The following is a 57,259-nucleotide window of genomic DNA, read 5'->3' on the forward strand; positions in this document are numbered from 1 at the left end:
TGGCCGAGGCCGATGAGGATTCCGCTGTCCTGGCCTTCGCGCTCAATGCCAAGGGCATCGTGCTGACCGTCTGCCGCGAAATCGACATGGGCATGGACCTTATCGAGCGCGCCGTCTCGGTCGCCGCCGACCACGCCAATCTCGCCGCCGAAGCCTATTATCTGCTCAATCTCGGCTTCTGCCACGCCAAGATCGCCGAGGAAGCCGACAAGTTCGGTGAGGAGGAGCGCGCCATCGGCGAGCGCGAGGCGGCCATCGAGCTGACTGAACAGGCCATCGCCAAGGCCGAGAGCAGCGGTGACCACTGGAGCCTGCGCGTCGCCCTGGCCAACACCGCCGAAATGTTCGGCCTCGAGGGGCGCTACGATCTGGCCCTCGAATATCTCGATCGCAGCGCCCAATTGCCCGGCGATCCGGGCGTCAGCCTGCGCATCCACTATCTCTATACCCTGGGCGATGTCCTGCTGCGCGCCGGCCAGCTCCACAAGGCCCGCCTCGCCGTAACCGAGGCACTCGCCTTGGCCGACGAAAGCCACCAGATTGACCATCAGGTCAATACCGCCCACAAGCTGGCCGAAATCCTCGAAGCCCTCGGCGATACTGCCGATGCCCTGGCCTTGCACAAGCGCTTCCACACCCTCTATGTGCGCCAGTCCGGCGAAACCGCGCGCCGCCGCGCCCGCATCGAGGAAATCCGCGCCGAAACCGAGCAATTGCGCAGCCGCGCCGCCACCCTGGCCGATCAGGCCCTCAGCGACCCGCTGACCGGCATCGCCAATCGCCGCAGCTTCGACCAGATCCTCAATCGTCTCGCCGGCACGCCCGTGGCCATCGCCATTGTCGATCTCGACAACTTCAAGGCGGTCAACGACCATTTCTCCCACATCGTGGGCGATGCCGTGCTGCAGCGCGTGGCCCGCACCATGGTCGCCCAGATCGGCCCCCACGGCCATGCCGCCCGTCTCGGCGGCGAGGAATTCGCCCTGATCTTCCCCGACGCCCCCGAAGTCACCGCCGCCGCCTTCTGCGAGGGCGTGCGCGTCGCCATCTGCTCGACATCATGGTCCGACCTGGCGCCGGACCTGGAGGTGACCGTCAGCATCGGCCTCGCCACCGGCAATGGCAGCATGCCCTCCGCCGAACTGCTGCAAATGGCCGACAACCGTCTCTATGTGGCCAAGGCCAATGGCCGCGACCGGGTGGTGTGCGGCGATGGCCCGGTCATCGCGCCCATGCCCGCCACGTCAGGCGAACGCCGGCGGTGGCGCGCATGACCGCCCCGTTCCGCGCTTTCGAGGAAAGTCTGGCCCGCTACACCGATCCGGCCGAAACGGGCAGGGCGCTGCACGATCTCGCCGCCACCCTCATTCCCGCGCGTCTGTTCACGCTCACGGCCATCAACATGGCCGCCATGCAGGTCCGCCGCGTCTATTCCAGCCATCCCGACGCCTATCCGCTGCTCGGCACCAAGCCCATCGTCATGGATGACTGGTTCCGCGCCATGCAGACCGAGCGCCGCATAACCGCTATCAACACCGCCGCAGGCATGGAGGGCGAATTCCCCGACCTCACCCTGATCCGCGCCCTCGGCTGCAACAGCTCCCTCAGTATCCCCATCATGGCCGGCAACGACCTGCTCGGCACCATCAACGCCCTCGACGCCGAAGGCAGCTACCCGCCCGAAGCCATCGACCGCGCCGCCGACCTGATCATCCCGGCCACAGCGGTGTTCCTCATCCTGCGCAGCCATTTCGAGCTTTAGACATGGTCCACCCACCAGGCTCACCCATGAGGCCGGTTACCCCCTCTCCCCTCGTGGGAGAGGGTAGAAATCCGCGTCCAGCGGATTTCCGGGTGAGGGGGCTGCGCTCTCCCATGCTTCAATGCTGGTGGGGAACTCAGCGCCCCCTCATCCGCCCGGAGCCTGCCTTTGGGCGCTACGCGACCCGGAGGGGCACCTTCTCCCACGAGGGGAGAAGGGAAGGCTTATGGCAGCTGGAGATCAGTATCTTCGGTTCTTGCCCACCCTCCCCCTTGTGGGGAGGGAAGCGAGATAGGACTTAGCTTCAGCTAAGTCCGTTGAATCGAGCAGGGTGGGGGTATCTCTCCACGAGTCCAGTGCGTATGGCCGCCCCCACCCTCACTCCCTCCCCACAAGGGGGAGGGAAGCCCACGCAGTGGTTGGGGCGAGATCGTGCCAAATCCCCGATCTGTTCCTCCCCCTATCAGGGGGAGGTTAGGAGGGGGTACCCGCTAAAGACTCTTCTGGCCACCACTCTCGCTCAGCCCGCCCCCGCAAAAATCTCCCACCAATCCCCCTTGCAGTAAAAAAATTTTGGTGCTGGAATAGTAATTATGTCAGTCATTTGGCGCTGACCACCACTTCGCCGTTTTGTATCCTGCGGGAAGCGCTGATATGCCCCTCTACATTCTTCAGCGCCTCGGCATGATGCTCCTGACCCTCTGGGCCATCGTCACGCTGACCTTCTTCCTCATGCATGCGGTGCCCGGCGGCCCCTTCGTGTCCGAGCGCATGCTGGCCCCCGAAATCTCGGCGGCGCTCAATGCCAAATACGGCCTCGACCAGCCCATCTGGGCGCAATATCTCAGCTATCTGCGCGGCATCGTCACCTTCGATCTCGGCCCCTCCTTCAAATATCCGGGCGTTTCCATCAACACCATGATCGCAGATGGCCTGCCGGTCACCCTGCGCACCGGCCTGCTCGCCGTCATCGCCGTGGTCGCCCTCGGCGTCCCCCTCGGCATCGTCGCCGCGCTCAACCGTAACCGCTGGCCCGACACCACGGTCATGCTGATCGCCACCATCGGCGTCGCCATTCCCAGCTATGTCATTGCCACGGTCACGCTCTACATCTTCGCCCTGCGCCTCGGTTGGGTGCCCACTTTCGGGCTTGATGACTGGCGCGGCTACATCCTGCCGGTCTTCGCGCTGTCAGGTTTCTGGGTGAGCTTCGTCGCCCGCCTCACCCGTTCGTCCCTGCTGGAAACCTTCGAGCAGGACTATATGACCACCGCCCGCGCCAAGGGCCTGCGCCCCGGCCAGGTCCTGTTCAAGCACGGCCTGCGCAATTCGCTGGTGCCCGTCGTCACCGTGCTTGGCCCGGTGGTCGCCAATCTGATCACCGGCAGCTTTGTCATCGAGCAGATTTTCGCTTTGCCCGGCATCGGCCGCCAGTTCGTGCTGTCCATCACCAATCGCGACTACACCGCCATCATGGGCATCACCATTTTCTACGCTGCCGCCCTCATGGTGATGATCCTCATCGTCGACCTGCTCTATGCCGTGCTCGATCCCCGCATCAAGCTGACCGAGGCATCCGCATGAGCGACATCGCCCCCGAAATGTGGGAAAAGCTCCCGCCCGGCGATGGCGCTGCGGTCGTCACCGAGCCCAGCCTCACCTATTGGCAGGACGCACGCCGCCGCCTCTGGGCCAACAAGCCCGCCGTGGTCTCCATCGCCTTCATCCTGCTGCTGATAACAGCCGCCATCTTCGGCCCGTTGTTCAGCCCCTTCACCTATGCCGACCAGAATCTGCGGCTGGCCAATATCCCGCCCGCCTTCGAGACCTACAGTGTCGCGGACGGGCACGGGACCACCACCCGTTTCTTCCTCAACGCCTCCAATTTCAACCTCTACGAGGTCGATGCCGAGGGCCACGTCCTCGGCCTGCTGCGCGGCGAGCGCAAGGACATGCTCAAGAAGTCCCAGGCCTTCGAGTTCGGCGACACCACCATCACCCTCGACTACTCCAGGCTTCCGGCCAAACTCGTCGCCGAGGACGGCGCCACCATCTCCCCCTCCGGATGGTCGTGGAACCGCACCTATATTTTCGGCACCGACCAGCTCGGCCGCGACGTCCTCGTGCGCCAGCTCTATGGCGCCCGCATCTCCCTGACAGTCGCCTTCGTCGCCACGCTGGTGAACTTCTTCATCGGCATCTTCTATGGCGGCATAGCCGGCTATATCGGCGGCAAGACCGACGCCATCATGATGCGCATCGTCGAGATCATCGCCACCATCCCGCTGACGCTCTATGTCGTCCTGCTCATGGTGGTGTTCGATAGTGGCCTCTATTCCATCATCATCGCCATCGGCTCGGTGTTCTGGGTCGATATGGCTCGCATCGTCCGCGGCCAGATTCTCTCGCTCAAGAGCCAGGACTATGTCGCCGCTGCCCGCACCATGGGCGCCTCGACCACCCGCATCCTCACGCGCCACCTGCTGCCCAATTCCATCGGCCCCATCATCGTCACCCTGACCATGCTCATCCCCTCGGCCATTTTCATCGAGAGCTTCATGAGCTTCATCGGCCTGGGCGTTACCCCGCCGCTGGCCTCCTGGGGCACGCTGACCTCAGACGCGGTGGAAACCATGCGCGCCTATCCGCACCAGCTCTTCTTCCCCGCTGCCGCCATCAGCCTCACCATGTTCGCCTTCAATTTCCTCGGCGATGGCCTGCGCGACGCGCTCGATCCGAGGTTCCGGAAATGACCAGTCCGCAAATGACCCCGGTGCTTTCCGTCCGCGACCTCACCACCTCCTTCTTCACCCAGCGCGGCGAAGTCCAGGCCGTGCGCGGCGTCAGCTTCGACGTCTATCCCGGCGAAATCCTCGGCATTGTCGGCGAAAGCGGCTCCGGCAAATCCATCACCTGCATGTCCATCCTGCGCCTGCTCAAACCCGCTGGCCGCATCAAGTCCGGCTCCGCGACCTTCGACGGCCAGGACCTCATGACACTGTCCGAAGCCGACCTTAGTGATGTCAGAGGCAATCGCATCGGCATGATCTTCCAGGACCCCATGACCTCCCTCAATCCCACTCTTTCAGTGGGCGAACAGGTCATCGAAACCATCCTGCGCCACCGCAAGGCCACCCGCGCCCAGGCCCGCGCCCGGGCCATCGAGCTCTTCGAACTGGTCCGCATTCCCTCGGCCGCCGAGCGCCTCAAATCCTATCCGCACGAATTTTCCGGCGGCATGCGCCAGCGCGTCATGATCGCCATCGCCCTGGCCTGCGACCCGAAACTGCTCATTGCCGACGAACCCACCACCGCGCTCGACGTCACGATCCAGCGCCAGATTCTCGGCCTCCTCAAGGATTTGCAGGCCCGCCTCGGCATGGCCGTCATCCTCATCACCCACGATCTCGGCGTCATTGCCGAAGTCACCGACCGTATCGTGGTCATGTATGGCGGCCTCGTCATGGAGACCGGCCCGGTCCGCGACCTCTTCGCCCGCCCCATGCACCCCTACACACAAGGCCTTCTCGCCTCCGTCCCCGACCTGCGCGACGACACCCATCGCCGCCTCACCCCCATTCCCGGCTCGCCGCCCGACATGGCCCACCCGCCATCCGGCTGCCCCTTTGCGCCAAGATGCCCCCACGCCATGCGCCAATGCGCCGCCGCCCTGCCACCCATTTTCGGCACCGACCAGGGCGCCCGCTGCTGGCTGCACCACCCCGATGCTCCGAAGGTCGAGGTGGCGGCATGACCACCAATCCAGCCGCAAACTCGGTTGAACCCCTCCCCCTATCAGGGGGACTTTCGAGCGACCCGCAGGGTCAAATCGCTCCAGTGGAGCGATTTGAGGGAGGAAGGCCATGAGAGCTACGCTCGAATGGCGGGAGGGGGTATCCGAGGAAAAGACTCCCCTCGTCTCCATCCGCGACCTCCACAAGCACTTCCAGGTCGGCCGAGCCCTCTTCACCCCCCGCCCAACCCTGCGCGCCGTCGACGGCGTCGACCTCGACATCTTCCCCGGCGAAACCCTCGGTCTCGTCGGCGAATCCGGCTGCGGCAAGTCCACGCTCGCCCGCACGCTCATCCGCCTCTACCAGCCCACCTCCGGCTCCATCACCTTTGACGGGCTCGACGTCGCCACCGCATCCGAACGCGACCTCACCCCGTTCCGCCGCCGCGTGCAGATGATCTTCCAGGACCCCTATGCGTCGCTCAACACCCGCATGACCGTCCGCGACCTCATCGCCGAGCCGCTCGAAATCGCCCGCATCGGCACGCCGCAATCCCGCACCGCCAAAGTCCACGAACTCCTCGCCCGCGTCGGTCTTCATGCCGATCACGCCAATCGCTTCGCCCACGAATTTTCCGGCGGCCAGCGCCAGCGCATCGGCATTGCCCGCGCCATCGCGCTCGAGCCCGACCTGGTCATCTGCGACGAACCCATTTCCGCGCTCGACGTCTCCGTGCAGGCCCAGGTCGTCAACATGCTCGAGGATTTGCAGGACCAGCTCGGCCTCACCTACCTCTTCATCACCCATGATCTCTCGATGGTGCGCCACATCTCCGACCGCATCGGCGTCATGTATCTCGGCAAGATCGTCGAACTCGCCTCCAATACCGATCTCTACGCCCGCCCTTCGCATCCCTATACCCAGGCGCTGCTCGCCTCCATCCCCGTGCCCGATCCCACCGCGACGCGCCCCGTCGAGCCGATGCGCGGTGAAATCCCCAGCCCCATGCACATTCCATCCGGCTGCCGCTTCCGCACCCGCTGCCCCCTGGCCACCGACCTCTGCGCCAGCACCGAACCTGAACTCCGCGACATCGGCGGTGGCCACCTTGCCGCCTGCCACTATGCCGGTGATGCGGCACCCCCAAAGGCAGCGTAAGCTGGCCTCGACAAATAAATGACCGGGCCGGGGCCAACCCGCCCACAACAGGAGAGAAGACGATGACCAAGCACTTCCTGCCGCTGCTGACCGCAGCCTTCCTCGCCTCCACCGCAGGCGCCTTCGCCGCCGGGGAGCTGACCTATGTGGTCAATAACGAAAGCGCCAAATACGATCCCGGCACCACCGCCGAAACCTTCGCCGCCCCCATCATCGGCAACACGTTCGAAGGCCTGGTCCGCTTCGACGCCAATAACGAGATCGTCCCCGCCCTCGCCGAGACCTGGGACGTTTCCGAAGATGGCCTGACCTACACTTTCCACCTGCGCGACGCGAACTGGTCCGATGGCAAGCCGGTCGTCGCTGGTGACTTTGTCTATGCCTGGAAGCGCGTGCTGACGCCCGCCACCGGCGCCATGAACGCCCCCATGCTGTTCTCCATCGTCGGCGCCGAGGAAGCCTATGGTGCCGATGGCGCCGGCGACATCTCCATCAGCGCCCCCGACGACAAGACGCTGACCTTCACCCTCAAGCAGCGCGTCCCCTACATGATGCAGTTGCTGACCTACACCACCTTCTTCCCGGTCCGTCAGGACGTCGTGGAAGCCGATCCCGAAGGCTGGACCCGCAACCCGGCCACTTTCATCGGCACCGGCCCCTTCCGCGTCACCGCGTTCAACCAGGGCGAATCCGTCGTCTTCGAAAAGAACCCCGAATATTACGACGCCGACGCCGTTTCCCTCGACAAGCTCACCTTCCGCCTGATCCCCGATCCGGCAACGGCACTCGCCGCCATGGAAGCCGGCGATGTCGACGGCATCGAATCCGTCCCCGCGCCGGAAATCCCGCGCCTCTCGGTCGAATCCGATGCCTTCATGGTCGTGCCGGCCCTGGGCACCACCTACGCCCTGTTCAACCCGCACCAAGCCCCGCTCGACAATCTCGAAGTCCGCAAGGCCCTCTCCATGGCCATCGACCGCGAGGAAATCGTCGAATTCGTGCTGCAGTCGGCCGATATCCCGGCCCTCGGCCTCGTCCCCCCCGGCATGACCCTTGCCGGCGAGGACTTCACCGACGGCCGTGACACGTTCGGTCTGTCCGAAACCGCTGACGTCGAAGGCGCCCAGGCCCTGCTAGCCGAAGCCGGCTATCCCAATGGCGAAGGCTTCCCCGATACGCTCTTCGTCACCTATTCGTCCCCGCCGATCGAAAAGCTGCTCGAAGCCATCCAGCAGATGTGGAAGCAGAACCTCAATATCGACGTCGATATCCAGGCCACCGAATGGCAGGTCTTCTATCCCGAGGTCCAGAAGGTCGAATACCAGATCGCCCAGATGGGCTGGGGCGCAGACTATCCGCACCCCATGACCTTCCTCGACAACTTCGTCACCGGCAGCCCGAACAACCTCAACAACTGGTCCAATGCCGACTATGACGCCGCCATCGCCGCCTCCAAGGCGACGGGCGACGAAGCCGAATCCCTTGCCGAAATGCGCAAGGCCGAGGCCATCCTGATGAACGACCACGTCATCCTGCCGCAATACCACCGCAACAACTACATGATGATGAGCCCCAAAGTGATGGGCTTCTGGCGCTCCACGCTGAACGTCCCATACTTCCGGGATGCGCATTTCATGGAGTGAGGCGCGACCCGCAGGGTCAAATCGCTCCAGTGGAGCGATTTGAGCGCCGAACGCCCGAGCGCAAGCGAGGGCAAGAGCGTGCCACAACCACCGCCCCCCCTCGCCCCTTGTGGGAGAGGGGGGTAATTTCTTCGTCCAGAAGAAATTACCGGGTGAGGGGTCCTGCGCCCTCCCATGCTTCAAAGGTTGTGGCTGGCGCAAGAACCCCTCATCCGCCCTTCGGGCACCTTCTCCCACAAGGGGAGAAGGTGAACTCGGTTGGCGTGGCACGATCCCGCCTCACCCACGATCTGTTCCTCCCCCTATCAGGGGGAGGCTAGGAGGGGTACCCGCCAAAGACTCGCCTTCGCCTCACTCCTCGTCCCCCTTCACCGCCTCCATCGACACATGCGTCGACGTATGCGCCACATGGGGCAGGGCGCTGATCCGTTCCCCCAGCACTTCCCGATAGTCGGCAATATCCTTGGTCCGCACCTTGAGCAGATAGTCAAAGCTCGACGCAATCATATGCGCCTGCTCCACCTCAGGGATCGCCCGCACCGCCTTGTTGAACGCCGCCAGTGCTGCCTTGCGCGTATCGCTCAGCTTCACCTCGACAAACGCCACATGCGGCAATCCCAGCCGCTTGGGGTCGATCACCGCCCGATACCCCAGAATATAGCCCGCCTTCTCCAGCCGCGTGATCCGCGCCTGGCACGGCGTCTTGCTCAGGTTCACCCGTCGGCTCAGTTCCGCCACGCTGATCCGCCCATCCCGCGCCAGTTCATCCAGGATATGCCGGTCGATCTGGTCCAAAGTCTCGTATGTAACGGTTTTCATGGGCATAAATCCTGCAATCTACCTTCACGATAACGCTTCGCGCCGCAAAGCGCCACCAGATCAGGCGAAACGCCTGTCAAACTCATGGCATCCTCCGCCCAACCAGTAGCCCTCATGGTGAGGTGCGCTTCTTCAGCGCCTCGAACCACGAGGGCGTGCCCCGGAGGCTTCATGTCCATCACCACCATCCGCCACACCCTCCGCAGCCGGAACCTGGCCGACGAAACCACCCTCGTCCACGATCTCATCGCTGCCACCGACCTCGATGCCGCGGCACGCCAATCCATCTCCACCCACGCCGAAGCCCTCGTCACCTCGGTCCGCAAGGGCAACCGCCTCGGCCTCATGGAGTCCTTCCTCGCCGAATACGGCCTCGCCACCGACGAGGGCGTGGCGCTGATGTCCCTCGCCGAAGCCTTGCTCCGCGTCCCCGATGCCGAAACCGTCGATGCCCTCATTCACGACAAGGTCGGCGGCTCCGATTGGACCGGCCATTTCGGCGCCTCGTCCAATCAACTGGTCAATTTCTCCTCCTGGGCCCTCGGCCTCACCGCCGATGTCCTTGGTGACCCCGAAATCGGCCCCAGAAACGCCCTGCATCGCGCCATAGCCCGGCTCGGCGAACCCGTCATCCGCACCGCCGTCGCCCAGGCCATGCGCCTGCTCGGCAGCCAGTTCGTCTTCGGCCGCACCATTGACGAAGCCGTGGTCAATGCCCGCAAACCCGAAGCCCAGGGCTACCGCTATTCCTACGACATGCTCGGCGAAGCCGCCCGCACCTCCGCCGACGCAGCCCGCTATTTCGACGCCTACGCCCGCGCCATCGCCACCCTGGCCCCCCATTGCACAGCGCCGTCCGTCCGTGACAATCCGGGCATTTCGGTCAAACTCTCCGCGCTCCACCCGCGCTACGAGTTCGCGCAACGCCACCGCGTCATGGCCGAACTGGTTGATCTGACTCGCCAATTGGCCCTGTCAGCCAAATCAGCCAATATGGGCTTCAACATCGACGCTGAAGAAGCCGACCGCCTCGATCTCTCGCTCGACATCATCGCCGAAGTCCTCGCCACGCCGGACCTAGCCGGCTGGGACGGCTTCGGCGTCGTCGTCCAGGCCTATGGCAAACGTGTCCTGCCCTTGATCGACTGGCTCGACGCCACCGCAAAATCCCTCTCCCGCCGCATCATGGTTCGCCTCGTCAAGGGCGCCTATTGGGACGCCGAGATCAAGCGCGCCCAGGTCCTCGGGCTCGACGGCTACCCCGTCTTCACCCGCAAGGCCGCCACCGACATCAGCTACATCGCCGCCGCGAAAAAGCTCTTCGCCGCCGGCAACATCTACCCCCAATTCGCCACCCACAACGCCCATACGGCGTCAGCCGTCCTCCACCTGGCGGCCGAAGCCGGCCGCTACAACGACACGTTCGAGTTCCAGCGCCTGCACGGCATGGGCGAGCGCCTGCACGAAGTCCTGCGCACGAACCACGGCACCCGCACCCGCATTTACGCCCCCGTCGGCGCCCACAAGGACCTGCTGGCCTACCTCGTCCGCCGCCTCCTCGAAAACGGCGCCAACGGCTCCTTCGTCTACCAGATCGCCGACGAAGACATCCCGGCATCGGTGGTGGCCGAAGACCCCGTGGCCAAGGTTCTCGCTCTGGATGCCATCCCCAATCCAGCCATCCCGGCCCCTTCAGCCATCTTCGCCCCGCGCCAAAACTCTATCGGCCTCGACCTCACCGATCCCATCGCCTTCCCAGCAATGGAATCCGCCCGCGCCACCTTCGCCAAAACCCAATGGCACGCCGAGCCGCTGATCGCGCCACATCCACCGCGCGGTTCCTCCCCCTATCAGGGGGAGGCTAGGAGGGGGTACTCCGATCCCGCCCAGCTCACCAACCCCGCCAACCCAACCGACTCCCTCGGCACCGTCATCAACGCCACCCCGACCGACGTCACCGCCGCGATATCCGCCGCCACCGCCTCCACCTGGCCCGCCACCCCCGTCGCCACCCGCGCCAACCTCCTCCGCGCCACGGCCGACCTGTACGAAGCCAACCGCCCCGAACTCTTCGCCCTGCTAGCCCGCGAGGCCGGCAAGACCTGGGCCGATGCCGTGTCCGAAGTCCGCGAGGCCGTCGATTTCCTCCGCTACTACGCCCAGCAAGCCGAGGCCCATCCCCTCGCATCCCCCCGCGGCCCCATATCAGCCATCTCCCCGTGGAACTTCCCCCTGGCCATCTTCACCGGCCAGATCGCCGCCGCCCTCGTGTCAGGCAATCCCGTCCTCGCCAAGCCCGCGCCGCAGACCCCACTCATCGCCTTCCGCGCCGTCCAACTCATGCACCAGGCCGGCATCCCCGCCGACGCCATCCAGCTCCTGCCGGGGGCAGGGGAGGTCGGCACCGCCCTGACCTCCAACCCCGCTATTGCAGGCGTGGTCTTCACCGGCTCGCTCCCCACCGCCCGCAAGATCGACCAGGCCATGGCCACCCATCTGGCGCCCACCGCGCCCCTCATCGCCGAAACCGGCGGCCTCAACGCCATGATCGTCGATTCCACGGCGCTTCCCGAACAGGCGGTGCGCGACATTCTCGCCTCCGCCTTTCAGTCCGCAGGCCAGCGCTGCTCCGCCCTCCGCGTCCTCTATCTCCAGGAAGACGCTGCAGAGCGCACCATCGAGATGCTGAAAGGCGCCATGGACGAACTGACCATGGGCAATCCCTGGACCCTCAGCACCGATATCGGCCCCGTCATCGACGAAGCCGCCAGATCAAAAATCCAGGCCCACATCGACACTTACGAGAAAAACGGGAATCTGATTCATCGCTTGAAGTCGCGCGAAATTCCCGAAGAACCTCATGGTGAGCTTGTCGAACCACGAGGTTCGGGCACCGGCACCTTCGTCGCCCCCACCGTCCTGCGCATCAAATCCATTGCCGACCTCACCGAAGAAATCTTCGGCCCCGTCCTCCACATCGCCACCTTCAAATCCGGCGAACTGGATGCGGTAATTTCCGCCATCAATGCCAGCGGCTACGGCCTCACCTTCGGCCTCCACACCCGCATTTCCTCACGCGTCCGCCAGGTCTCCAGCAGCGTCAAAGCCGGTAATATCTACATCAACCGCAACCAGATCGGCGCCGTCGTCGGCTCCCAGCCCTTCGGCGGCGAAGGCCTCTCCGGCACCGGCCCCAAAGCCGGCGGCCCGCATTACCTGCCGCGCTTCACGCTCAGCCACGGCCCCGTCCAGACAGCCCCACTCCCGCTGCCCGGCCCCACCGGCGAAAGCAACATCATGCACACCGCCCCGCGCGGCACGCTCCTCTGCCTCGGCCCCACCGCTGCCGACCAACAGGTCCAGGCCACCATGGCTGCCACATCGGGCAACACCGCCATCCTGGCCACTCTCGACCTCGATACCCTGAGCAACGCCACCAGTTTCGATGCCGTGGCCTGGTTCGCCGAAGACGCCACCCTCCGGTCCATCCGCCAAGCCCTCAGCGCCCGCACCGGCGCCATCATCCCGCTCCTGACCTCAGCGGAAGATTCCGCCCGCCTCCTCGTCGAACGCCACGTCTGCATCGACACCACAGCCGCCGGCGGCAACGCCACCCTCATGGCGCAAGCGGGTTAGATATCGCCCCAAGAGTGGAGCCACCCCTCGCCCCTTGCGGGAGAGGGTGGTTTTCCGCGTCCAGCGGAAAACCGGGTGAGGGGTTCTCTCCGCGAGTCAGATGCTCGTGAAAGAAACCCCTCATCCGCCCTTCGGGCACCTTCTCCCGCAAGGGGAGAAGGGAAGGGTGCCCCAAACCCAATCTGTTCCTCCCCCTATCAGGGGGAGGCTAGGAGGGGGTATCCAACAAAGACTCTTATCCCGCTACCCCCGCGCCACCGCCGCCGCCAGCTTCGCCGGCACCGCCACCACCTTCCGGATCACAGCCACCCGCTCCGGCGTATAATACCCCTCCACATCGAGCATGTTCACCGTGCCCACCAGTTCCCCGCCCAGCACCACCGGCATGTTCACCACGCTCTGGCAGCCCAGCGAGTCGATCAGCTCATAATCCGGAAACACCTTGGCGATATCGGCAATCGTATTCGCCACGAAATACCGCCGCTCCTTGTGCACGATATCGAACCATGAATCATACCGGATCGGCTTGGTCCCAGAGGTCGGATAATTCGCCGCATCGCTCGTATAAGCCCGCCGCGCCACCTCGTTTTCCATGTCCACCGTCATATAGGTGAACAGCTTGGCCCCCACACTCGCCTGCACCAGCGCCTGCAGCGCCGAAAACGCCGCATCGGCCCCCTTGGCCTCGGCAATGGCAGTATCGAACCGTGCAATAGCATCAGCATAATCAGTCATGAATTTGGTCCTTGGTTTGAATTCTCGGCCCTTCGCCTCCCTCCCCCTTGTGGGGAGGGACCGAGGGTGGGGGTTCTGCGCGCGGGAAAAGGCGGGATGGCGACAAAGCCTCGATCTGTTAAGGGGGAGGCTAGGAGGGGGTATCCGCCAAAGAAGCGTCTCTCCCCGCCGTCGCCTCCAGCAATTCCCGCGAATAAGGCTCTACTAGCCGTCCCGACTTCAGCAGCGCCACATCGGCCACCTCGACGATCCGCCCCTGCCGCATCACCGCCAGCCGGTCGCAGAGAAAGCTCACCACCGGCAGGTTGTGCGTCACCAGCAGATAGGTCAGCCCCTGTTCCCGCCGCAGGCGCTTCAGCAGGTTCAAAATTTCCGCCTGCACCGACACATCCAGCGCCGAAGTCGGCTCATCCAGCAGCAGCACTTTCGGCTCCAGCATCAGCGCCCGCGCAATCGCCACGCGCTGCCGCTGTCCGCCCGACAATTGATGCGGAAAGCGAAACCGGAACCTTTGGTCCAGCCCCACCGCATTGAGCATCGCCTCGACCCGCTCGCCGCGACTGCCGATCCCGTTGATATCGAGCGGCTCGCTCAGCACGGCGTCGATGGTCTTGCGCGGATGCAGCGACCCATAGGGGTCTTGAAACACCATCTGCACCTGCCGCGCCACATCGCGATCCACGCCATGGCTACGTGCCTTGCCCAGCACGGCAATTTCGCCCGTCCAGTCCGGCGCCAGCCCGGCAATCGCCCGCAGAATCGTCGATTTGCCCGAGCCGCTCTCGCCCACCAGCGCAAAGCTCTCGCCCTCAGATATGTCGAGGCTCACCCCATGCACCACTTTCGTGTCGCCATAGGAAATATCGAGATTGCCGAGAGAAATCGCGCTCATGTGCCCGCCCATTGCGTCCGGTCGAGCACCGGCAATTCGTCGCGCGTTTCGTCGATCACAGGCATCGCCGCCAGCAGCCCGCGCGTATAGGGGTGCTGCGCCTTGTCGAGTTCCCCCGCCGCGCATTCCTCCACCACGGTCCCGGCATTCATCACCAGGATGCGGTCGCAATAGCGCGACACGAGGTTGAGATCGTGGCTGATCAGGATCAGCCCCATGCCCTTCCGCGTCACCAGGTCGTCGATGATATCGAGCACCTGCGCCTGCACGCTCACATCCAGCGCCGAAGTCGGCTCGTCCGCTATCAGCAGTTCCGGCTCGGGGATCAGCATCATGGCGATCATCACGCGCTGCCCCATCCCGCCCGAAACCTCCTGCGGATAAAGCCCGGCCACCCGCTGCGGATCATCGATCCGCACCGCTTCCAGCATCGCCAATATCCGCTCATTCACCGCCCGCCGCGGCAGCTTCTCATGCGTCACCAACGCCTCGGCGATCTGCTCGCCAACAGTCATCACAGGGTTCAACGAAAATTTCGGATCCTGCATCACCATGGAAATGCGTGCGCCCCGGATGGCCCGCATCTGCCGCTCCGACTGCGCCAGAATATCCACACCATCAAAGTCCAGCCGATCCGCCGTCACCAGCCCCGGCTTGCGGATCAGCTTGAGAATGGCCCGGCCCGTCATCGACTTGCCCGACCCGCTCTCCCCCACAATCCCCAGCCGCTCCCGGCCGAGGGTGAACGAAATCCCCTTCACCACCTCCACGCGCCCGCGATGAGTGGGAAAGCTGACCCGAAGATTTTGCACTGAGAGCAGGGTGCTCATGCCGAGAAAACCCCTCCCTAGCTGCGCTACGGCCCTGCGGGCCTAGCTTCGCTACCCTCCCCACAAGGGGGAGGGTGATCGCGGTGGCCAAGGCAAAATAGTGCCACAGAGTGGAGCCCACCGCCCCCTTGTGGGGGAGGCAAGCAAAGCTTGGCGCGCAGCGCCTAGCGCCGCTCGGAGGGGGTATCTACCGCCATCACTTCCCCTCACTCTTCGGATCGAGAACGTCGCGCAGCCCATCGCCCAGGAAGCAGAACCCCAAACTCACCACGATGATGGCAAAGCCCGGCATGGTCGCCACCCACCACTGATCGAGAATGAAGGTCCGCCCGCGCGAAATCATCGCGCCCCATTCCGGCAGCGGCGGCTGCGCCCCCAGCCCAAGAAAGCCCAGCCCGGCCGCGGTCAAGATCACCCCGGCCATGTCAAGCGTCACCCGAATGATCATCGAAGACGTACACAGCGGCAGGATATGCCGCACGATCACCCGCACGGGACTCGCCCCCTGCAGCCGCACCGCGGCGATGAATTCGGCATTGCGGATCGTCAGCGTCTCCGCCCGGGCAATGCGCGCATAGGCCGGCCACGAGGTGATGGCGATGGCGATGATCGCATTGTTGATCCCCGGCCCAAGCGCCGCCACGAAAGCCAGCGCCAGGATCAGCTTTGGCATCGACAGGAAGATATCGGTAATGCCCATCAGCACCCGATCGGTCCAGCCGCCGAAATACCCCGCCACGGCCCCGATCAGCAGTCCCAGCGGCGCCGAGATCAGCGCCACCAGCAACACGATGGTCAGCGTAATCTGGCTGCCCCAGATCACCCGCGAAAAGATATCGCGCCCCAGCTCGTCCGTGCCCATCCAGTGCATATCGGAAGGCGGCGCCAACCGGTTCGCCAGGTCCTGCCCGGTTGCAGAATAGGGCGCCAGAAACGGCGCAAAAATCGCCGTCAGCACCAGCACGAGAATGATCACCCCACCCACCACCGACAAGGGGTTGCGCAGCAGCGCCGTGAACACCCGATACGCCCGCCCGGCACTCGCCTGCCAGCGCGAAGTGGGGGAATCGTCCAGCAACCAGTCGCGCGTGGTCATGGAGACACCCCCTCCCTAGCGGCGCTACGGGCCGCTGGCCCTAGCTTTGCTACCCTCCCCTCAAGGGGGAGGGTGACATCAGGGGTGTGGCTAGATGTTGTCACCACACCAAGGCCCACCTCCCCCTTGAGGGGGAGGCAAGCAGAGCTTGGCGCATAGCGCCTAGCGCCGCTAGGAGGGGGGTGTCGAACGCGCCGAGACCGCGATGTTCGTTTGAACAACCCATCATCGCGCCCTCGGATCGAGCACCCGATACAGCACGTCGGATACCTTGTTGATGAAGATGAACACCGCCCCGATCACCAGCGTCGAGCCCAGCACCGCATTCATGTCCGCATTGAGCAAAGCCGTCGTCAGATAATTCCCGATCCCCGGCCACGAAAACACCGTCTCGATCATGACCGATCCCTCGAGCAACCCCGCATAGCTCAGCCCGATCACCGTGATCAGCGGCACGCGGATCGGGTTGAATGCATGCCGCCAGATCACCACGCGCTCCGGCACGCCCTTGACCCGCGCCGTGGTCACGAATTCCTGGCTCAACTGATCGAGCATGAAGCTGCGCGTCATGCGAGCGATATAGGCCAGGCTGAAAAAGCCCAGCACCGACGCGGGCAGGATCAGGTGGCTCACCGCATTCCAGAAAATATCCACTTCGCCGGCCAGCAGGCTGTCCACCAGGATCAGTCCGGTCACCGGGCTCACCAGCCCGTCATAGAAAATGTCGAGCCGCCCCGGCCCGCCCACCCAGCGCAGCCGCGCATAGAACACCGCCAATCCCACCAGCCCCAGCCAGAAGGCCGGCATGGAATAGCCCAGCAGCCCCACCACGCGGATGATCTGGTCGACCACCGAGCCCTGCCGGCTCGCTGCAATCACCCCCAGCGGCACGCCCAAAGCCACGCCGATGATGATGCCGATCGTCGCCATTTCCAGCGTCGCCGGAAAGAACCGGCTGAGATCGTCCACCACCGCCCGCCCGGTCGAAACCGACTTGCCGAGGTCCCCCGAAAACACGCCCACCACATAGTTGAAGAACTGGATCGGCAGCGGTTGGTCCAGCCCCATCTGCACCTTGGCCGCTTCGTAGACGGCAGGCGTCGCCCGGTCGCCCACCACCGACAGCACCGGATCGATGGGGATCACCCGCCCGATGAAGAAGGTTATGGCCAGCAGCCCCAGAAAGGTGAGGAAAACCGTGAAGACAAAGCCCAGCACCGCCGAAACGCCACGGCCCAGCCTGCGTCCTTGCGACGAGGCGGGGGCAGGGGAGGCGGCAATCTGCGGCTCGATGCTCAAGCAAAAATCCCCTAACAGAAACAGCACACTACGCCCGCAAGATGACTCTCTCGCAGACCTTGAAACCCTTCACATTTCGCTTCCACCATACAGAAAACTTTGCTTATATCAAAAAAATTTTGGTGGGACGGATGGCGGGCGCAGCACTGGCAAAGTCGGAACTGGAGGGGCATCCCAAAGTGGGTGCGCTCATTCGTGCTCGCCGCCGCCAGCAGCATATGACGCTCGAAGCGCTCGGCAAGGCCGCCGAAGTCTCCGTCGGCTATCTCAGCCAGGTCGAGCGCGACCACGCCACCCCCTCGCTCGGCACCCTGGCCGGCATTGCCCGCGCCCTCGGCGTCGGCATCGATTATTTCGTCTCCGCCCCCAGCGCGCAGACCGCGCTCACCCGCGCCAATGAGCGCAATCGCTTCTCGCTCGATGGCTCCTCCATCGTCTATGAGCGTCTCGGCACCGAATTCCCCGGCAACCAGCTCTCCAGCTTCATCATGACAGTGCCATCGGGCTACCGCTCCGAAACGGTGGCCCACGAGGGCGAGGAAATCCTCTATGTGCTGGAAGGCTCCATCACCCAGCGCCTCGACAATGAGGAAATGGTGATGAGCGCTGGCGACAGCCTGCATTTCCGGGGCAACCGCCCCCATTCCTGGTCCAACCATACCGACCAGCCCGCGCGCCTCCTCTGGACCGGCACGCTCACCCTCTTCCGCTCCTCGGCCAAGCCACCCCGGCAGGCCGTCGCGGTGGCAAAACCCGGCCCCGAGCCGGTGAAGAACAAGAAGAAAATCGTCAACAAGGAGAAACGCTCATGAAGATGCTTCGCGCCGCTTTGCTGGCGACGGCCCTCTCGCTGCCTCTGGCAGCCGGCGCCGTCTATGCCGCCACGCCCGCCGATGCCCTGGTCATCGCCCAGAATATCGACGACATCGTCGCGCTCGATCCCGCCCAGGCCTATGAATTCACCTCCGGCGAGATCAACACCAACGTCTATGACCGTCTCGTCGGCTACGAAGCCGAAGACACCACGGTCCTCGCCGCCGGCCTCGCCAGCGAGTGGGTGGCCGACGACGCTGCCAAGACCATCACCTTCACCCTGCGCGACGCCACCTTTGCCTCGGGCAATCCGGTGCGTCCGGAAGATGTGGTCTTCTCCTTCTCCCGCGTCATCAAGCTGAACCTCACCCCGGCCTTCATTCTCGCCCAACTCGGCTGGACCCCCGAGAATATCGCCGACATGGTCACCATCGCCGATGGTAAGGTGGTGGTAAAATACGAGGGCGATTTCTCCTCCGCTTTCGTGCTGAACGTGCTGGCCTCGCGCCCGGCTTCCATCGTCGATGAAGTCCTCGTCATGGAACATGCCGAAGGCGAAGACCTGGGCAATGCCTGGCTCAATACGCACTCGGCCGGTTCCGGCCCCTTCGTGATGTCCGATTATCGTCCGGCTGAAATCGTCCGCCTCACCGCCAACGAATCCTACTTCCGCGGCGCGCCGGCCATGAAGTCGGTCATCATCCGCCACGTCGCCGAAGCCGCCACCCAGCAGTTGTTGCTGACCTCGGGCGACGTCGACCTCGCCAAGAACCTCACCCCCGACCAGATCGCCGGCCTGCCCGCCGATACGGTCAAGGTGGAAACCTATCCGCAGGCCGCCGTCCACTTCCTCTCCTTTAACCAGAAGACCGAGTCGCTCACGCCCCCGGCCGTCTGGGAAGCGGCCCGTTACCTCGTCGATTACGACGGCATGACCCAGTCCTTCCTCAAGGGCCAGATGGAAATCCACCAGGCCTTCTGGCCCAAGGGCTTCCCCGGCTCCTATGACGAAACCCCGTTCACCCACGACGTCGAAAAGGCCAAGCAGATCCTGGCCGATGCCGGCATCGAGACGCCGATCAACGTCACGCTCGACGTGATCAACTCGGCGCCCTTCACCGATATGGCACAGTCGCTCCAGGCCACCTTCGCCGAAGCCGGCATCAATTTCGAAATCCTCCCCGGCACCGGCGCCCAGGTCATCACCAAGTATCGTGACCGCACCCACCAGGCCATGCTGCTCTATTGGGGCCCGGACTTCATGGACCCGCACTCCAACGCCAAGGCCTTCGCCTACAATTCGGACAATTCCGACGGCAACTACACGGCCACCACCACCTGGCGTAATGCCTGGGCCGTGCCCCAGGAACTGAACGACCAGGTCACCGCGGCGCTCGCCGAATCCGACCAGGCCAAGCGCAACGAGGACTACATCGCGATCCAGAAGGAAGTTCAGGCCAATTCGCCGATCGTGATCATGTTCCAGGCGGCCCTGACCATCGCCATGGCCAACAATGTCGAAGGCTACGTCAACGGCGCCACCTCCGACTTCGTCTACTACCGCCTGGTGACGAAGAACTAAGGCGGTCCCGACAGCGGCGGTGACCCAAGACACCGCCGCTCAGGAGCCGGGCGACCTCCTCCAGCCCGGCTCCTGCTCCCAACCCACCGCGCGTCACCCTCGGGCCTGACCCGAGGGCTCTTCACTTGGGGAGTGGTGGCCAAGTACAAAGCCCCCGGGTCAAGCCCGAGGGTGATGATCGAGTTTGCTATGCCACTGAGCCTTGAGTAGACCTCATGGTGAGCCTGTCGAACCACGAGGTCGTGCCTGCTATGGTGCCACGACTCGTCCTTCGACAAGCTCAGGATGAGGTCTGTTGAAGCCTTTCGACCAAGAGCACCCCCATGAACCCCACCCTCACCACCCGCCTCGCCAATCTCCGCGCCCGCATGGCCGCCACATCAACCGATCTCGTGGTCATCGGCCCCTCCAGCCACATGCTCTACCTGGCCGATCTTTCACCCCACGGCGATGAGCGCCCCGTGCTCCTCATGGTCTCCGCCACCTATGCTGGCTTCCTCATGCCCGCGCTCAATGTCGACAGCGCCCGCCAGCACACCGATCTGCCCTTCTTCCCCTGGGCCGATGCCGATGGCCCCCATGCCGCCCTCGAAGCCCTGATCGACGCCGCCGGTGTGCCGCGCATCAGCCCCTCCATCGTGCTCGACGAAACCATGCGCGCCGATTTCGCCCTGCTGGTCCTCGATGCGCTCCCCGGCGCGCACCGCCGCTTCACCAATGACACGGTCGGCTATCTCCGCTCCCGCAAGGACGATGCCGAATACGACGCGCTCAAAAAGTCGGCCGTCCTCAACGACGCTGCGATGAAAGCCGGCTTCGCCGCCCTCCGTCCCGGCATCACAGAGCTTGAAGTCGCCACCGTCATCCGCGACTTCTACAAGGCCCACGGCGCCACCACCGAATTCTGCTCGGTCTGCTTCGGCCCCAACGGCGCCTTCCCGCATCACCACACCGGCGATACGAAACTTCGCGATGGTGACGCTGTCCTCATCGATACCGGCGCCCGCATTTTTGGCTACCCCTCCGACATGACCCGCGTCGGCTTCCTTGGCTCTGCTCCTGAAGGTTTTGGCCAGATCCACTCCATCCTCGACCGCGCCGTCGACGCGGCCATCGCCGCCGCCAAACCCGGCGCCCGCGCCAGCGACGTCGACAAGGCCGCCCGCGACGTCATATCAGCAGCCGGCTACGGCCCCAACTTCCTCCACCGCACCGGCCACGGCCTCGGCATCGACATCCACGAAACCCCCTACATCACCGCCACCTCGGATACCGAACTCGAAGACGGCATGGTCTTCTCCATCGAGCCGGGCATCTACCTGCAGGGCCAATACGGCCTCCGCCTCGAAGACATCGTCATCATCCGCAACGGCCACGCCGAAATCCTCTCCGACATGCCGCGTACTGCGGTGGTTGGCGGATAGAGGACGGGAGTGGGCAGGTGAGCTCCTCGCCCACCGGCCGTCACCCTCGGGCTTGACCCGAGGGCCCTGCACTTGCGGGGCGCCGGTAAAGTGAAGTGTCCTCGGGTCAGCCCGAGGGTGACGATCGAGTAGGGGGCACAATCTCGCCCACCCACCGTGCAGATTCCTCCCCCTATCAGGGGGAGGCTAGGAGGGGGTATCCCCAGGAAAGACTCCAATGACCCCAACCCTCACCACGCCCCGCCTCATTCTCCGCGCCCACACGACGGCCGACTTCGCCGCCTGCTGCACCCTCTGGGCCGACGCCGACGTCACCCGCTTCATCGGCGGCCGCCCCTCGACTCCGGATGAAACCTGGCGCCGCATCCTGGCCTATGCCGGCCACTGGCAACTGCTCGGTTACGGCTATTTCTTGGTCACGGAACGCGAAACCGGCGCCGTCATCGGCGAATTCGGCCTTGCCGATTTCCACCGCAACGTCATCCCGCCCTTCGGCGACACGCCCGAAGCCGGCTGGGTCATGCTGCCGCAATATCAGGGCAGGGGCCTCGCCCGCGAAGCGCTGTCCGCCGTCCTCGCCTGGGCCGACCAGACCATGCCCCGCACCGTCTGCATGATCCACCCCGACAACGCCCCCTCGCTCAAGCTCGCCGCAAAACTCGGCTACACCGAATACGCCCGCGGCCAATACGGCGAACACACCCCCATCCTGCTGGAGCGGTTGGCAGGGTAGCGATTGAGGAAGCATGGCGGCACGCCCTCGTGGTTCGAGGGTCGCTATGCTCCCACCTCACCATGAGGGCTGTTGGAATACCGAGCCAAGAGTAGCCCTCATGGTGAGGTGCGAGTTCTTCACGAGCCTCGAACCACGAGGGCGTGGCACAACTTCAATAAACCCGCACCATCCGCCCATCCCCCCGCTCCACCAGTCGTCCGGCCCTCCCCACCAAATCCCCCGCCAGCGCCACCATGCCAGGGTCCGTCGCCAGCTTCCCGTCCCCGGCATCCTCGGTCGACAGCACGCTCGCCTTCAACAGCCGCGAATACGGATGCTCCGGATTATCCAGCACCGTCCGCGCATCGCCCATTTCCACGATCCGCCCGCGCTGCATGATGATCAGCCGGTTGGAAATGTAATAGGCCGTCGCCAGGTCATGCGTGATGTAGATGACCGAAACCCCGAAATCGTCCCTCAGGCTCTTGAGCAGGTTGACGATGCTCATCCTGAGCGACGCATCCACCATGCTGACCGGCTCGTCCGCCACCAGCAGCGGCGGATTGGGGATCAGCGCCCGCGCAATGGCCGCCCTCTGCAATTGCCCCCCACTCAATTCATGCGGATACCGTCCCCGCACTTCGGCAAGGCTCAGCCCCACCTTCTGCAGCGCCCCATCCATCGCCCCGTCGAGCTCGTCCCTTTGCGTGAGCTTCAGAAACCGCGCCGCCGTCGCCTCCAGATACCGGTCGATCCGCTTGAGCGGATTGAACGCCTCGAACGGGTTCTGGAATACCGGCTGCACATTGGCCATGAAATCCAGCCGCTCCGCCCGGCTCACCCGATGGCTCACCGTCTTGCCGCGAAAGCTGATTTCCCCCGATGTCGGCGTTTCCAGCCCCAAAATCATCCGCGCCAGCGTCGTCTTGCCCGAGCCGCTCTCCCCGATAATGGTGAAAATCTCCGGCGTCTCGGCGCTCAGCGACAGGCTCGCCTCCTGCACTGCCGCCACGCTGCGATGGCTCAGCAGCCCACCCATGGTGAAGCGCTTGGATACATCGCGCACATCCAGCAACGTGCTCATGCCATCACCGTCTGCTGCGGTGCCACCAGCGGCGCCACATCGTCCGAACGCCAGCAGGCGCTGCGATGGTCATTGGCCACGCTAACCAGCGGCGGCACCTCGCTCCGGCATTTGTCCACCGCCAGCGGACACCTTGGATGGAACCGGCATCCGGCCGGCGGCTCTGCCAGGTTGGGTGGCCGCCCCTCCAGCGCCGGGCGTTGCGCCGTATCCCCGATCCGCGGCAGGCTCGCCACCAGATGCGCGGTGTAAGGATGCTTGGGCGCAAAGAACATCTGCCGCGTCGGCCCTTCCTCCACCAGCCGCCCGGCATAGATGATGCCCACCCGGTCGGTCATGTTGGCATGCACGCTCATGTCATGCGTCACGAAGACGACGGACGACCCCATATCCTGCTGGATTTCCCGGATCAGCCCCAGCACTTCCTTCTGCACCACCACGTCCAGCGCCGTGGTCGGCTCGTCTGCGATGATGAATTCGGGGTGGCACACCGTCGCCAGCCCGATCGTCACCCGCTGCCGCATGCCGCCGCTGAGTTCATGCGGATAGGCATTGAGCACATCCGCCGGCAGTTTCAGCCGCTCCAGATGCCCGATCACCCTCTGCTTGAACGCCGCGCCGCGCAGTCCCAGCGGCCGCGCCGCGAAATCCTCAAAAGTCCGCCCGATCCGCCGCAGCGGATTGAGCACGCTCATCGAGCCCTGCATGATGTAACTCAGATGCTTCCACCGCATCGCCTCGATCTGCTCCGGCGTGGCCGTCGCCACATCCACATCAAGCCCCTTGAATGCATATTTCGCCGACCCGTCGACGATCCGCATCGGCGGCCGTATCGCCGCCGCCAGCACCTTGATGAAGCTCGTCTTGCCCGACGAGCTCTCCCCGGCAATGCCGTAGATTTCGTTGCGCCGGATCGACATGGTGATGTCATCCACCGCCCGAACCTCCCGGCTCACCCCGAAATAGTTCATCTGGTAATAAGCCTTGAGGCCCTCGACCTTGAGCAGATCTTCGGTCATGCCCCCATCCTCCGCAGCCGGCTGCGCGGGTCGATATATTCGTTGAGCGACACCGCCAGCAGGAAAAGCCCGATAAACAGCAGCACCACGATGATGACGGGGATCAGGATCCACCACCACGTCCCCACCACCATGGCCGAGTGGTTGTTGGCCCAGTAAAGCGTCGTGCCCACTGTGGGGATATTGATATTGGTGAAGCCCAGCACGGCCAGCGTCACCTCCAGCCCGATCGACCAGATCATGTTGGCCATGGTCGTGGCGAACACGATCGGCATCACATAGGGCAGGTGCTCCTCCAGCATGATCTTCATTGGCGACATGCCGGCAAACACCGCCTGCCGCGTGAATTCCCGATGCCGCAGCCCGAGCGTCACCGACCGGATCAGCCGCGCATCATAGGGCCAGCCGAAGCAGGCCATGGCCAGCGCCAGCGTGAACCCGTTGAGATTGCTCCGCAGCACGAAATAGAACAGGATCAGGATGGGAAAGATCGGGATGGCGACGAAGATGTCGTTGATGAACATCAGCACCCGGTCCACCCAGCCCCCCATATACCCCGCCGCCAGCCCCACCACGATCGAGATGACGCGCGAGATCAGCGCCACGGTCAGCCCGAAAATCAGCGTATTGCGGAAGGCGAAGCTGAGTTGCCAGAACATGTCCTGGCCGCGCGAATTGGTGCCGAACCAGTATTGGGCGCCGGGCGGCTGGTCGGGAATGGCGAGATAGATCTGCGTCGGGTCGACCGGCGAGAAAAAGCTCAGGCCGGCGAAGATGACGATCACAGTCACCAGCACGGCGCCGATGGCGAATTCCACATTGTAGCGGATGAGGTCCCGGAAAACGGCAAACATCGGCTACTCCGCCCGTACGCGTGGGTCGACCAGCGGATGCAGCAGGTCGATGATGAAGATGGCGCTGGCCACCGCGATGACAGCGATGCAGGACACGGCCAACGTGGTGGCGGAGTCACCGCGATTGACCGCGGTCACCAACAGGCTCCCCAGCCCCGGATAACTGAACACCTGCTCGGTGATGATCGTGCCGGAAAAGATGGCGCCCAGCGTCATCGCCAGCGAGGTGAGCTGGGGCACCATGGCATTGCGCATCACATAGGAAAACACGATCCGGTTGCGCTTCACCCCGCCCAGTTCGGCGAAGGTCACATAGTCCTCGGTCACGATATTGGACACCAGCGCCCGCATGCCCAGGAACCAGGTGCCGATGCCCACAATGGTCAGCGATGCCGCCGGCAGGATGGCATAATGCAGCACCGACAGCACGAATTCCGGCGTCCAGGCCTGCCGCACATTCATGGCAAAGCCCCCGCTGATCGGCAGCACCGGCCAGAAGAAGCCGAAGATGATGACCATCATGAAGGCCACGATGTAATAAGGGATGGGCTGGATGGCTATGGCCAGGATCCCCAGCGCCTTGAGCAGCCGCGAATTCTGGTAATAGCCGGCCAGGCCCCCCGCGACATTGCCGATCAGCCAGGTCAGCAGGGTCGATACCGTCAGCAGCCCGAATGTCCAGGGCAAAGCCAGCATGACCAGCTCGATCGCCGGGCGGGGAAACGCCAGCAGCGATGGCCCGAAATCGCCCACCGCCAGCCGGCGCAGGAAATTGAAATATTGCTCGTGCAGCGGCACGTCGAGCCCGAACATTTCGGTCAGCGCCGCGCGCAGGTTCTCGATGGCTTCCGGGCTATAGCTCGATTGTCCGCTGACCCGCCCGATGATCGATTCCACCGGGCTGATGGGCGAGAGATGCGAGACGAAAAAGGCGATGGAGCAGCCGGCAAAGATCACGCAGATGAGCTGGATCAGCCGTTTCAGGGCGAAGAAGAAATAGGCCTTCATTGTCCGCAGATTCCTCTGGTCAGGCGCCCGGCCGAAGCCGGACGCCCGGGGCTCGGGAGGTGAACGATTAACCGGCGGGCTTCAGCTGGGTCAGGATGTATTTCGAGTTGGCCCAGTTGTTGACGATATTGGCATAGGGGTTCGCCTCGGCCGTCGGGAACCCGGTCCAGTAGCGGGTGTCATAGGCCGAGAACACGTTGAACGACATGACCGGGATCACAGGCATCTCGTCCACCATCAGCTTGATGAAGTCATTGCCCAGCGCCACATTGGCATCGTGATCGGTGAACTCGGTCACCCGCATCGTCTCGATGATCTCGTCGAGTTTCGGATTGCTCCAGCGCTGCCAGTTGCGCGCCGTCTGGCGTTCGCCGGGCTCGGCCACATAGTCCGAATGCCAGCTATCGAGGAAGAAGGACAGGTCGGGGTTGCCGCCCCAGGTCTCGATCGACCAGCCCATCGCCGCCTCGTAGTCGCCCAGCGGCAGTTCATTGCCGAAAATATCGGGCACCGTCTCCGCCGTTGCCTGCACGCCGGCCCGTGCCCATTGCTGGGCGATATCGGTGCCCAGCCGGTTGATGACGCCGTCGGGGAAGGTCTTGAGCGTGAATTTGAACGGCTGCCCGTCCGCCATGATCCACTGGTCGCCCTGCTTGGTGAAGCCGGCCGCTTCCAGCAATTCCCCGGCCGCCGCCAGGTCCTGCTTCCACCAGCCGAAGCCGAACGATTTGTGGATCGCCGCTTCCTCAGTCGGCACGGACTCGCCGAATTGCGGGCGAACCATGTCGGCAATGCGCTGGCCGACAGTGGGGTCATAGGGCTTGATCGTCTGCTTGCCCGTATTGAGCTCATAGCCGATCAGGTAGTCCTGCAGCGGACCGTGATAGTCGTCGGTATGCGTGCCGGTCGGCGGCATGGCGATGGCCGACAGCGTGGCCGCGCCGCGATATGACGCCATCGACATTTCCAGCGGATCGAGCATCAACGCCAGCGCCCAGCGCACCCTGTTGTCCTGGAACATGGGGTTCTGGGTGTTGAAGATCACCATGGGCAGCGTCGGGTCGGGGTGGGCGTAGGGGAAGCCCGGGAACCAGCCCCGCGCCGTCGGGTCCTGGTTGGCCAGGGCGAACATGCCTTCCGGCGACAGGTCATGGATCATGTCGAGATCGCCGTTGACCATCTCGATCAGGCGTTTGTCATTGTTGGGAATGGAGCGGTAGATGACGAATTTCGGCGCCGGCTCGCCCCATTCGGCCATGGCGGTCTTGTCCCAGTCCGCTCGCTTCTCCCAGATATACCACCCGCCATTGGGGTCGAACGAGTTGAGCGTATAGGGCCCCAGGCCCACCGGCGGGTTGAAGTCGAATGCCTTCACATCGGCCTGCTGCTCGAAGATATGCTTGGGCATGATCCAGGCGCCGTTCCAGCGCACCGTGAACAGCGAATGGAAGCGCGCATTGGGCTTCTTGAGCTTGAAATGCACCGTGTAGTCGTCGGGCGTATCGACACTTTCGATAGCGTCGGCGAACGGGGCGCTCCACACCATGCCCGGATTGGCGATCTGGGTTTCCACCGTGTATTTGACGTCGGCGGCGGTGAATTCCACCCCGTCGCTCCACATTATCCCCTGCCGCAGCTTCACCACCATTTCGGTGAAGTCGGCATTATACTCCCAGGGCCCGGTCGCCAGCTCGTTATACATCGAGCCGTCCAGCCCATTGTCGGGGTCGATGAACCACAGCGTATCGAGCACCAGTTGGTGCAGCCCGTTCGACCACGAGGAGCCATTGCCGGCCACCCACATGTTGAAATTCGACGGGTTGGTCGAGGGGTTTTCGGGGTTGTTGATGATCAGCGTCTCGTTCCGCGGAAAATCGGTCAGTGGCGGTGTTGCCGCATCGTCCTGGGCAAAAGCCAGGCTGGTGCCGGCCGCGAGCAGCGCGCCGATTGCCGTCGTCCCGAGCAGGAAACCACGTCTATCCATTTGTATCCTCCCTTGCCGGCATGCCTCCCGCACACCGATCCACGGCGCCCTCCAGCGCCATCATAAATCATACTTAACCACCCCTAACGGGTTGTCAACGCACATCATGATATAAATCTGATAACATGATACACAATGCAAAAGGCGTACCCATTCGGGTACGCCCTTTCACGCGTTCACCGCGTCAACGCTAACAGTCCGCTAACGAATTCGAGCCGTGCGTGAACGCGAAAGCTCGATGCCCTCGCCGAGTGGAGCCACCCCTCGCCCCTTGCGGGAGAGGGGGTAATTTCTTCGTCCAGAAGAAATTACGGGTGAGGGGTTCTCTCCGCGAGTCCAATGCCCGCGAAAGAAGCCCCCTCATCCGCCCTCCGGGCACCTTCTCCCGCAAGGGGAGAAGGGCACTCCGCGGACATGGCAACATCTTGCCCAACCCACGGAGCCCACCCTCCCCCTTGAGGGGAGGGAAGCGAGATAGGACTTAGCGTCAGCTAAGTCCGTTAAATCGAGCAGGAAGGGGGGTGTCGAATCCTCCGCAAACCCAGCATCAGCCAACCCTCACCCGCACCATCTGATACGAATAAGCCGGCAGCCGCACACTCAGCACGCCACCCTCGGCTTTCGCGCCCGAGCCCTTGCGCGGCGCCACTTCCGTCTGGTTCCGCGCCGTATTCACCGCCTCCAGATTGTCATGCACCATCACCTGATGGTCGATCACCTGGCCCTCAGCAAACCCCTGCAGGCTCACCTCGACATCGGCAGCCTCCGTCCCATGCCGGTTGACGAGGAAAAAGCTCAGCACCCCTTCCTCCTCATTGTGCACCCCCGACACGTCCACATAGGGCGTATTGTCCTGGTGCACGCTGTCATAACCAGGCGAATTGACGATGAGATTCAACGCCGTACCCCGCCCATGGATCGAGGCGAAATAATACGGATAGTAGATCGTCTGCGCCCAGGCCGGTCCGCCCTTTTCCGTCATGATCGGGGCGATCACATTCACCAGCTGCGCGATGCAGGCGATCTTCACCACATCCGAACGGCGGATGAACGTGTTGAGGATCAGCCCCACCATCAGCACGTCTTCGAAATTGTAGATGTCTTCCAGCAGCCCCGGCGCATGCGGCCAGCCGCCATTGCCATCGAGGATGGCCCGATCCTGCTTGTTGGAATGGTACCAGACATTCCATTCATCGAACGAAATGTAGACGTCGCGCCTGCTCTTCCGCTTGGCCTTCACCTGCAAGATGGTGGACGCCACCGTCTCTATATAGCGATCCAGTTTGTGGTTCAGCGCCAGGTAGTTGGCCGTGTTTTTCTCGCGATTGGCGAAATACATGTGCAGGCTGATATGATCGACATGATCATAGGTATGCTCCAGCACGATGCGTTCCCAGTCGGGATAGCTCGCCATGTCCGAATTGGATGACCCGCAGACGATCAGCTCCAGCTTGCTGTCGAACATGCGCATGGCCCGCGCCGTATTGGCGGCCAGCTTGCCATATTCCGCCGCATCCTTGTGGCCGACCTGCCAGGGCCCGTCCATCTCGTTGCCCAGGCACCACATGCGCACATTCCACGGCGCCTTGCGGCCGTTCTTGATACGCAAATCGCTCCAATAGCTGCCACCGGGATGGTTGACATATTCGAGGAAGTTCCGCGCCTCGTCGACGCCGCGCGACCCCAGATTGACAGCCAGCATCATCTCGGTGCCGACCGTGGCGCACCAGTCCGCAAACTCATGCACGCCCACTGCATTGCTCTCGGACGTGTGCCAGGCCAGGTCCAGGCGGGTAGGGCGCTTGTCCCGCGGCCCGATGCCGTCTTCCCAGTTATAGGCCGAAACAAAGTTACCCCCGGGATAGCGCACCACGGGTATATTGAGGTCCTTGACCAGCTTGGCTACGTCGCCCCGCATCCCGTCCTTGTCGGCGCTGGGATGGTCAGGTTCATAAATGCCCTCGTAAATGGCCCGGCCCAGATGCTCGAGAAAGGCCCCATAGACCCGATCGTCGATCTTGCTGACCGTGAAATCCTTATGCGCGACGACCGAAGCCTTCACTTTGTCCTCCAATCCCGATTTTCTGATTTATATCAGTTGCCCCGTTGTAAACGAGGCCGCTCGGATCGCGCAAGGGGCAGGGCGGCAATAAATATGATTTTTGTGGCGGACGTCCGCAAGCCTATCGGCTCCTGCTCACCCTCCCCTTGAGGGGAGGGTAGCGTTGCTAGGTCCGAAGGGCCGTAGCAGAGCTAGGGAGGGGGTAATGCTGCGGGCCACCAATGGCCACCTCCTAAGGAATCCCTACCGCTCCGTCTGCAGCCGCATGATAATTTCCTGATCGTAATTCCCGAAGCCGCGCCCGAAAATATTGATGCCCCCCCGGATGTTTAGCCTCATCCTTTACCCCGATCCGCAACCGGATCGAATGGTGATTGGCCAGGTCCAGATCCACGAGCGAGATCGGCGAAATCTTCATCCCGTCGACATAGGTGCCGTCAGTCGTCACCCGCCAGCTCTTGAGCTTGCCATATTGGCTGCCCTTGAGCTTCCACCAGTCCGGCGTATAGACCCCGCGCTTGTCCCCGAAATCCCCGGGGCTGGTCCAGGTGCCGATTTCCGTGCCATTGACCGACAGCGTAATATCGCTCGGCCAGTCCGCCGAGGTGCCCGGCACTTCGCTGCTCAGCTCCATGGAAAATTCCATGGCCTCGATCTTGTTCTGGCTCAGCTTGGCATTGTTGGGAAACTGGTATTCCACATACCCCCGGGTGAACCAGATCAGTCCGGCTTTCATCCGGTCCGGGTCGAGAAATGTATCCGGCACGTCGAGCAGCCCGATGATCCCGTCGGTCGAACACAGCCCGCACGGCGCCGATACTTCGCAGCTTGTATAAAGCCCCAGCGGCATGGCCACCTCGATCGTGTTCGACTGCAGCGGCTTGATGTCTTCCTTGAACATCACAAGCACTTCGTCGAATGTCGAATGGCAGATCTTCTGGTTGCCCTTGCGCGCCTTCTGCGTCTCGGTGCGGATCAGCCCGGCCCCTTCCAGGATCTGGATATTGGTCGACACCGTCGACTGCGGCAGGCCGAGTTTCTCGGCAATGTCATTGCCGTTCATCGCTCCCTGCACATGCAGCAATTTGAGGATTTTCACCCGTATCGGCGAGGCCAGCCCCTTGAGAACCTCGATGCCCTCTTCGGGGTCCACGACTAGGAAATTACGGCTCATGGCAACGGCGTTCCGGGGCGCTATACTACGGCCGTATTGTCTATCAGTATTTTTGATACAATCAACTGCCGGTGTCTAAGACGCTTCGAGTGCCGACCCGACCAGGCTCACCCGGCATTGTTCCTGCAGCGCCTGCACATAGACATTCTTGGCCATGAACAGCGCCTGCCCGAAATAAACCTTCACCGGCGGCAGCACGTCGATCTTGACCTGCACCAGCCCCTCGTCCTCCGGCTCCACGCACCAGGCCGGGATGATGGCAAAGCCCAGCCCGCTCTCCACGCATTTCTTGACGCTCGAACTGCCCGAGGTCGAGGTGGAAGCCTCGGTCTGCCCGCCGCCCTTGGCCAGGAAGTCCATGGCCATATTGCGCAATGTCTGTCCCGGCTCATAGGTCACCAGCGGCCGCCCGCGCGACCATTGCGGAATATCGGCCGGCCGGGGCGGGGGGCCCCAACTGCGTGGATAGACCAGGTTCAGGTGATAGGTCCCCAGCAGGCTCTGCGGCACCACCGGATCGCCGAAGAACCGCTCGTTGATGCAGACATCCAGGCTCCCATTCTTCACCAGCTCGGCCAGCGACGTGTCGCGCTCATAGGCGATCACCTCGACATTGGGAAACTTGGCATGGAACTGCGCCAGCACCGCCGGCAGCAGGTAATAGAAAATCGCCTGCGGCAGCCCGATCCGCAGCACCGGGCGCTGGCTCGCCACCACCAGCGACAGCCGCTCCAGCATGATTTCCAGCTCCGGATGCAGCAGGTTGTAGAGCGCCACGCCGCGCGGCGTCAGCCGGATTTTCTTGGCACCCTGGTCGGATTCCACCAGTCGCTCATGCATCACCTGCTCCAGCCGGCGCACATGGTTGGCGGCCGACTGATAACTCAGGTTCATTTCGCGTGCTGCCGCCGAATAAGACCCATGCCTCGCCACGAGGTAAAAGGTCTGGATCAGCGTGAGATTGATTTCTGCCATGGGCTGGGGGCTCCTGCGCCTGATCATAGAGCCCGCGGTCAGCCGAACAAGCGACGGCAGGCCGAAAGGTCTACAAAAATGCTGCGCTTCACCCCCGTTTCATTTGTATCGACGCTTTCGGCACGCGCACTCCATTGTGCATGGACCCAGGTTCACCAGCGTCCGCGAAATGCCTCAGCCAGCAAGCGTTTTTCCCCGTTCACCAGGTGCCGTCGCCATTGTCGGCGCCGGCATTGTCGGCATGTCGGCGGCCCATTTCCTCTCCCGCGCCGGCTGGCAGGTGACCGTCTATGATTCCGGCGTCCTGGCCTCGGGCGCCACCGGTTCGGCCGATGGCGCCGTCTCGGTCGCCAGCAAGAAGCCCGGTCCGCTGATGACCCTGGCGGTGGCCGCGGTCAAATTCTACGAACACCTCACCGAAACCGGCATCCTGCTCGACGAATACCTTCCCCGCTCCACCTTCGTGGTCGCCTCGGACTCCGAAGAGCTGGCCGTGCTCGAACGCCACGCCGCCGAGCTGGAGGCCGCCGGCGTCCCGATCCGCCTGCTCAAGGGCGCTGCTTTGGCGCAAACCATCGGCGCGGCGGCCCCGTCTGCCATTGCCGCCGTGGAAGTGCAGGGCGAAGGTCATGCCGTCGGCTACCGCGTTGTCGAGCGCCTGCGCCAGCTCGGCGGCTTCGTCATCAGGCGCAATTGCCCCATCTCCGGCCTCCACATGGCCAATGGTCGCGTCACCGGCGTTATCACCGCCCACGGCACTGAACCCGTCGATGCCGTGCTGCTCGCGGCCGGTCTCGGCTCCACGCATTTCCTCGCCGGGGCCGACCTCATCCGCCCACGCAAGGGTCAGTTGATCGTTACCGATCGCGCCGGCAGCGATGCCCCGCATTTCCCCGGCCCGCTGATGTCCTGCCGCTACCTCGTCAGCAAGGGCAGCCAGCCCGCCGACGCAACCCCCGAAGCCCGATCTCTCGGCCTCGTCATCGATCCTTTGCGCACCGGCCAGTTCCTCATCGGCGGCTCGCGCGAAGACCGGGACGACCGCGACACCGCCGACGCCGCCATCGTCGCCAGCCTCCTCCGCGATGCCGTGGCGCTGGCGCCCTCCCTGGCGCAATTGCGCGTCATCCGGGTCTTTGCCGGCCTGCGCGCCGCCACCAGCGACGGCATGCCCATCGTCGGCCGCGTCCATGGCGCCGACAATGTCTGGATCGCCACCGGCTTCGAGGGCGACGGCATCTGCCTCGGCCCCATGATGGGGCGCCTGTGCCAGCAGATGATCTGCGGCCAGTCCCCCGAACAGGACATCGCCCCCCTCGACGCCGCCCGCTTCGGCCTGACCCTGGCGGAGGCGGCATGAGCGGCCAGACTTTCCTCTTCGACGGCGTCGCCATCCCCTTCGCCGCCAATGAAACCATCGCCATGGCTCTCGACCGGTCGGGCATTCGCAGCTTCGGCGCCGGCCAGGGCAGCAGCGCCGGCCGCTATTTCTGCGGCATCGGCGCCTGCCAGGCCTGCATCGTCGCGGTCGACGGCATCGGCATGGAAGCCTGCCTCACTCCGGCCCGATCAGGGCTCCGCGTCACCCGCATCGCGCCGGTGTCGCCATGAGCGCCGAAGTCCTCGTCATCGGCGGCGGCCCGGCCGGCATATCCGCCGCGCTCGAACTGGCCCGCGCCGGCCTCCGGGTCACGCTCTGCGAGCAAGGGCCGCGCCTCGGCGGCGCCATCCACCGCCAGCCCGACGATCCCGCCCGGCCTCTACGCGTGCCCCGCGCACAAAAGCGCCGCTGGCATTCCCTCTCGGCGGAACTCGCCGCCAGCAATATCGAAATCCTCTGCCGCCACATATTCGCCGGCATCGAAGGCAGCGGCGCCGTCCTGCTCGAAGATCGCGTTAATGCCCGCCTCGTCACCCGCCGCCCCGCCGCACTCGTGCTGGCCCTGGGCGCTGTCGAGCGGGTCACGCCAATACCTGGCTGGCAATTGCCCGGCGTCATCACCGCCGGCGGCTTGCAGATGATGCTGAAAGCCACCGGCGCCGCCCCGGCGGGCGATATTCTGCTCGCCGGTTCCGGCCCGCTGCTGGTTGCCGTAGCCGCGCAATTGGCCGCCCTCGGCAAGCCACCAATCGCCGTTTTGGAGCGCAGCACCAGTCCCGTTTCCCTGCCTGTCATTGCCAACCTGCTGCGCGCCCCGGCCTATCTCTGGGAAGCTGCCGGTTACTTGTTGACCCTGGCCCGATCAGGCCTGCGGCCGCGCCACGCCATCATCCGTGCCATCGCCCCCACCGCCGAAGGCCGCCTCTCGGTCACCATCGCTACCCATGCCGGGCTGCAACAGACGCTCGTCGTCGATCGCGTTGCCCTGCACGACGGCCTCCTGCCCAACGGCAACGGCACAGCGTCCACGCCCAACGGTCCTTTCACCGTCCGTGCCGGCGATTGCCGCGAAATTCTGGGCGGTGTCGCCGCCATTGCCGATGGTCGCCTCGCCGCCCGCGCCGTCCTCGCTCATCTCGGCCAGGCCGCCCCCGCCGACAACGCCCCCGCCACAATCCTCGCCCGCGAGCGCCAGGCCCAATCGGCCCTCAATACGCTCTACGACTATGCCGGCACCGACCCCGCCCAGCTCCCCGATGACACGGTGATCTGCCGCTGCGAGGGGCGAACCCTCGGCCAGCTTCGCGCCCTGCTGGCCTCAGGCGATCCGGTCTCCGCCCGCGAGATCAAGCTCAATGGCCGCTTCGGCATGGGCGCCTGCCAGGGCCGCTTCTGCGCTGAATTCGTCACCTCGTTTGTCGCCAGCCAGCGCGGCGGCGAAGCCCCGCACGTCTCCGAAATCGTCGGCACCCGCTGGCCGGTCAAGCCCGTGCCGATAGCTGCCTTCGTCACGCTTCCCCCGTCCAGTCCGCCAGAGTGAGTGCCGTGTCCCCACTGTCCCAACGCCTCCAGCCCGCCCCCGATCGCATCGAAATCACCTCGCCCTATGACGGGCGCGTGGTCGGCCGCGTCCAGCCGGCCAGTGCCGATGCCATCCTCGCTGCCGTGCGCCGCGCTCATGCCGCGCAGGTCGAATTCGCCTTCTCCACGCCTGCCCAGCGCCGCGACCTGCTCGACGCCCTGGCTGCTGCGATTGCCGGCGAAGCGGAATCCCTGGCCCAGCTCATCTGTGCCGAAGTCGGCAAGACCATTGCCGAGGCCCGCAACGAAGTCCGTCGCGCCCAGAATACCCTGCGCCTCTCGGGCGATGCCGCCACCTTCCTCGATGGCGAAGTGCTCCATTGCGGCATCGTCGCCGGCGGCGCCAACCGCCAGGCCGTCATCACCTATGAACCGACAGGCGTCGTCGGCGCCATCACGCCCTTCAACTATCCGCTCAATCTGCTGTGCCACAAGCTCGGCCCCGCCATCGCCGCCGGCAATGCCGTGGTGGCCAAACCCTCGCCCAAGGCGCCGCTCGCCGCCCAGCGCCTGGCCGAGCTCGCCATGGAATCCGGCTTCCCGCCCGGTCTGTTCCAGGTCGTGCATGGCGCCGCCGCCGAGGCGATCGCCCTGGCCCGCGCCCCCATCGACCTCCTGAGCTTCACCGGCGGTCCCGCCGCCGGCCTCGCCCTCAAGAATGCCGCCGGCCTGGTCCGCTGCCTCATGGAGCTGGGCGGCAATGACCCGCTCTTCGTCATGCCCGATGCCGACCTGCCATCCGCGATAGCCACCGCCATCGCCCAGCGCTACGAGATCGCCGGCCAGAGCTGCGCCGCCGTCAAGAAGCTCTATCTTCACGCCGATATCCACGACGCCATGCTCGACGCGCTGGTTGAGGCCGCAAAGGCCATCCGCCACGGCGACCCGCTTGATCCCGCCATACAGATGGGCCCGGTCATCGATACCCAATCCGCCGCCCAGGTCCGCACCCGCATCGAAGCCGCCACCGCCTCCGGCGCCCGGCTGCTGGTCGGCGGCACGGGGCAGGGCGCCATGCTGGCGCCATCAGTCCTCGCCGATGTGCCGCCCGATAGCGATCTCTTCGCCCAGGAAACCTTCGGCCCGGTCATTTCCGTTCGCCGCTTCACCGATGTCGGCGCCGCCATTGCCGAGGTCAATGCCGGCGCCCATGGCCTGCAGGCCGGCGTCTTCAGCAACGACCACGCCGTGCTCAAACGCTTCTCGCGCGAACTCCGCGTCGGCGGCGTGATGATCAATGAAGGCCCCGATTTCCGCGCCGAACACGTCCCCTTCGGCGGCATCAAGGGCAGCGGGCTTGGCCGTGAAGGCGTTCGCATCGCCCTGCGCGAAATGAGCGAAACCAAAGTCGTCATCGACTAGGGAGGAGGATTACAATGCGCATTGCAGTTTTCGGCGCCTCCGGCCGGGTCGGCACCCGCCTGGTCGAAGCCATCCTCACCGATCCGGGCCTCGAATTGGCCGCCGCCCATGTGTCGCCCGGTTCCCCGTGGATCGGCCGTCAGGTCGGCAATACCGTTGTCGAATACCGGCCGGCCGAAGCCGCCATCAACGCCCATTGCGATGCCATCATCGATTTCTCCTCGCCATCAGGCAGCCTCTACCTGCAGCGCATGGCCGGCCAGCGTCCCGTGCCCATTGTCATCGGCACCACCGGCTTTGCCGAGGCCGACCTGGCCGAAATCCAGGCTGCCGCCCGCTATCGCCCCATCCTGACAGGCGCCAATTTCGCCTTGGGCTTCACCGAGTTCGCCCGCAATGCTCGCCAGTTTGCCGCGGCTCATCCGGGCGCCCGGGTTTCGATCGAGGAAACCTATCACCGCCGCAAGAAGCGCGCGCCCTCGGGCACCTCGCTCCTGCTGGCGCGCACCCTGCGCGATGCACAGGCCGCCGCGGGTGCCAGCCCTCCCGAGCCGGAAATCCACGTCCATCGTGTCGGCGACACGGTCGGCATCAACGAGGTGCGCTTCGACCTCGGCGATTCCGAAATGCGTTTCACCTTCTCGGTGCAGACCATCGCCGCCTATGCCCGTGGCGCGCTGGCTGCTGCCATTCAACTGGTCGAATCCGGCCTCGGCCCCGGCCGCTACGACGCCTTCGACCTCTGACCCCTTGCTGCAAAGGCCGCGACAATGAACTTGAGCCCCGCCTTCACCGGCGTCTTCACCGCCCTGGTGACGCCCTTCGATGAAAACGGCATCGACTACCCGGCCTTCGACCGCCTGGTCGAATTGCAGCTTGCCGCCGGTGTCAAGGGCCTCGTCCCGGTCGGCACCACAGGCGAAGCCGCCACCCTCTCGCCCGACGAAGCCGCCGCTCTGGTCGCCCGCACAGTCAAGCTGTCCGCCAGCCGCGCCTTCGTACTGGCCGGTGCCGGCTCCAACAGCACCGAGCACGCCGCCGAGGCGGTCCGCGCCTGCGAAGCCGCCGGCGCCGATGGGTGCCTGGTCGTCACACCCTATTACAACCGCCCCAGCCAGGCCGGACTCGAACGCCACTACGACGCCGTCGCCGCCGCCACCGGCCTGCCCATCATGCTCTACAGCGTCCCCGGCCGCTGCGGCGTCGAGATCGCGCCCGAAACCGCCGCACGCCTGCATGCCCGCCATCGCCATATATTCGGCATCAAGGAAGCCGGCGGCCGGTCCGAGCGCATCAGCGAGCTGCGCGCCGCCTGTGGCCCCGATTTCGTCCTCCATTCCGGTGACGACGCGCTGGCGCTGCCCTTCATGTCACTGGGCGCGCTGGGCGTCACCAGCGTCGTCTCCAACTACGCGCCCGAGGAAATGGTGGCCCTTGTCGCCGCCTGGCATCGCGGCGATCACGCCACCGCTTTGGCCCTACATGATCGGATTTTCGCGCTCGCCAAGGCTTTGTTCATCGAGGGCAATCCAGTGCCTGTAAAGGAAGCCCTGGCCCTGCGCCACCAGATGGCGGGCACCGTGCGTGCACCGCTGGCCCCGCTCGCGCCGGCCAGCCGCACCACGCTGGTCGCGGCATTGGAAGAGTTCGCCGGGGCGAATAAATGACCCCGGACTCTTCCAAGAAATGCCACAAGTGCGGACTGTCCGTTTGCATTGATGCAGCCCGGACGCACCTGCACTCTGAATATCGGAAGGTTGGTCACCATGACCATTGCCACCACCATCAGAGGGAGAAGATGATGAAACGACTGATTACGATAATCGCCGCCGCGTGCGTGGCGATGGGCGTCGCCGCCGCGCCGGCCGTCGCCCAGCAGAGCACGATCGACCAGATCAAGGAGCGCGGCGTCCTGCGCGTCCCCGCCATCCTCAACGAAGACCCCTATTTCAACAAGGACCCGCGCACCGGCGAATGGCGCGGCTTCGTCATCGACATGGCCGGCGATATCGCCGAGACCCTGGGCGTCGAGCTCGAAGTGGTCGAGAGCACCTGGGCCAATTCCATTCTCGACGTGCAGTCGGGCAAGGCCGACATCGCCCTGGCGCTCACGGCCCTGCCGTCCCGCGCCCTGTCGATCTGGTTCTCGGCCCCGACCTACTACAACAGCTTCGTCATCGTTTCGCCCAAGCCCGAATTCGCTTCGGCCACCTGGGCTTCGCTCAATGACCCCGCCGTCACCCTGGCGGTGGACCTGGGCTCTTCGCAGGATCTGATCACCCAGCAATACCTGCCCAAGGCCAATGTGCTGCGCTTCAAGACCCGTGACGAAGCCATCCTGGCCGTGGCCAGCGGCAAGGCCGATGCCATCGTCAACACCGTCCTGAACTCGGTGGTCATGGTCAAGCGCAACGCTGCCCTGGGCCAGGTCTATGTGCCCCAGCCGGTGCTGTCCTCGCCCTCGGTCATCGGCATCAACTACAATGCCGACGAGCAGTTCAAGTCCTTCATCTCGGCCTGGGCCGACTACAATCGCCGCGTCGGCAACAACCAGACCTGGATCGTCAACGGCCTGTCGCCGTTCGAGATCGGGCTCGACGACCTGCCCGACAATTTCGACCTCGGCGGCTGATCCGCAATGCCGGGGCGGCTTCGCCCCGGCTGACTTCTTGAAGGATATGTGATGCCGTACAAATGGGATTTCAGCGCCGTCCTGCAATATTGGGACCTGTTCGCCTGGGGGCTGTGGCTCACCTTCGCCTATACGGTCGGCTCGATCATCATCGGCGTCGTGCTGGGCCTGATCCTCTGCTTCGGGCGGCTGTCCCGCTTCCGGGTCATCGGCGGGCTGGCGCGGGCCTATCAGGAAGTGTTCCGCTGCACGCCGCTGCTGGTGCAGCTCATGTGGTTCTACTACGCGCTGCCTCTGCTGCTCGGCATCACCATCGAGAACTATGTCGCGGCGATGCTCACGCTGTCGCTCTATGCCGGCTCGTTCTATTCCGAGATTTTCCGCGGCGGCATCCTCTCCATCGACAAGGGGCAGACCGAGGCGGCAAAGGCCATCGCCATGTCCGACCGCCAGGTCATGTGGCGCATCGTCATCCCGCAGGCCTTCAAGCGGGTGCTGCCCTCCTTCATCAATCAGTCGGTCATCCAGTTCAAGAACACCTCGCTGATCTCGGTGATCTCGGTGGGCGAACTGGCCTACATGGCCGCCGTCGTCAACGGACAGACCTACCGTCCATTGGAGGCCTTCACCGTCGTCGCGCTGCTCTATTTCGTGGTTCTGTTCCCCATGACCCAGGCCGCCGACTATGTCGAACATCGCATGCGGGTGAGTGACTGATGGCCGCAATTTCAGGAAACCCCATGACCGACGCCGCCGAACCGATCCTGACCGTCAGGGGCCTCGAAAAGAGCTACAACAAGCTGCGCGTGATCAAGGGCGTCGATCTCGACCTGCATCGCGGCGAAGTCCTCGCCATTATCGGCCCCTCCGGCTCCGGCAAGTCCACGCTCATCCGTTGCCTCAACCTGCTCGAAACCCCCACGGCCGGCGAGATGGCCTACAATGGCCGCCGCGTCGAAAACCGCTTCCAGTCGCGCGACGGCAATATCGGCTGCGGCGAGCTGCGCCGCCATGTCGGCATGGTGTTCCAGCACTTCAATCTCTTCCCCCACAAGACCGTGATGCAGAATATCTGCGAAGGTCCCGTCGCGGTGCTCAAGGAGCCGCGCGCCGAAGTCGAGGCGCGGGCGCTGGAACTGCTCGGCAAGGTCGGCCTGCTCGATAAGCGCGACGCCTATCCCAATCACCTCTCCGGCGGCCAGAAACAGCGCGTCGCCATCGCCAGGGCCCTGGCCATGCGCCCCGATGTGCTGCTGCTCGACGAAGTCACCAGCGCGCTTGATCCTGAGCTTGTCGGCGAAGTGCTCCAGGTCATCCGCCTCCTCGCGCAGGACGGCATGACCATGGCCATCGTCACCCACGAAATGGCCTTCGCCGCCGATGTGGCCGACCGTGTCGCCTTCATCGATGGCGGCGTTATCGCCGAACTCGGCACCGCCGACAGCGTCATCCGCCACCCCGCCAGCGAGCGGCTGCAGGCCTTTCTCGGCCGCTTCAATGCCTGATCGGAGCATGCCATGAAGGTCCTGATCATTGGCGGCGGCCGCATCGGCCTGGCAGTCGCGGGCCTGCTGGCCGGCTCCGGCCACGATGCCGAAATCGCCGATGTAACGCGCGAGGCCCTGGACCACGCCGCCCGTCGCGGCTTCCGCACCCGCCATCTCGATGCCAGCCGGCGCAAGGATTGCGTCGAGGCCCTGGCCGGCTTCGACATCGTGGTCAATGCCGCGCCCACCCGCCTCGCCGCCGCCATTGCCGCCGCTGCCATCGAGGCCGGCGTCCACTATGTCGATACCGCCGAGGACATTGCCCCGGTCAGCGACCTCGCGGCATCCGCCAACCACGGCAAGGTCATCCTGCCCGGCTGCGGCCTGTCACCGGGCCTCGTCGCCAATCTGGCCGCCGAACTGGTCGATGCGCTCGATGGGCCCATTGACATGGTGGTCCGCGTCGGCGGCCTGCCGGTGCATCCCTCCAACGGCTTCGGCTATGGCCTGTCCTGGGATGTCGATGGCCTCATCGCCGAATATACTGGTCTCTGCGAAGGCATTGTCGAAGGCCAACTGGTCAGCACCGCGCCCCTGCAGGATTACGAGAGCTTCGTGCTCAATGGCCGCCCCTACGAAGCGTTCAGCACGGCCGGTGGCCTGGGCAGCCTCTGCGCCGCGCTGCAGCACAAGGTGCGCAATCTCAGCTTCCGCACCATCCGCTATCCCGGCCACCTGACCCTGGCGCGCTTCCTCTTCGAGGACCTCGGCCTCAAGCGCCGCCGCGACATGCTGCGCACCGTCCTGCGCTTCGGCGTGCCCGATGTGGTTCAGGATGTCGTGGTCATCTTCATCAGCGTCCGCGGCTTCCACCAGGGTGTGCCTGCCGAACGCTCCTATGTCCGCAAGATTTACCACGAGCCGATGCGCAGCCAGTTTCCGGTCACGGCCCTCAGCCACACCTCGGCCGCCCATCTCTGCACCATGCTCGACCTGATCGAGCAGGGCCACATCGCGGGCAGGGGCCTCGCCCGCCACGAAACCATCCCCCTGAAACGCATCAGCGAAAACCGCTTCATGGCGCCCCTGCTGAACCGCCCCATGTCGGCGGGCACAGCGCCCGCATCGGAAGGCGCCTAAGCCCCGAGCCCTTGGTCCGGCGCGACGCTAGGTAGCGCACTCCTGCCCACCCTCCCCTTGAGGGAGCGTTCATTTTGGACGCTTAGGGCCGGTCTCTTTCCCTTCTCCCCTTGTGGGAGAAGGTGCCCGAAGGGCGGATGAGGGGCTACGAGCCATCCACCGGCACTGAAGCATGGGATGGCGCAGACCCCTCACCCGGAAATCCGCTGGACGCGGATTTCCCCCCTCCCACAAGGGGAGAGGGACGGTCGCTCATGAGTCCGAAAACGCACCCTCCCCCTTGAGGGGAGGGTAGCGCCGCCTGGCCCGCAGGGCCTTGGCAAAGCTAGGGAGGGGGTGTCGAGGGTTCCACGAACTCAGCGCCGTGAAACTAAGCCCCAAACCGCCCCACCGGTACCCCCGCCACATCCACCCGCAACCGCGCCACGCCGTCGCGTCCCTCGTCCCCCTTGGAATCAAGGCTCGTCACATAAATCGTCCGCATATCCGCATCCCCGAAACACGGCATGGTCGGCGTCTTGATCGGCAAATCCACCCAGTCGAGCAATTCCCCCTCGGCCGAAAACCGGTTGAGCCGCCCCGCCGATGGCCCCGCCGACCAATAGTCGCCAGCCAAGTCGCAAGCCCCGCCATCCGGCCGCCCAGCCGCTTCGTCATGCTCCCGCAATCGCCGCCTTTTGCTGACCGCCCCGGTCACTGCGTCGAAGTCCCAGCAATCGAGCCAGATCTCCCCGCGCGAGTCCGAATGATACAGCCGGTCCCCCGCCGCGTTCCACGCCAGCCCGTTGGAAATGGCAATGCCCTCGGCCACCACGTGCACCGCGCCATCCGGCGCCACGCGATGGAGTTTCGCCGCCGGCGCACCATCGCCGCTGCCATCCATGCTGCCGACCCAGAAAGCGCCATCCGGCCCCACCTTGCCGTCATTGAGCCGCATCTCCGGCTTGGCATGCTCCACCCGCGCCACCAGCTCACGCGCTCCCGTCTCCGGGTCGAACAGCACCACGGTATTGCGCAGCGCCACCACCAGCCGTCCGCCTTGCGCCAGCCCGAAACTGGGCACCGGCTCGCCAAACGCCCAGCGCCGCCGCGCACCACTGGCAATCTCCACGGCATGGATCACCCCTGCCGGAATATCGCACCACAACAGCCGCCCATTGTCCCCATCCCAGACCGGGCTTTCCCCCACGCCAAAGCGCTCGCGCACCAGAAAACCGATCTCGGCCCCCGTCATGACGTTCTACCGCTCATGCGCCAGGCTCCACTCGCGATAGCGCCTGCGCCCACCCTCCAGATGGTGCCGCATCGCCACCCGCGCCTCATTCGCCTGCCGGTCGCTGATGGCGTCGAAAATACGTCTATGCTCGGCCTGGATCGTGTCGAGAAAGTCCGACTTGTCCTTCTCGTCGGTAAAGCTGGCGCCCAGCGCCCGGCGCGGAATGAGCCGCTCGCCCATTTCGTCCACGAACAGGCGGAACCGCGCATTGTTGGTGGCGTCGGCAATGGCCCGGTGAAAGCTGCGATCGGCGTCGGTCGCCATCGTATTGTCTTCCAGATGCCGCGCGAATTGGCTCATCGCCTGTTCCATGCGCAGCAGGTTGGTCTCCGTGCGCCGTTCCGCCGCCAGCCCCGCCGCCTCGATTTCCACGCTCATGCGGAATTCCATGAAGTCCAGCACGTCGCCGATATCCTGCGGTGCCTCCATGAACATCGTACTGCCGCCCATCGGCTTGGGCGGTTCGCTGACATAGACGCCGCTGCCGCGCAGCGAGCGCAACCGTCCCTCGGCTTTCAGGCTGGCGATCGCCTCGCGCACCACCGTCCGACTGACGGAAAACTGTTCACACAGCCGGTCCGATGGCGGCAGCTTGTCGCCCGGCTGCAATCCATCCTCGGCAATCATGCGGACCAGCCCGTTCTTCACCCGGTCCGTCAGTCGCAATGCTTCGATTTCCGCCATCTGTTTTGCCGTTCGTCTGGACCGCACATCGCACGCGTCGATGCTAACAGTCTGTTACCCAATTCCCACCATGTGTGAACAGGCGCGGACTCGGGTAAATTAGTCGAACCTGTCATCCTGCGATAGCCGCCGGACACCGCTTTTGCGCCGCTTATGCGGTGCGCAGCATGCATTCCTCTTGTAGCATGGCAAAATCTTTCATACAACTTTTGAGAAATCATAAAACACGAGGCGAGTCATGTATATCGGCACCCAGCTCAGCGGTGACAAGCTGGAACAGGTGGGCGATCGCTATCTGCGGCAACTGGCCCAGCTCGGCATCGTCCATGTCTGCATCGACCCGGTCGGCAGCCCCTATGACTGGACGCGCGACATCCTGGCCCGCCATATCGACCGCATTGATGCCGCCGGCCTCGTTCTCGACATGGTGCAACTGCCGCTGTCCTCCGCCGGCATCGACAAGGTCCGCTCGCCCGGTATCGTGCTGGGGCAGGAGCCTGACCGCGAGCGCGAGCTCGACGGCATCTGCCGTCTCATCGAGCTGCTGGGCAGCCTCGGCATCAAGGCCGCCAAATACAATTTCAACATCCTGGGCATTCCCCGCACCCCGTCCGAACGCGGCCGCGGCGGCGCCGTGCTTTCCACCTATCGCGCCGACCAGGTCACCGACGCCGACAAGCCAACCAGGGCAGGGCAGGTGAGTACCGACCAGATGTGGGAGCGCATCACCCATTTCCTCGAGCGCGTCGTGCCGGTGGCCGAGGCCAGCAAGGTGCGCCTGGCCTGCCACCCGCACGATCCGCTGACCCCGCCCGGCTACAAGGGCGTGGAAGAGCGCGTGCTGGGCAGCGCCGAAGGGCTCAAGAAATTCGTCTCCATCGCCGAAAGCCCTTATCACGGGCTCAATTTCTGCCAGGGCACCGTCGCCGAAAGCCTCGACAATCCGCGCGAGGAAATCGGCGATATCATCCGCTGGTTCGGAGAGCGCAAGAAGATCTTCAACGTCCATTTCCGCAACATCAAGGGCGGCCGCTATTCCTTCACCGAGGAATTCCCCGACGCCGGCGACATGGACATGCCCGCCGCCCTGCGCCTTTACAAGGAAGTCGGCGTCGACTGCATGATCATGCCCGACCACGTCCCCGATATCGACGGCGAAGCCCCCTTCGAAACCGCCTTCGCCTTCACCTTCGGCTACATCATCGCCCTCTTCCAGGCCAACGGCTGGGATCCCTACGGGCGGTAGCCGATCTGTGGCCAAACCCGCCGGGCCCACCCTCCCCCTTGAGGGGAGGGAAGCGGCGCCTGGCCCGCAGGGCCTTGGCAAAGCTGGGAGGGGGTGTCGAGCTATCCACGAACCAGGTGTTTGCGGAACCCTCGATACCCCCACCCTTAATCCCCTCCGCACAAGGGGGAGGGAGACGATGAACACTGGCATTGCCACTCGACCTTCAAGGCCACGCCGATGCGTCAGCGGCCGCTGAGCAGGCTTCCCTCCCCCTTGTGGGGAGGGAGTGAGGGTGGGGGTGAGCCACAAAGCACCGGCCCCGAAATTCCATCGAACAGCCCCCAAAACCAAAAAGCCCGGACCTAACGGCCCGGGCTTTTCTGACGCAGGGAGGACAGCGCCAGGGAAGCTCTCAGCGATGCGCCGCAATCAGCTGCGCCAGGGTCTCGCGCTCAGCCGCGTCCAGTTCCGTCAGCGGCGTGCGCACCTTGCCGGCGGGGTGCCCGATAATCTCCGCCCCGGCCTTGATCATCGACACGGCATAGCCGCGCTTGCGGTCGCGCAATTCGATCAGCGGCAGGTAGAAACTCCTGAGCAGGTCCTGCACAGTCGCGCCATCGCGCTGCCGCACGGCGGCGTAGAAGCGCAAGGCCAGCTCGGGCACGAAGTTGAACACGGCCGAGGAATAGGTCGTCACGCCCATTTCGAGATAGGGCTGCGCAAACACTTCCGCCGTCGGCAGGCCGCCGACATGTACCATGCGGTCGCCGATCCTGCTGGCCACCTGCACCATGAGCTGCAGATCCCCGATGCCGTCCTTGTAGCCGATCAGGTTGGGGCACATCTCGGCCAGCCGCGCCAGCGAGTCGGGCGTCAGCCGCGTATTGTCGCGGGCATAATAGATCACCCCGATTCCCACGGCGTCGCAGATCGCCTTCATATGCGCGACAATGCCTTCCTGCTCGGAAAACATCAGGTAATGCGGCAACACCAATATGCCCGCCGCGCCGGCTTTTTCCGCCCGCCTGGCCAGGTCCACCGCCATACGCGTGCCATAGCCCACGCCGGCCAGCACCGGCACATTGGCCGCGCTGTTGCGCACCGCGGTGCCGATCACATCGTCATATTCGTCATAGCCGATGGAAAAGAATTCGCCCGTGCCGCCCGCCGCGAACAGCCCGGCAATGTCATAGGACGACAGCCATTGCAGGCGCTTTGCATAGGAATCGCGGTTGAATTCCCCCGCCGCATCGAAGTCCGTCACCGGAAAGGAAAGCAGGCCTGAACCAATCTTGGCCTTGATTTCGTCGAGGGTCACGTCCGTCTCCTGCTGCAGATAATTAGTATGATTGCTTCGAGTTAGCACTGCCGCATTCGCCCTGTCAACGGCATATGCACTCTACTCGATATGTGCAAAACCAAAAGAAGTATGATTTCTTATTGACAATGCCGTTGCAGTCATACGAAAGTGCGTGTCACCGAGACCGGAGGCAAATTCCGGCTGGCATCTGCTCACAAGCTTGATGGGAGGGAAAATTGAAGCATTTCAGGGTCGCCGCCATGGCGGGGATATCTTTTTTGCGCTGGCCACGGCCGCGCTGGCGCAGGACTACAAGCAGGCTCCGGAGCTCGATGCGCTGGTCGCCAGCGGCGACCTCCCGGCGGTCGCTGAGCGCCTGGGCGCCGAGCCCCGCGTCATCGTTCCGGTCGACGAGGTCGGCACCTATGGCGGCACGTTCCGCGGCGGTATGGTGGGCGGCAATGACCGCAACATGCTCTTCACCTATTTCGGCTACGAGCCCCTGCTGGCCTGGGATGCAGACTGGTCCGGCGAGGTCGAGCCCAATATCGCCAGCGGCTACTCCGCCAGCGCAGACAGCAAGTCCTTCACCTTCACCCTGCGCGAAGGCATGAAATGGTCCGACGGCTCCCCGTTCACCTCGGATGACGTCGCCTTCTTCATCGAGGACATCCTGCCCGACGAAAAGCTCTTCCCGTCCAAGCCGGGCTGGCTGACAGTCGAGGGCGAATTGCCCACGATTTCAGTGGCTTCGCCCACCGAATTCACCATTTCCTGGACCAAGCCCAACGGGCTGTTTATCATCAACGCCGCCAGCGTCTACGGCGTGCAGCTGGCGCTGCTGAACAAGGCCTATTGCAGTCAGTTCCTGCCCAAATACAACGAGAATGCGGATGCCGAAGCCAAGGCGGCCGGCGCTACCGACTGGTCCGAGCGCATGGTCGCCATGTGCGGCATCGGCATCGAGGCCATCGAGCGCTGGCGCAATCCGGAGCGCCCGACGCTCGAAGCCTGGCGCATCACCGACCCCTACGTCGCCGGTGCCACTCGCGTCGCCTTCGAGCGCAATCCCTACTACTGGAAGGTCGATACAGCGGGCAACCAGCTGCCCTATATCGACGATCTCAGCATCTCGGTGAACGCGGAATCGCAGACCCTGCTGCTCAGTGTTCTGGCTGGCGAAATCGACTACGAAGTCCGCCACACCGCCAATCCCATCAACCTTCCGGTACTCGCCGAAGGCATGGAGGCCGGCAGCTACCACATCAGCAGCCGCGAATCCCGCGTCGGCAATGCCATGACCATCTCGGTGAACCTCAACTCGCAGGACCCGATCAAGCAGCCGATTTTCAGCAACAAGGACTTCCGCATCGCGCTGTCCCATGCGCTGGACCGCCAGGCCATCATCGACACGCTCTATCTGGGGCAGGGCACTGCCCAGCAGGTTTCCCCGCGCCAGGGCACGCCCTTCTACAACGAAAAACTGGCCACCCAGTACCTCGCCTATGATGTCGACGAGGCCAATCGCCTGCTCGACTCCATCGGCCTCGACAAGCGCGGTGGCAATGGCATGCGCTTGGCTCCCGATGGCAGCCCGCTCGTCGTCAATGTCGCTGCCGTGACCGCCCTCGGCGCCATGGCCGATGCTGCCGAGCTCTTCGTGCAATACTGGCAGGCCGTGGGCATCGATGCCCGCTTCGCCGCCATGGACCGCACGCGCTTCTACGAGGAAAAGACCGCCAGCCAGCATGACATCGTGGTCTGGGGCGCAACCTCTGGCGGCATCGACGTCTTCATCGATCCGCGCGACTACTTCCCCTTCTCCACCGAAAGCAATTTCGCCATCGAATGGGGCAAATACTACACCGGCGCCGGTGGGCAGGAGCCGCCCGATTACGTCAAGGAGCAGTGGTCGCTCTACGACCAGATCAAGGGCACGTCCGACCCCGAACAGCAGGCCGCCCTGTTCCAGCAGATCCTCGATATTGCCGCCGACCAGTTCTACCAAATCGGCGTCAGCACGGCGATCAACGGCTTCGCGGTGGTGGGCAACACTCTGGGCAACGTGCCCGAGAATACCCCGACGGGCTGGATCCACCCCGATCCGGGTACGCTGAATACCGAGCAGTTCTACTTCAAGCAGTAGTAGGCTTCGGCGGTCCGGCCACCAGGCCGGGCCGCTCCCTGAACCGGGTGACCAGCATGTTGTTCTTCATTCTCAAGCGGATCGCCGGCATGATCCCGGCCATGTTGGCGATTTCCGTGCTGGCATTCGTCGTTATCCAACTGCCGCCCGGCGACTATGTCTCCACCTACGCCGCCCAGATCGCCCAGTCCGGCGAGCGGGTCGACAGTGCCGTGCTCGAAAGCCTGCGCGAACGCTACGGCCTAGGCGAAAATGTCGTGGTCCAGTATTTCAAATGGATCGGCGGCATTGCCCGCGGCGATTTCGGCGACAGCTTCGAATGGCGCCAGCCGGTCACCGAGCTCATCTGGGGCCGCATGGGCATGACGGCGCTAATCTCGCTCTGCACGCTCGTCCTGATGTGGGCCTTTTCATTGCCCATCGGCATCTATTCGGCGGCGCGGCAATATTCAGTCACCGACTATCTCTCGACCGCCTTCGCCTTCCTGGCCATGGCCACGCCCAACTTCCTCCTGGCCATCGTGCTGCTCTACATCACCACCATGTGGTTCGGCGTTTCGGTCGGGGGGCTGTTCTCGCCCGCCTTCGAAAATGCCCCCTGGTCGCTGGCCAAGCTGTGGGATTTCATCACCCATGCCTGGGTGCCCATCTTCGTGCTCGGCACGGCCGGCACCGCCTCGCTCATCCGCATCATGCGCGCCAACCTGCTCGACGAGCTGCACAAGCCATATGTCGAAGCCGGCCGCGCCAAGGGCCTGCCCGAAGCCAGGCTCATCCTGACCTATCCGACCCGCGTCGCGCTCAATCCCTTCATCTCCACCGTCGGCTGGGTTCTCCCCGCGCTGATCTCGGGCGAACTCATCGTCTCCACCGTCCTCAACTTGCCCACGGCCGGCCCGCTGCTGCTCCAGGCCCTCAAGAGCCAGGACATGTACCTTGCCGGCGCCTTCATCCTGCTCAGCGGCGCGCTGGTGCTGATCGGCACGCTGGTCTCCGACATTCTTCTCGCCATTTCCGATCCGAGGATCCGCCTGTCATGACCCTCGAAAAACCCTTCAACGAGGACGACCTGCTCGACCAGCAGGTCAATGCCGGCCAGCTCCAGGCCGCCGGTCAATGGGCCATGGTGTGGAACAAGTTCCGCAAGCATCGCCTGGCCGTGGTCGCCCTGTTCGTCGTCGGCTTCATCTATTTCGTCGCGCTCTTCGCCGAATTTCTCGCGCCCTACGATCCGGGCAAGTTCGATCCGCGCTACACTTTCGCGCCGCCGCAAAGCATCGGCCTCTTCGTCGATGATGGGGCAGGGGGCTCGCGCTTCCAGCTCCATGTCACCGGTTATGACATCGTGCTCAATCCTACAAGCTTCCGCCGCGAATTCACGCCGGACCCGAGCCAGGTCATCCCCATCGGCTTCTTCGTCGCCGGCCAGAGCTACAAGATGTGGGGCCTGTTCGAGACCAACCTGCATTTCATCGGCCCGCTCGATCCCAGCCAGCCCTTCTTCCTGGTCGGTGCCGACCGCCTCGGCCGCGACCTGCTCAGCCGCACCATCCATGGCACCCGCATTTCCATGTCCATCGGCCTGGTCGGTGTCGGCCTCTCCCTGCTCATCGGCATGATCCTGGGCGGCATTTCCGGTTATCGTGGCGGCATGGTCGACCGCGTCATCCAGCGCGTCATCGAATTCATCCGCTCGGTCCCCACCATTCCGCTCTGGCTCGGCCTGGCCGCCGCCATGCCCAAGGACTGGCCGCCCTTGCAGGTCTATTTCTCCATCCTGGTCATCCTCTCGCTGATCGGCTGGACCGAGATCGCCCGCGTGGTCCGCGGCCGCTTCCTCAGCTTGCGCACCGACGATTTCGTCATTGCCGCAAGGCTCGACGGCGTCAGCGAATTCCGCCTCATCATGCGCCATATGATGCCCTCGCTCTATTCGCACATCATCGCCGCGATCACCCTGGCCATCCCCAACATGATCCTGGCCGAAACCTCACTGAGCTTCCTCGGCTTGGGTCTGCAACCGCCCATCGTGAGTTGGGGCGTGTTGCTGCAGGACACGCAGAACCTGCGCGCCATCACCCAGGCGCCGTGGCTCTTCGTGCCAGGCCTCTGCGTGGTCGTGGCCGTGCTGTCGCTCAACTTCCTCGGTGATGGCGTCCGCGACGCCGCCGACCCCTATGCCAAGTGAGGCTGCCATGACCGACAAACCCATCCTGCGGGTCAGCAGCCTCTCCGTCGATTTCCCCATGCACCGCTCGGTCCTCCATGCGGTCAAGGATGTCAGCTTTGACCTGCATCGCGGCGAAACCCTCTGCGTCGTCGGCGAAAGCGGCTCTGGCAAATCCGTCACCGCCCGCGCCATCCTGCAACTCGTCGCCAAGCCCGGCATGATCACGTCAGGCCAGATCAATCTCGCCGACGACGGCGGCGAAGTCGACATCGTCGCCCTGGGCAATAGCGGCCCCGCCATCCGCCAGATTCGCGGCCGCCGCATCGCCATGATCTTCCAGGAGCCGATGACGAGCCTCTCGCCCGTCCACACTATCGGCCACCAGATCGTCGAAACCATCCTGCTGCACGAAAAGATCACCAAGGAAGCAGCCCGCCAGCGCGCCGCCGCTCTGCTCGACCGCGTGCGCATCCCCAATCCCGAAGCGGCGCTCGATCGCTATTCCTTCGAATTTTCCGGCGGCATGCGCCAGCGCGCCATGATCGCCATGGCCCTGTCCTGCAACCCGGAAATCCTTATCGCCGACGAGCCTACCACTGCGCTCGACGTCACCACCCAGGCCGAAATCCTCTCGCTGATCCGCGAGCTCCAGCGCGATCGCGGCATGGCCGTGCTGTTCATCACGCACGACATGGGCGTCGTCGCCCAGATCGCTGATCGCGTCATGGTGATGTTCCGCGGCGAAAAGGTCGAGGAGGCCAATGTTTTCGACCTCTTTGCCCGCCCGCAACAGGCCTATACCCGCGCGCTGCTCGGCTCTGTGCTCAAGCTCGAAACGCCCGCGCCGCGCCCCACACGTCCAGTCGCGGAAACGCCCATCGCCCAGATCAATGATCTGGCGCTGCATTTCCCGCTCAATCCCGGCTTCTTCGGCCGCCCCACTGCCTATCTCAAGGCTATCGACGGCATCAGCCTCACCATCAACGAAGGCGAGACGGTCGGCGTGGTCGGCGAATCCGGGTCCGGCAAGACCACGCTCGGCCGCACCCTGCTGCGCGTCTATACGCCCACCGATGGCCAGGTGAACTACCGTCGTGGCGACGGCACCACGGTCGACATCGCCTCGCTCGGCAAGGCCGGCATGAAGTCGCTCTATGGCGAAGTGCGGATGATCTTCCAGGATCCCCATTCCTCGCTCAATCCGCGCATGACGATCTACCAGATCATCTCCGAGCCCCTGCGCACCAATACCGACATGTCCGAGTACCAGATGATGGATCGTGTGCAGGAATTGCTCACCCGCGTCGGCCTGCCCGCCGATATTGGCGACCGCTATCCGCATGCCTTCTCCGGCGGCCAGCGCCAGCGCATTTCCATCGCTCGCGCCATCGCCGTGCGGCCGCGCCTCATCATCGCCGACGAACCCACCTCCGCGCTCGACGTCTCGCTCCGCCACCAGGTGCTCGACCTGATGCGCGACCTGCAATCGGAATTCGGCCTCTCCTACCTCTTCATCTCGCACGACATTTCGGTCATCCGCTATTTCTGCGACCGGGTGGCCGTGATGAAAAACGGCAAGATCGTTGAGATCGGCGACGTGGCGCAGATTTGCGAGCGCCCCCAGCACGACTATACCAAAACGCTGATCAGCGCCGTGCCGCGCCCCGATCCTCGCCTGCGCGCCGACGCCCCCGCCTGAGGATTTTGCCATGCCCCAAATCCTGCTGACCGGCGCTTCGGGAAGGCTCGGCACCCATCTGCGCCACTGGTTTACCGCGCGGGGCAGGGCCTTTCTCGCCACTGATATCATCTCGGCCCCCGATGACGCCCCCGTCGAGATCGCTGACCTGGCCGATCGCGCCGCGGTGGACCGCCTGATGGCGCGGGACATTTCCGCCGTCATCCATTTCGGCGGCATGTCCAAGGAAGCCGGCTGGGACACCATCCTTCATGCCAACATCATGGGCAGCTACAATATCTTCGAATCCGCCCGCAAGGCCGGCGTCCCCCGGGTCATCTTCGCCTCGTCCTACCATGCCCAGGGCATGTATCCGACCGACGAGACGCCCATCGCCCTGACCGATCCCTACCGCCCGGATTCGCTCTACGGCGTCTCCAAGGCCTTCGGCGAAACCCTCAGCCGGCTCTATTTCGACAAGTTCGGCATTGAATGCCTCGCCATCCGCATCTGCACCGCCGGCCAACCCGGCACCACCCGCGAAGCCCGCCTCTGGTTCAACCGCGACGACATGGCCAGCCTGGTCGATCACGCCCTCGACACGCCAAACCTGGGCCACCGCACCCTCTTCGGCATCTCCAACAACCCCAACGCCTTCTTCCTCACCCCACCCGATCCCGCTTTCGGCTGGGTCCCAACCCACAGCGCTCTCGAACTCGGCACCCCCGACCCGCGCGACCCACTGGACCCCGCCGATCCCCGCAACCCGCTGGTGGGCGGCATCTTCACCCAATGGGGCCATTTCGACGACGAAGATCCGCGCTAGTGATCTGTGCCTGAGGGCCGTAAACGGTGTGCGGCTAACCAAGCTTTCCGGCAGCGAGGGGCTGACGTGAGGAGCAGGGCGATGCCAGGCGGATCCCCTCGGTGTCAGAACAGGTTTTCGAGGTCCAGCTCTACTGGAATGTCGAAGTTGAAGCCCTTGGTGTAACCGATCCAGCGGCCCAGGAAGATCACGGCCACCCAGAAGATGAGCGACAGGGCACCGGCGAGCTTGGCTGCGGTGGGCGTGGGGACGTCCTTGTCCCACAGGTCGGCATGGCGAGCGGTAATGAGTTCGTAAATGAACATGTTGATGCCTGCCAGCGCCAGGGCCACCAGCTTCAAGCGAAATTCGGTGTTGATATAGAAGGTCGTGGCATTGGCCGTGAACATCAGCACGCCAGTGACGGCTGCCACGGCAAAGCCGATCCATGTCCATTTCAGCAGGTCATGGGTCACGAGTGACAGCGACCGGCCGTTGCCGGGAAATCCCAGCAGGCGCAGATCGACGATGGAGATGGTGCCGAAGACCAGCACGACGCCGATGACATGAAACACATTGATGATCGGCCCGGCATAAATCGAGTCGCGTATCGCGGTGGCGATGCCGCTGGCTTCAATCCCCTGGGCGATAGCCATCAGATCCATTTGGTTCTCTTTCTGCGAAACGGACGGAGTGGTCAGCCGACGAGTTGCGGTGACAGGGAGCCCCAGATTCGGGCATCCCAGGCAATCAGGCGGCCCATGACGATGACGCCGAGCCAGACCAGCAGCGTGAGGGCGGCGAGCAGGCGGGTCGACGGCTGGGCAACCAGCGTGGTTTCCCATTGTTCGCGGTGGCCGGCCAAGTGGCGTTGAAAGCCGAAGACGGTCAGGATGCCGATTCCGAGCAGGGCCATCTTGGCCCAAAACGAGAAGCTGATCAGCTCGCGCGCCGGCTCGCCGATGACCATCATGACGCCAGTGATGACGAGGACGGCCAGAGCTCCCCAGATAAAGGGCATGAAACGGTCGCTCGTGGCGCTCAGGCTCTGATCGCGGCCGGCCCAGCCCCAGATACGCAGCACCACGACGAAGAGAGAGACAAACACTACGGCGATGGCGACGATGTGGATCGACTGCACCAGGGGGATGACCCACAGATTGGCGGCGATGGTGTTGCTGAGGCTCGTCCCGGCCAGCCAGGCGGCAAATTCGTTCATGTCGATCGGTCCCGTTGCACAGGCGAGGCGGCAGGGCCACCCAGCTCGGACCAACCTTTTGGGGTTGCCCGATGCTCGATCACTCCTCCCTGGCGACGCCCAACCTGTTGGCGGTCGGTGCGGCGCCGGCCTCGCGGCTATGGCGCATAGTCTCGCGACAGCCGTCGTAAAACCTGCACGTTCTAAACGGGTTTTTTGCATGAAAGCGCAGGCGGTAGAGGGGCATAGCAAAAGGCCGGACCCCAGGGCCCGGCCTTTTCCAGAGATGGCGTGAGCCCTATTGGGCGTCGGGATTGTATTCCTCGGCAAGGGCGCCTTCCTGGGGCATCACGCCTTCGCCATGCGCGGTGGAGCCTTCGACCGAGTCGCAATGCATGCCGGCGGCGGGTGGCGTCTTTTCCGGGCACTTGAACAGGCCAGAGGAGCCGCGGTCACCGGCCGGCTGGCCATTGCGCAGCGGATGCAGGCCGGTGCTGAAGATGGTGCCGGGCGGGAAACCATTGACCGAGATGCCGTCCCGAGCGACAGCCGCCGAACCGCCCATTTCGACGGCCCAGATGACGGGCTCGCCAGCTTCGTTGCGCAGCACGGCCTTGCGCTCTTCGTCGAGCGGAGCAAAGAAAATCTGCAGGTGATTGGCGTCCGGATTGATGCGAACGACCACGCCGGTGAAAACCTTGATCTGGCTGCCATCGAACATGGCAAAGGAGTGGTGCGCCTGGGTGGGCAGCGTCAGCGCCGCGATGGCTACCGCGCCGGATAAGGCCGCAGCCAGCAGGGACTTGAAGAAGCGCATTTTTGTCGTGTCCTCTTGTGTGGATGGGGGCCGGCGGCCAATGCGCCGCCGGCCGGTTGGAACTAGAAGCCGAACAGGGCGTCCTCGGCGTCGGGACGGGTCATGCCTTCTTCGTGATACTGCTCCCAGATCGCGGCCCAGGGACGACCGTACCAGTCGGTGGCCTGAGCATCGTAGGCCTGGCCGGGCGCCAGCGGCGTGGCAATGCCGTCGATCGGGAAGATGGTCTGCAGGCATTCGACGAACATATAGGGGTCGCTGTCGAGCATGCCGGCATTGCGCACCAGGTCACGGTCCATGCGCACCGGTTCCACCAGCGCTTCGGGATCGTAGAAGATGGCTTCGTGATGCACGCCGGTAACTGTGCCGTTGGCATCCTTGTTGGGCGTGTAGATCTCGACGCTCTGCATCTTGCTCGAATGCTCGAAAGCATTGTGGGTGGTCCAGCCCTGCACGTTCGAAGTCCAGGTAATCAGGGCCTCGCCGTCCCAGAAGCCGATGGTTTCGCCATACCAACGCGACACGTCCTGGCCGAGGCGTGGCACCACACCTTCTTCATTGAACTCGCGACCGATGAATATCTGGGTGAGGGAAGTTGTCGGCGACGCCGGTGATCCACTGCACCACTTCCGGTGTCACCAGCAGCTGGTGGTCGCGGGTGGAATATTCGTGGTAGCGGCGCATGAAGCCTTCCGGCCAGCAATACTGGCTCTGCCACTGGGCCGCATTGGTATGGGCCTGGTGGTAATGCATCTGCACGGCGCGCTTCTGGTATTCGGGCGTCAGCAGCGACAGGATGGTGGGCACCTGGTTGATGCGCATGTACCACCAGTTCTCACCGCTCTTGACGTAGCGGCCGTTCCAGTCGGGCGGCGGGTTGTCGCGGTCATAGACGGTTGGGCCGCCCTTGGCTTCGGTCTCGGCGAGGAGGGCCTCGTAGTGCTCCTTGGCGGTGGCGAAGCCATAGGGGCTGACGATGTTTTCGCGCGCATAGTCAACGTCGCAATGACCCCAGGGGGCAGTATCGGCGGTTGCGCCCATCACCGCCTGGCCATAGGCGCCCCACATGGATTCGAGCGCGATGCCGCTGTTGCAGCGGAAATAGCGCGGATCGGTCCACAACTCCTGGTCTGCGTAGAAGTCTTTCGACGTAAACAGGTCTACCGGCAGCGGCTCGACGCCTTCCGGCACCGTGCCGGCTTCGGCCGAGCCGACAAAGGCATTGTCCTGGCCGGTGCGGAAGGCCGAGCCCTTGCCCGCCCCGATATTGAGAGCGGGGTCGTTCTGGTCGGCCATCGGCCAGCCGCGACCGACGCTTTCATTGTCCTGCGCCATAGCGAGCGGCGACAGCACCATCGCCAAGGCGACTACAGACGCGCCGATGGCTCTCGATGGTCGTTTCAACACATGCATAATTGGGTCCTCCGATGTGGGATGGCTGCCTGTCTCGGCGCGGCCGCAGCACTATTCGTGCGGCCGGATTTCCCATCCTCGACCGGCAGGTTCTTCGGTTTAGGCGGGACTGACCTGCATGATCGCGCGGGGTTTTCTGCATGAAACCTGCCGGCCCGGGGGCTGCAAAACCTGGGGCGGAACGACAGGTATTGCGGTTGCCTCAGCGTGCCAGCAGATCAAGCAGTTCGGCGCGCGACCGGGGCAGGGGAGCATCGGCGGAGAGCACGCCCCGTACGCGCAGCGCCCTGGCGATATCGAGCAGCAATGGCGAGCGGATACGCAGCCGCTCCAGCAGTGCCAAATCGTCGAATACGGCGTCTGGCGGACCCAGCCGTGCAATGCGCCGCTCGCCGAAAATCGCCACGCGCTCCGCCCAGCCATAGGCGACATCCATGTCATGGGTGGCGATAACGATAGCGGTGCCGCCGGCATTGATGTCCTCGAGTGTCGCCAGCAGTTCGCTGACACCGACGGGGTCGAGCCCGGCCGTAGGTTCGTCGAGCAGCAGCAGCCGCGGACCCATGGCGAGAATGCCGGCTAGGGCCACGCGCTTGCGTTGCCCGAAGCTGAGCAAATGGGTTGGGCGGTCGGCCAGGTCGGCGATGCGCATGGCCGCCAGTG

At 64.2% G+C, this 57,259-nt stretch carries 50 protein-coding genes and 1 pseudogene (2 of these 51 running past the window's edge); 28 read left to right on the forward strand and 23 right to left on the reverse strand.

All coding sequences use genetic code 11. The features are described from left to right. From FPZ08_RS02540 to FPZ08_RS02570, 7 genes are all read left to right on the forward strand, one after another. On the forward strand, positions 1 to 1,274 hold the 3' portion of the coding sequence (locus FPZ08_RS02540) for a GGDEF domain-containing protein (protein ID WP_146288530.1). It extends 349 nt beyond the left edge of the window; only the last 1,274 of its 1,623 coding nucleotides appear in the window; its start codon lies off the left edge, out of view; it ends in the stop codon at positions 1,272 to 1,274. Beyond that, positions 1,271 to 1,762: a GAF domain-containing protein gene (locus FPZ08_RS02545; protein WP_146288531.1), complete on the forward strand. Its 492-nt coding sequence runs from the start codon at positions 1,271 to 1,273 to the stop codon at positions 1,760 to 1,762. Before FPZ08_RS02540 ends, FPZ08_RS02545 begins: the two co-directional genes overlap by 4 nt. Before the next feature lie 654 nt (positions 1,763 to 2,416). Further along, a complete protein-coding gene (locus FPZ08_RS02550; RefSeq protein ID WP_146288532.1) occupies positions 2,417 to 3,346 on the forward strand; it encodes an ABC transporter permease in 930 nt (309 codons plus the stop codon). Further along, a complete protein-coding gene (locus FPZ08_RS02555) occupies positions 3,343 to 4,515 on the forward strand; it encodes an ABC transporter permease (RefSeq protein WP_210246846.1) in 1,173 nt (390 codons plus the stop codon). The genes FPZ08_RS02550 and FPZ08_RS02555 overlap by 4 nt, the downstream gene beginning before the upstream one ends. After that, positions 4,512 to 5,516, forward strand: coding sequence for an ABC transporter ATP-binding protein (locus tag FPZ08_RS02560; protein ID WP_210246847.1), 1,005 nt, complete (start codon positions 4,512 to 4,514; stop codon positions 5,514 to 5,516). The genes FPZ08_RS02555 and FPZ08_RS02560 overlap by 4 nt, the downstream gene beginning before the upstream one ends. A 109-nt stretch (positions 5,517 to 5,625) precedes the next feature. Then, complete coding sequence (locus tag FPZ08_RS02565; RefSeq protein WP_146288533.1) at positions 5,626 to 6,654, forward strand: ABC transporter ATP-binding protein; 1,029 nt, start codon at positions 5,626 to 5,628, stop codon at positions 6,652 to 6,654. Between the two features lie 62 nt (positions 6,655 to 6,716). Further along, positions 6,717 to 8,297, forward strand: a complete 1,581-nt coding sequence (locus FPZ08_RS02570; protein WP_146288534.1) for a peptide ABC transporter substrate-binding protein — start codon at positions 6,717 to 6,719, stop codon at positions 8,295 to 8,297. A gap of 351 nt (positions 8,298 to 8,648) precedes the next feature. On the opposite strand, the gene FPZ08_RS02575 is transcribed toward FPZ08_RS02570, so the two are convergent. Next, positions 8,649 to 9,116 (reverse strand): Lrp/AsnC family transcriptional regulator, encoded by a 468-nt coding sequence (locus tag FPZ08_RS02575; protein WP_146288535.1) that lies wholly within the window; start codon positions 9,114 to 9,116, stop codon positions 8,649 to 8,651. Positions 9,117 to 9,287: 171 nt separating this feature from the next. Between FPZ08_RS02575 and putA the strand changes: the two genes are divergently transcribed. After that, positions 9,288 to 12,752, forward strand: a complete 3,465-nt coding sequence (gene putA / locus FPZ08_RS02580) for a bifunctional proline dehydrogenase/L-glutamate gamma-semialdehyde dehydrogenase PutA (protein ID WP_146288536.1) — start codon at positions 9,288 to 9,290, stop codon at positions 12,750 to 12,752. A 243-nt stretch (positions 12,753 to 12,995) separates the two neighbouring features. Here putA and FPZ08_RS02585 read toward each other — a convergent pair whose 3' ends face one another. From FPZ08_RS02585 to FPZ08_RS02605, 5 genes are all read right to left on the reverse strand, one after another. Next, positions 12,996 to 13,487, reverse strand: coding sequence for a GAF domain-containing protein (locus FPZ08_RS02585; RefSeq protein ID WP_146288537.1), 492 nt, complete (start codon positions 13,485 to 13,487; stop codon positions 12,996 to 12,998). Between the two features lie 130 nt (positions 13,488 to 13,617). Continuing rightward, entirely contained in the window at positions 13,618 to 14,379 is a 762-nt protein-coding gene (locus tag FPZ08_RS02590) for an ABC transporter ATP-binding protein (protein WP_146288538.1), read from the reverse strand. Beyond that, positions 14,376 to 15,209, reverse strand: a complete 834-nt coding sequence (locus tag FPZ08_RS02595; RefSeq protein ID WP_146288539.1) for an ABC transporter ATP-binding protein — start codon at positions 15,207 to 15,209, stop codon at positions 14,376 to 14,378. The genes FPZ08_RS02590 and FPZ08_RS02595 overlap by 4 nt, the downstream gene beginning before the upstream one ends. 196 nt (positions 15,210 to 15,405) lie before the next feature. Further along, entirely contained in the window at positions 15,406 to 16,305 is a 900-nt protein-coding gene (locus tag FPZ08_RS02600) for an ABC transporter permease (RefSeq protein WP_146288540.1), read from the reverse strand. A 225-nt stretch (positions 16,306 to 16,530) separates the two neighbouring features. Further along, positions 16,531 to 17,604: an ABC transporter permease gene (locus tag FPZ08_RS02605; RefSeq protein WP_425457567.1), complete on the reverse strand. Its 1,074-nt coding sequence runs from the start codon at positions 17,602 to 17,604 to the stop codon at positions 16,531 to 16,533. A 131-nt stretch (positions 17,605 to 17,735) separates the two neighbouring features. Here FPZ08_RS02605 and FPZ08_RS02610 point away from each other — a divergent pair, with 131 nt between their 5' ends. The 4 genes from FPZ08_RS02610 to FPZ08_RS02625 all read left to right on the forward strand — a co-directional run bounded on the left by FPZ08_RS02610 (position 17,736) and on the right by FPZ08_RS02625 (position 22,156). Then, a complete protein-coding gene (locus tag FPZ08_RS02610; protein ID WP_146288541.1) occupies positions 17,736 to 18,416 on the forward strand; it encodes a helix-turn-helix domain-containing protein in 681 nt (226 codons plus the stop codon). Beyond that, the gene (locus FPZ08_RS02615) at positions 18,413 to 19,999 is read left to right on the forward strand and encodes an ABC transporter substrate-binding protein (RefSeq protein ID WP_146288542.1); all 1,587 of its coding nucleotides are present in this window, start codon (positions 18,413 to 18,415) and stop codon (positions 19,997 to 19,999) included. The genes FPZ08_RS02610 and FPZ08_RS02615 overlap by 4 nt, the downstream gene beginning before the upstream one ends. A 323-nt stretch (positions 20,000 to 20,322) precedes the next feature. Then, on the forward strand, positions 20,323 to 21,423 hold the full coding sequence (locus FPZ08_RS02620) for a M24 family metallopeptidase (RefSeq protein WP_146288543.1): 1,101 nt from the start codon (positions 20,323 to 20,325) through the stop codon (positions 21,421 to 21,423). Between the two features lie 217 nt (positions 21,424 to 21,640). Further along, positions 21,641 to 22,156, forward strand: coding sequence for a GNAT family N-acetyltransferase (locus tag FPZ08_RS02625; RefSeq protein WP_146288544.1), 516 nt, complete (start codon positions 21,641 to 21,643; stop codon positions 22,154 to 22,156). 154 nt (positions 22,157 to 22,310) lie between these two features. On the opposite strand, the gene FPZ08_RS02630 is transcribed toward FPZ08_RS02625, so the two are convergent. The 8 genes and pseudogenes from FPZ08_RS02630 to FPZ08_RS02665 all read right to left on the reverse strand — a co-directional run bounded on the left by FPZ08_RS02630 (position 22,311) and on the right by FPZ08_RS02665 (position 32,298). Then, entirely contained in the window at positions 22,311 to 23,222 is a 912-nt protein-coding gene (locus FPZ08_RS02630) for an ABC transporter ATP-binding protein (protein ID WP_146288545.1), read from the reverse strand. Beyond that, the gene (locus FPZ08_RS02635; RefSeq protein ID WP_146288546.1) at positions 23,219 to 24,241 is read right to left on the reverse strand and encodes an ABC transporter ATP-binding protein; all 1,023 of its coding nucleotides are present in this window, start codon (positions 24,239 to 24,241) and stop codon (positions 23,219 to 23,221) included. The genes FPZ08_RS02630 and FPZ08_RS02635 overlap by 4 nt, the downstream gene beginning before the upstream one ends. Next, positions 24,238 to 25,095, reverse strand: a complete 858-nt coding sequence (locus FPZ08_RS02640) for an ABC transporter permease (protein ID WP_146288547.1) — start codon at positions 25,093 to 25,095, stop codon at positions 24,238 to 24,240. Before FPZ08_RS02640 ends, FPZ08_RS02635 begins: the two co-directional genes overlap by 4 nt. A 3-nt stretch (positions 25,096 to 25,098) precedes the next feature. Continuing rightward, entirely contained in the window at positions 25,099 to 26,103 is a 1,005-nt protein-coding gene (locus tag FPZ08_RS02645; protein ID WP_146288548.1) for an ABC transporter permease, read from the reverse strand. A gap of 67 nt (positions 26,104 to 26,170) precedes the next feature. Next, a complete protein-coding gene (locus FPZ08_RS02650) occupies positions 26,171 to 28,087 on the reverse strand; it encodes an ABC transporter substrate-binding protein (protein WP_146288549.1) in 1,917 nt (638 codons plus the stop codon). 547 nt (positions 28,088 to 28,634) lie between these two features. After that, on the reverse strand, positions 28,635 to 30,149 hold the full coding sequence (arfA, locus tag FPZ08_RS02655) for an arabinosylfuranosidase ArfA (RefSeq protein ID WP_146288550.1): 1,515 nt from the start codon (positions 30,147 to 30,149) through the stop codon (positions 28,635 to 28,637). Positions 30,150 to 30,392: 243 nt separating this feature from the next. Continuing rightward, positions 30,393 to 31,323, reverse strand: a pseudogene (locus FPZ08_RS02660) (ArsR/SmtB family transcription factor). A 75-nt stretch (positions 31,324 to 31,398) separates the two neighbouring features. Further along, positions 31,399 to 32,298 (reverse strand): LysR family transcriptional regulator, encoded by a 900-nt coding sequence (locus FPZ08_RS02665; RefSeq protein WP_146288551.1) that lies wholly within the window; start codon positions 32,296 to 32,298, stop codon positions 31,399 to 31,401. A gap of 169 nt (positions 32,299 to 32,467) precedes the next feature. On the opposite strand from FPZ08_RS02665, the gene FPZ08_RS02670 reads away from it, so the two are divergent. From FPZ08_RS02670 to FPZ08_RS02715, 10 genes are all read left to right on the forward strand, one after another. After that, a complete protein-coding gene (locus tag FPZ08_RS02670; protein ID WP_146288552.1) occupies positions 32,468 to 33,658 on the forward strand; it encodes an NAD(P)/FAD-dependent oxidoreductase in 1,191 nt (396 codons plus the stop codon). Further along, positions 33,655 to 33,909 (forward strand): 2Fe-2S iron-sulfur cluster-binding protein, encoded by a 255-nt coding sequence (locus tag FPZ08_RS02675; protein ID WP_146288553.1) that lies wholly within the window; start codon positions 33,655 to 33,657, stop codon positions 33,907 to 33,909. The genes FPZ08_RS02670 and FPZ08_RS02675 overlap by 4 nt, the downstream gene beginning before the upstream one ends. After that, positions 33,906 to 35,219, forward strand: coding sequence for an FAD-dependent oxidoreductase (locus FPZ08_RS02680; RefSeq protein WP_146288554.1), 1,314 nt, complete (start codon positions 33,906 to 33,908; stop codon positions 35,217 to 35,219). The genes FPZ08_RS02675 and FPZ08_RS02680 overlap by 4 nt, the downstream gene beginning before the upstream one ends. 5 nt (positions 35,220 to 35,224) lie before the next feature. After that, a complete protein-coding gene (locus tag FPZ08_RS02685; protein ID WP_210246848.1) occupies positions 35,225 to 36,622 on the forward strand; it encodes an aldehyde dehydrogenase family protein in 1,398 nt (465 codons plus the stop codon). A 14-nt stretch (positions 36,623 to 36,636) separates the two neighbouring features. Next, positions 36,637 to 37,368, forward strand: coding sequence for a 4-hydroxy-tetrahydrodipicolinate reductase (locus FPZ08_RS02690; protein WP_146288555.1), 732 nt, complete (start codon positions 36,637 to 36,639; stop codon positions 37,366 to 37,368). A gap of 24 nt (positions 37,369 to 37,392) precedes the next feature. Then, a complete protein-coding gene (dapA, locus tag FPZ08_RS02695) occupies positions 37,393 to 38,289 on the forward strand; it encodes a 4-hydroxy-tetrahydrodipicolinate synthase (RefSeq protein WP_146288556.1) in 897 nt (298 codons plus the stop codon). A gap of 134 nt (positions 38,290 to 38,423) precedes the next feature. Beyond that, positions 38,424 to 39,254 (forward strand): transporter substrate-binding domain-containing protein, encoded by an 831-nt coding sequence (locus FPZ08_RS02700; RefSeq protein WP_246132785.1) that lies wholly within the window; start codon positions 38,424 to 38,426, stop codon positions 39,252 to 39,254. A 51-nt stretch (positions 39,255 to 39,305) separates the two neighbouring features. After that, the gene (locus tag FPZ08_RS02705) at positions 39,306 to 39,971 is read left to right on the forward strand and encodes an amino acid ABC transporter permease (RefSeq protein WP_146288557.1); all 666 of its coding nucleotides are present in this window, start codon (positions 39,306 to 39,308) and stop codon (positions 39,969 to 39,971) included. Positions 39,972 to 39,994: 23 nt separating this feature from the next. Then, entirely contained in the window at positions 39,995 to 40,759 is a 765-nt protein-coding gene (locus FPZ08_RS02710) for an amino acid ABC transporter ATP-binding protein (protein WP_186767183.1), read from the forward strand. Positions 40,760 to 40,771: 12 nt separating this feature from the next. Further along, entirely contained in the window at positions 40,772 to 41,881 is a 1,110-nt protein-coding gene (locus tag FPZ08_RS02715; protein WP_146288558.1) for a saccharopine dehydrogenase family protein, read from the forward strand. A gap of 370 nt (positions 41,882 to 42,251) precedes the next feature. On the opposite strand, the gene FPZ08_RS02720 is transcribed toward FPZ08_RS02715, so the two are convergent. Both FPZ08_RS02720 and FPZ08_RS02725 read right to left on the reverse strand, forming a co-directional pair. Beyond that, positions 42,252 to 43,115, reverse strand: coding sequence for an SMP-30/gluconolactonase/LRE family protein (locus tag FPZ08_RS02720; protein WP_146288559.1), 864 nt, complete (start codon positions 43,113 to 43,115; stop codon positions 42,252 to 42,254). Between the two features lie 6 nt (positions 43,116 to 43,121). Then, complete coding sequence (locus FPZ08_RS02725; RefSeq protein WP_146288560.1) at positions 43,122 to 43,841, reverse strand: FadR/GntR family transcriptional regulator; 720 nt, start codon at positions 43,839 to 43,841, stop codon at positions 43,122 to 43,124. A 238-nt stretch (positions 43,842 to 44,079) separates the two neighbouring features. Here FPZ08_RS02725 and FPZ08_RS02730 point away from each other — a divergent pair, with 238 nt between their 5' ends. Continuing rightward, entirely contained in the window at positions 44,080 to 45,087 is a 1,008-nt protein-coding gene (locus tag FPZ08_RS02730) for a mannonate dehydratase (RefSeq protein WP_146288561.1), read from the forward strand. Positions 45,088 to 45,481: 394 nt separating this feature from the next. On the opposite strand, the gene kdgD is transcribed toward FPZ08_RS02730, so the two are convergent. Continuing rightward, the gene (gene kdgD, locus FPZ08_RS02735; RefSeq protein WP_146288562.1) at positions 45,482 to 46,387 is read right to left on the reverse strand and encodes a 5-dehydro-4-deoxyglucarate dehydratase; all 906 of its coding nucleotides are present in this window, start codon (positions 46,385 to 46,387) and stop codon (positions 45,482 to 45,484) included. A 205-nt stretch (positions 46,388 to 46,592) separates the two neighbouring features. Between kdgD and FPZ08_RS02740 the strand changes: the two genes are divergently transcribed. Genes FPZ08_RS02740 through FPZ08_RS02760 form a run of 5 tightly spaced genes read left to right on the forward strand, consistent with a single transcriptional unit; the run spans position 46,593 to position 53,189 of the window. Beyond that, complete coding sequence (locus FPZ08_RS02740) at positions 46,593 to 48,515, forward strand: ABC transporter substrate-binding protein (protein WP_146288563.1); 1,923 nt, start codon at positions 46,593 to 46,595, stop codon at positions 48,513 to 48,515. Positions 48,516 to 48,571: 56 nt separating this feature from the next. Further along, positions 48,572 to 49,555, forward strand: coding sequence for an ABC transporter permease (locus FPZ08_RS02745; RefSeq protein WP_146288564.1), 984 nt, complete (start codon positions 48,572 to 48,574; stop codon positions 49,553 to 49,555). Further along, a complete protein-coding gene (locus tag FPZ08_RS02750; protein WP_146288565.1) occupies positions 49,552 to 50,703 on the forward strand; it encodes an ABC transporter permease in 1,152 nt (383 codons plus the stop codon). The genes FPZ08_RS02745 and FPZ08_RS02750 overlap by 4 nt, the downstream gene beginning before the upstream one ends. 7 nt (positions 50,704 to 50,710) lie before the next feature. After that, positions 50,711 to 52,384 carry an ABC transporter ATP-binding protein gene (locus FPZ08_RS02755; RefSeq protein WP_146288566.1) on the forward strand — a complete coding sequence of 558 codons (1,674 nt, stop codon included), beginning with the start codon at positions 50,711 to 50,713 and terminating at the stop codon, positions 52,382 to 52,384. A 10-nt stretch (positions 52,385 to 52,394) separates the two neighbouring features. Then, complete coding sequence (locus FPZ08_RS02760; protein WP_146288567.1) at positions 52,395 to 53,189, forward strand: NAD-dependent epimerase/dehydratase family protein; 795 nt, start codon at positions 52,395 to 52,397, stop codon at positions 53,187 to 53,189. A gap of 104 nt (positions 53,190 to 53,293) precedes the next feature. Here FPZ08_RS02760 and FPZ08_RS02765 read toward each other — a convergent pair whose 3' ends face one another. From FPZ08_RS02765 to FPZ08_RS02785, 6 genes are all read right to left on the reverse strand, one after another. Continuing rightward, a complete protein-coding gene (locus FPZ08_RS02765) occupies positions 53,294 to 53,833 on the reverse strand; it encodes a DUF6644 family protein (RefSeq protein ID WP_146288568.1) in 540 nt (179 codons plus the stop codon). Positions 53,834 to 53,865: 32 nt separating this feature from the next. Continuing rightward, on the reverse strand, positions 53,866 to 54,387 hold the full coding sequence (locus tag FPZ08_RS02770) for a DUF6644 family protein (RefSeq protein ID WP_146288569.1): 522 nt from the start codon (positions 54,385 to 54,387) through the stop codon (positions 53,866 to 53,868). A gap of 277 nt (positions 54,388 to 54,664) precedes the next feature. Then, positions 54,665 to 55,183, reverse strand: coding sequence for a DUF6152 family protein (locus tag FPZ08_RS02775; protein ID WP_146288570.1), 519 nt, complete (start codon positions 55,181 to 55,183; stop codon positions 54,665 to 54,667). Positions 55,184 to 55,245: 62 nt separating this feature from the next. Then, positions 55,246 to 55,728, reverse strand: coding sequence for a hypothetical protein (locus FPZ08_RS22240; RefSeq protein ID WP_246132786.1), 483 nt, complete (start codon positions 55,726 to 55,728; stop codon positions 55,246 to 55,248). A 10-nt stretch (positions 55,729 to 55,738) separates the two neighbouring features. After that, complete coding sequence (locus FPZ08_RS22245) at positions 55,739 to 56,596, reverse strand: hypothetical protein (RefSeq protein WP_246132787.1); 858 nt, start codon at positions 56,594 to 56,596, stop codon at positions 55,739 to 55,741. A gap of 202 nt (positions 56,597 to 56,798) precedes the next feature. Then, positions 56,799 to 57,259: the 3' portion of an energy-coupling factor ABC transporter ATP-binding protein gene (locus tag FPZ08_RS02785; RefSeq protein WP_146288571.1), read on the reverse strand. The gene runs 361 nt beyond the window's last position; only the last 461 of its 822 coding nucleotides appear in the window; the start codon falls outside the window, past its right edge; the stop codon is at positions 56,799 to 56,801.

The sequence above is a fragment of the Devosia ginsengisoli genome (genome assembly GCF_007859655.1).
In the GTDB taxonomy this organism is placed as follows: Bacteria; Pseudomonadota; Alphaproteobacteria; order Rhizobiales; family Devosiaceae; genus Devosia; species Devosia ginsengisoli.

What these genes read in the sequence shown, in the direction of transcription:
- FPZ08_RS02750 (WP_146288565.1), top strand. Translation starts at nt 49,552, where the DNA reads ATGACCCTCGAAAAACCCTTCAACGAGGACGACCTGCTCGACCAGCAG.
- FPZ08_RS02740 (WP_146288563.1), top strand. Translation starts at nt 46,593, where the DNA reads ATGGGAGGGAAAATTGAAGCATTTCAGGGTCGCCGCCATGGCGGGGAT.
- FPZ08_RS02575 (WP_146288535.1), bottom strand. Translation starts at nt 9,116, where the DNA reads ATGAAAACCGTTACATACGAGACTTTGGACCAGATCGACCGGCATATC.
- FPZ08_RS02730 (WP_146288561.1), top strand. Translation starts at nt 44,080, where the DNA reads ATGTATATCGGCACCCAGCTCAGCGGTGACAAGCTGGAACAGGTGGGC.
- FPZ08_RS02680 (WP_146288554.1), top strand. Translation starts at nt 33,906, where the DNA reads ATGAGCGCCGAAGTCCTCGTCATCGGCGGCGGCCCGGCCGGCATATCC.
- FPZ08_RS02610 (WP_146288541.1), top strand. Translation starts at nt 17,736, where the DNA reads ATGGCGGGCGCAGCACTGGCAAAGTCGGAACTGGAGGGGCATCCCAAA.
- FPZ08_RS02725 (WP_146288560.1), bottom strand. Translation starts at nt 43,841, where the DNA reads ATGGCGGAAATCGAAGCATTGCGACTGACGGACCGGGTGAAGAACGGG.
- FPZ08_RS02745 (WP_146288564.1), top strand. Translation starts at nt 48,572, where the DNA reads ATGTTGTTCTTCATTCTCAAGCGGATCGCCGGCATGATCCCGGCCATG.
- FPZ08_RS02630 (WP_146288545.1), bottom strand. Translation starts at nt 23,222, where the DNA reads ATGAGCACGTTGCTGGATGTGCGCGATGTATCCAAGCGCTTCACCATG.
- FPZ08_RS02640 (WP_146288547.1), bottom strand. Translation starts at nt 25,095, where the DNA reads ATGTTTGCCGTTTTCCGGGACCTCATCCGCTACAATGTGGAATTCGCC.
- FPZ08_RS02595 (WP_146288539.1), bottom strand. Translation starts at nt 15,209, where the DNA reads ATGAGCACCCTGCTCTCAGTGCAAAATCTTCGGGTCAGCTTTCCCACT.
- FPZ08_RS02710 (WP_186767183.1), top strand. Translation starts at nt 39,995, where the DNA reads ATGACCGACGCCGCCGAACCGATCCTGACCGTCAGGGGCCTCGAAAAG.
- FPZ08_RS02715 (WP_146288558.1), top strand. Translation starts at nt 40,772, where the DNA reads ATGAAGGTCCTGATCATTGGCGGCGGCCGCATCGGCCTGGCAGTCGCG.
- FPZ08_RS02560 (WP_210246847.1), top strand. Translation starts at nt 4,512, where the DNA reads ATGACCAGTCCGCAAATGACCCCGGTGCTTTCCGTCCGCGACCTCACC.
- FPZ08_RS02590 (WP_146288538.1), bottom strand. Translation starts at nt 14,379, where the DNA reads ATGAGCGCGATTTCTCTCGGCAATCTCGATATTTCCTATGGCGACACG.
- FPZ08_RS02585 (WP_146288537.1), bottom strand. Translation starts at nt 13,487, where the DNA reads ATGACTGATTATGCTGATGCTATTGCACGGTTCGATACTGCCATTGCC.
- FPZ08_RS02625 (WP_146288544.1), top strand. Translation starts at nt 21,641, where the DNA reads ATGACCCCAACCCTCACCACGCCCCGCCTCATTCTCCGCGCCCACACG.
- FPZ08_RS02690 (WP_146288555.1), top strand. Translation starts at nt 36,637, where the DNA reads ATGCGCATTGCAGTTTTCGGCGCCTCCGGCCGGGTCGGCACCCGCCTG.
- FPZ08_RS02550 (WP_146288532.1), top strand. Translation starts at nt 2,417, where the DNA reads ATGCCCCTCTACATTCTTCAGCGCCTCGGCATGATGCTCCTGACCCTC.
- FPZ08_RS02565 (WP_146288533.1), top strand. Translation starts at nt 5,626, where the DNA reads ATGAGAGCTACGCTCGAATGGCGGGAGGGGGTATCCGAGGAAAAGACT.
- FPZ08_RS02665 (WP_146288551.1), bottom strand. Translation starts at nt 32,298, where the DNA reads ATGGCAGAAATCAATCTCACGCTGATCCAGACCTTTTACCTCGTGGCG.
- FPZ08_RS02570 (WP_146288534.1), top strand. Translation starts at nt 6,717, where the DNA reads ATGACCAAGCACTTCCTGCCGCTGCTGACCGCAGCCTTCCTCGCCTCC.
- FPZ08_RS02705 (WP_146288557.1), top strand. Translation starts at nt 39,306, where the DNA reads ATGCCGTACAAATGGGATTTCAGCGCCGTCCTGCAATATTGGGACCTG.
- FPZ08_RS02635 (WP_146288546.1), bottom strand. Translation starts at nt 24,241, where the DNA reads ATGACCGAAGATCTGCTCAAGGTCGAGGGCCTCAAGGCTTATTACCAG.
- dapA (WP_146288556.1), top strand. Translation starts at nt 37,393, where the DNA reads ATGAACTTGAGCCCCGCCTTCACCGGCGTCTTCACCGCCCTGGTGACG.
- FPZ08_RS02770 (WP_146288569.1), bottom strand. Translation starts at nt 54,387, where the DNA reads ATGAACGAATTTGCCGCCTGGCTGGCCGGGACGAGCCTCAGCAACACC.
- FPZ08_RS02700 (WP_246132785.1), top strand. Translation starts at nt 38,424, where the DNA reads ATGAAACGACTGATTACGATAATCGCCGCCGCGTGCGTGGCGATGGGC.
- FPZ08_RS02775 (WP_146288570.1), bottom strand. Translation starts at nt 55,183, where the DNA reads ATGCGCTTCTTCAAGTCCCTGCTGGCTGCGGCCTTATCCGGCGCGGTA.
- FPZ08_RS22245 (WP_246132787.1), bottom strand. Translation starts at nt 56,596, where the DNA reads ATGCATGTGTTGAAACGACCATCGAGAGCCATCGGCGCGTCTGTAGTC.
- FPZ08_RS02760 (WP_146288567.1), top strand. Translation starts at nt 52,395, where the DNA reads ATGCCCCAAATCCTGCTGACCGGCGCTTCGGGAAGGCTCGGCACCCAT.
- FPZ08_RS02720 (WP_146288559.1), bottom strand. Translation starts at nt 43,115, where the DNA reads ATGACGGGGGCCGAGATCGGTTTTCTGGTGCGCGAGCGCTTTGGCGTG.
- FPZ08_RS02555 (WP_210246846.1), top strand. Translation starts at nt 3,343, where the DNA reads ATGAGCGACATCGCCCCCGAAATGTGGGAAAAGCTCCCGCCCGGCGAT.
- FPZ08_RS02615 (WP_146288542.1), top strand. Translation starts at nt 18,413, where the DNA reads ATGAAGATGCTTCGCGCCGCTTTGCTGGCGACGGCCCTCTCGCTGCCT.
- FPZ08_RS02765 (WP_146288568.1), bottom strand. Translation starts at nt 53,833, where the DNA reads ATGGATCTGATGGCTATCGCCCAGGGGATTGAAGCCAGCGGCATCGCC.
- FPZ08_RS02600 (WP_146288540.1), bottom strand. Translation starts at nt 16,305, where the DNA reads ATGACCACGCGCGACTGGTTGCTGGACGATTCCCCCACTTCGCGCTGG.
- putA (WP_146288536.1), top strand. Translation starts at nt 9,288, where the DNA reads ATGTCCATCACCACCATCCGCCACACCCTCCGCAGCCGGAACCTGGCC.
- FPZ08_RS02675 (WP_146288553.1), top strand. Translation starts at nt 33,655, where the DNA reads ATGAGCGGCCAGACTTTCCTCTTCGACGGCGTCGCCATCCCCTTCGCC.
- FPZ08_RS02650 (WP_146288549.1), bottom strand. Translation starts at nt 28,087, where the DNA reads ATGGATAGACGTGGTTTCCTGCTCGGGACGACGGCAATCGGCGCGCTG.
- FPZ08_RS02670 (WP_146288552.1), top strand. Translation starts at nt 32,468, where the DNA reads ATGCCTCAGCCAGCAAGCGTTTTTCCCCGTTCACCAGGTGCCGTCGCC.
- FPZ08_RS02545 (WP_146288531.1), top strand. Translation starts at nt 1,271, where the DNA reads ATGACCGCCCCGTTCCGCGCTTTCGAGGAAAGTCTGGCCCGCTACACC.
- FPZ08_RS02755 (WP_146288566.1), top strand. Translation starts at nt 50,711, where the DNA reads ATGACCGACAAACCCATCCTGCGGGTCAGCAGCCTCTCCGTCGATTTC.
- FPZ08_RS02645 (WP_146288548.1), bottom strand. Translation starts at nt 26,103, where the DNA reads ATGAAGGCCTATTTCTTCTTCGCCCTGAAACGGCTGATCCAGCTCATC.
- FPZ08_RS02620 (WP_146288543.1), top strand. Translation starts at nt 20,323, where the DNA reads ATGAACCCCACCCTCACCACCCGCCTCGCCAATCTCCGCGCCCGCATG.